Genomic DNA, 57,671 nt, shown 5'->3' with positions numbered 1-57,671 from the left:
CCACAGATGAACAGGATGTTGCGCGTATCAACCTGAAGGAATTCCTGCTGCGGGTGCTTGCGGCCGCCTTGTGGCGGTACGGAAGCAACCGTGCCTTCAATCAGCTTCAACAGAGCCTGCTGCACGCCCTCACCAGAAACGTCCCGGGTGATCGACGGGTTGTCAGACTTGCGCGAGATCTTGTCGATTTCGTCGATATAGACAATACCCATCTGGGCCTTCTCTACGTCGTAATCGCACTTCTGCAGCAGTTTCTGAATGATGTTCTCGACGTCCTCACCCACGTAGCCAGCCTCAGTGAGGGTGGTAGCGTCGGCGATGGTGAACGGAACATTCAGCAGACGAGCGAGGGTTTCTGCAAGCAGGGTTTTACCCGAGCCTGTAGGACCGATCAGCAAGATGTTGCTCTTGCCGAGTTCGACTTCGTCGCCTTTCTTGTCACGCTGGTTCAGACGCTTGTAGTGGTTGTACACCGCTACGGCCAGAACCTTCTTTGCACGCTCTTGACCAATCACATATTGATCAAGGATGCCGCTGATTTCTTTAGGCGAAGGCAGTTTATGCGCGCTGCTCTCGGCCTGTGCTTCCTGCACCTCCTCGCGGATGATGTCATTGCACAGGTCGACGCACTCGTCGCAGATAAACACCGAGGGGCCGGCAATCAACTTGCGTACTTCATGCTGGCTTTTGCCACAGAAGGAGCAATAGAGCAGCTTGCCGTTGTCCTCGCCGTTGCGGGTGTCAGTCATTCGTTCGATCCAAATCCGATAGGCTTGCAACACAAGATGAAGGCTTATGCGGGCTTTTTCAAGCCCGCCGATGATCGGACACGCCGACCAGCCCTATTTTGAGCGGCTTATATTAAGCGGGGCGCTTTTCGATCACTGCATCGATCAACCCGTATTCACGTGCGGCTTCGGCGCTCATGAAGTTGTCGCGGTTGGTGTCGCGCTCGATTTCTTCCAGCGTGTGCCCGCTGTGCTTGGCCATCAGCGTGTTAAGACGTTCGCGGATGAAGAGGATTTCCTTAGCGTGGATTTCGATGTCCGACGCCTGGCCCTGGAAACCGCCCAGTGGCTGGTGAATCATCACACGCGAGTTCGGCAGGCAGTAACGCTTGCCCTCGGCACCCGCCGTCAGCAGGAACGCGCCCATGCTGCAGGCCTGGCCAATGCAGGTCGTCGAGACGTTAGGCTTGATGAACTGCATGGTGTCGTAGATCGACATACCTGCCGTCACCGAACCGCCCGGCGAGTTAATGTAGAGATGGATGTCCTTGTCCGGGTTTTCCGCTTCAAGGAACAGCAGCTGCGCACAGATCAGGTTGGCCATGTAGTCCTCTACCGGGCCCACCAGAAAGATCACTCGCTCCTTGAGCAGGCGCGAGTAGATGTCGTAGGCGCGCTCGCCACGAGCAGACTGCTCGACAACCATCGGGACCAAGCCGCCTGCGGCCTGGATATCAGAGTTCTGCTGAATATAGGAATTACGGAACATGCTCTGCAGTTACTCCCAAATAGTCATGTCTTGAAAACGCATAAGCCAGCGCGAGGCTGGCTTATGGTTGAATTTCCAACGAGTTGGACAATCAGTCGGCTTGTGCTGCTTCCGCCGGCTTGACTGCTTCTTCGTAAGAGACCGCTTTATCGGTCACCTTAGCCTTCTGCAGAACAGTATCCACAACTTGTTCTTCCAGCACAACCGAACGCACTTCGTTCAGTTGCTGGTCGTTCTTGTAGTACCAAGCCACAACCTGCTCAGGCTCCTGGTAGGCCGAAGCCATTTCCTGGATCATTTCGCGAACGCGATCTTCATCAGGCTTGAGGTCGAACTGCTTGACCACTTCAGCCACGACCAAACCCAGCACAACGCGACGCTTGGCTTGCTCTTCGAACAGCTCGGCAGGCAGTTGGTCAGGCTTGATATTGCCACCAAACTGCTGAACCGCTTGAACGCGCAGGCGATCCACTTCATTGGACAGCAAAGCCTTAGGCACTTCGATCGGGTTGGCAGCCAGCAGACCGTCCATGACCTGATTCTTAACCTTGGACTTGATGGCCTGGCGCAGCTCGCGCTCCATGTTCTTGCGAACTTCGGTGCGGAAGCCTTCGATGCCGGTTTCCTTGATACCAAACTGATTGAAGAACTCTTCGTTCAGCTCTGGCAGCTTAGGCTCGGAAACGCTGTTGACGGTCACGGTGAACTCGGCAGCGTTGCCAGCCAAGTCCAGATTTTGGTAGTCAGCAGGGAAAGTCAGGTTCAGAACACGCTCTTCGCCGGCTTTGGCGCCAACCAGGCCGTCTTCGAAACCAGGAATCATGCGGTTGGAGCCCAGTACCAATTGGGTACCCTTGGCAGAGCCACCAGCGAACACTTCGCCGTCAACCTTGCCAACGAAATCGATGTTCAGCTGATCTTCGTTCTGGGCGGCACGATCGGCCACTTCGAAACGAGTGTTCTGCTTGCGCAGGATTTCCAGCATGTTGTCCAGGTCGGAATCAGCGACGTCAGCGCTCAGGCGCTCGATTTCGATACCGTCGAAACCAGCGACTTCGAACTCTGGGAACACTTCGAATACGGCAACATATTCCAGGTCCTTGCCAGCTTCCAGGGACTTAGGCTCGATCGAAGGCGAGCCAGCTGGGTTCAGCTTTTGCTCAACAACGGCTTCGTAGAAGGAAGCCTGGATCACGTCACCTACAGCTTCTTGACGCGCATCAGCACCAAAACGGCGCTTGATTTCGCTCATCGGCACTTTGCCTGGACGGAAACCAGCGATCTTGGCCTTTTGGGCAGTCTGCTGCAGACGCTTGTTGACCGCAGTCTCGATACGCTCTGCCGGCACGGTGATGCTCAGGCGGCGCTCAAGAGCAGTAGTATTTTCAACAGAAACTTGCATGAATATTCCTCGTTGCACAGACGTTAGCCGGCCGTTTCCGACCCCAGAATCAAGGGCATGCATTCTAGAGGGTCAAACTCAAGAAGTCACCCTACTGGAAACGGGTAAAAAAACAGCAGGCCATTTGTAGGTTCAAGTGCACGCGCGCACCTCAGCCCGTTAGCAAATACAGCTCATCACGCCAGGGCTCTGCGCCAACCCTTCTATATATAGAAGGACCAGGAACGCAGCACCCGGCAGCCAGCCTTGCGAGCAAGACCGGCGACAGGGAAGCAGCATCGAGAAACACAAATACGATGAAGCGCCCCGCCCTTGAAACTCGAAACGCTTAAACGAAAACGGCACAGCCCTTTTCAGGTACTGCGCCGTTATCGCTATTTAATAGCGGTACTGACCTCTCTATAGACGAGCATCAGTCCTACACGTTCAAAACCGGCAACGATTCTAACGCCAAGGCATTGAGAATGCTTGCTTTTTTGACAACCATAATCTCTAGGCGCCTCGCACTACTCGACCGCAACCGCCCACAGAAACAAGACCCGGCTTTTTCCAAATGCAAAAAAAAAGCGCCAGATCATTTATCTGGCGCTTTTTAAAAATATGGGGTGGACGAAGGGGATCGAACCCTCGACAACGGGAGTCACAATCCCGTGCTCTACCAACTGAGCTACGCCCACCATATTGCATTAACAAAGAACCCGAACATCTTCTTTGTTGACCCCACCCAGCCTGACGGCTTGGCGAAGCTTTAATTGGTGCGGATGAAGAGACTCGAACTCTTACGCCTCGCGGCGCTGGAACCTAAATCCAGTGTGTCTACCAATTCCACCACATCCGCGTTTGAAGCTCTTAAAGCAAAGGCGCCAGACGATTAATCTGGCGCCTTTTCAAAATATGGGGTGGACGAAGGGGATCGAACCCTCGACAACGGGAGTCACAATCCCGTGCTCTACCAACTGAGCTACGCCCACCATATAGCGCTACTTGTGCCAAAGCTGCCTAATGGCGCACCCGGCAGGACTCGAACCTGCGACCATCCGCTTAGAAGGCGGATGCTCTATCCAGCTGAGCTACGGGCGCCTTATTAATCTGTACTCTTGGAGGATTACAAACTAAGTGCTTCCAGCCTTGCAGTACAACAATTCTGCTCGACCTTCTTAACCAGTGCTAGGCTGTGCCCGACAAGTGCGACGAATAGTATAGAGGGCCCGGAAACCCGTCAAATCTTTTTTGAAAAAAATTCATTTTATTTAAGGGGTTAGGCCAATTTGCAGACCAAGCGCCTTTGCCCTCACGCCGTGGCGTGCGAGAATGCGCGCACTTTTCCTCCCCCTCTCGATGGTTAATCACGCGTAATGACTGCACAACTTATCGACGGCAAATCAATCGCCGCCAGCCTGCGCCAGCAGATCGCCAAACGAGTCACCGAGCGCAGCCAGCAAGGCCTGCGCACGCCTGGCCTCGCGGTGATCCTGGTCGGCAGCGATCCTGCCTCTCAGGTTTATGTCTCGCACAAGCGTAAAGACTGTGAAGAGGTCGGCTTTATATCCAAGGCCTATGACCTGCCTGCCGCCACCACCCAAGAGGCACTCACCGATCTGATCGACGGCCTCAACGACAACCCCGCGATCGACGGCATCCTCCTGCAACTGCCACTGCCCGAGCACTTGGACGCGTCCAAGCTGCTGGAGCGTATCCGCCCGGACAAAGACGTCGACGGCTTCCATCCTTACAATGTCGGCCGCCTGGCCCAGCGCATCCCCCTGCTGCGCCCGTGCACGCCAAAAGGCATCATGACCCTGCTGGAAAGCACCGGTGTCGATCTGTACGGCCTTGATGCAGTTGTGGTCGGCGCGTCCAACATTGTCGGTCGCCCGATGGCCATGGAGCTGCTGCTGGCCGGCTGCACCGTGACCGTTACCCACCGCTTCACCAAGGACCTGGCAGGCCACGTTGGTCGTGCCGACCTCGTTGTCGTAGCCGCCGGCAAGCCGGGCCTGGTCAAGGGTGAATGGATCAAGGAGGGCGCCATCGTTATCGACGTGGGCATCAACCGTCAGGAAGACGGCAAGCTGGTAGGCGATGTGGTGTACGACACTGCCCTGCCCCGCGCTGGCTGGATCACCCCGGTGCCAGGCGGCGTCGGCCCGATGACCCGCGCTTGCCTGCTGGAGAACACCCTGTACGCCGCAGAGACCCTGCACGGTTAATAACCAGTCGTACTGAAAAAGCCCTGCCTTATCGCAGGGCTTTTTATTGCCCGAAAAAAACCTGTTTTTTCTTAGTTTTTAAGCACTTTCGTCTGGTTTTAGAAGAACATTCGACACTCCATCGTCCATACTCCTAAAATGTAACGGCATTTATCAAAGAAACCGTTGCTCAACGGTATTTCCTACTTTTTTAGCGAGTTCATCCGCGTGAAAATTCGTCTTTCTATTGCCAGCCTATTTTTTGCGTTCACAGGCACCTTTGCGCACGCCGCCGAATCCACCCAGGCGCCGCGCGACCCATCCAAACTGCAGATCGCATCCGGCAGCGCCATGCTGGTGGACCTGCAGACCAACAAGGTCATCTACGCCAGCAACCCCGACGTGGTGGTGCCGATTGCGTCGGTGAGCAAGTTGATGACCGGCCTGATCGTGCTTGAAGCCAAGCAGAACATGGATGAGTACATCGACATCAACATCAAAGACACGCCGGAAATGAAAGGCGTGTTCTCCCGCGTAAAAATCGGCAGCGAAATGCCTCGCAAGGAAATGCTGCTGATCGCCCTGATGTCATCGGAAAACCGCGCCGCCGCCAGCCTGGCCCACCACTATCCGGGGGGCTACCCGGCATTTATCGCGGCGATGAACGCCAAGGCCAAGGCGCTGGGCATGACCAACACCCACTATGTTGAACCCACCGGCCTGTCGATCCACAACGTGTCCACCGCCCGCGACCTGAGCAAGCTGTTGGCTGCCGCACGGCACTACCCGCTGCTCAGCCAGTTGAGCACCACGAAGGAAAAGACCGTTGCGTTCCGCAAGCCCAACTACACCCTGGGTTTCTCCAACACTGACCACCTGATCAACCGCGCCAACTGGGATATCAAGTTGACCAAGACCGGCTTCACTAACCAGGCCGGCCATTGCCTGGTGCTGGTGACCAGCATGGGTAATCGCCCGGTGTCGCTGGTGATCCTGGATGCGTTCGGCAAGTTCACGCACTTTGCCGATGCCAGCCGTATTCGCAGCTGGGTCGAGACTGGCAAGGGCGGTTCGGTGCCGGACGTGGCATTGCGCTACAAGGCCGACAAAAATCTGAAGAACCGCTCGAATGCGGCGCAAGCCCACCGTTAAAGGGCGCCGCACCACATTTTTATCGGTGTTCTGACAATACTTTAAGCGCCTGGGCCGCCGCCTGCTCCTGCCCGGCTTGGGCCGTCGCATTTGCCGCCTCGCGCCAACGCTGGGCATCCACATTCGCTGGCAACTGGCTCGGACGCTGGGTGAGGATCGCCCAGTGCCCGGCGCTTGCCCACTTCGATTCAAAGTCGCTGAAGCTCATCAATAAACGCCGGTCCATGCCCGAGCGCAGCAGAACCGTGCTTTTCTGCTGATTGAAGCCAACCACGACAACATAGTGCGCATCCGACCACAGCCCGCCGCCCACCCGCGCCATCACCGGATACCCCGCCGCCACTTGCGCCAGCACGGCCGTCAGTTTGGCATCCAGGGGATACACCATCAGCCCGTACTCACGCGCCAACACTTGCATGTTGCGCTCCAGGTCCGCTTCGCCGCCCGGCAAACGCAGCGGCTTATCCAGCAAACCCGGTGTCATGACAATGCCTTGTTGCGACAGCATGCTGGCTAATGCCGTAGGACCGCTCTGATAAGCCTCGCTGCGAAAGGTCGGCACACCATTGAGTTCGACGCGCTCCGGCAAGCCCGGCAGTTTCGACGGATGCCCGGAACAGGCCGCGAGGCCCATGGCGCAGGCCAGCAACAGGGATGATTTAACGTTCGACCGTAACCGCAATTTTTTACTCTCTTGATCAACTGCCGGTAAGGGCCCTGATCATAGGGCGCTCGGCCACGCGGGTATAGCCCAAAGCCAGGGTTTACCGCCTGAGATAGAGCAAACAAGTTGGATGAACACGACCATTGGTCAATAGCAGGCAACCGTCAGGTAGCTAGACTGTCCATTGAGAAGACTGTGTGTGCCCCGTACTGGGCGAAAGGAGGCCTGAATGAGCCTTGCAACGACGATTGTGATGTTGATCTGCGGTTGGCTGGCGGTTGCCGGCGCCATGTTGTGGGGGGTGTTGCGCATTACCCGTCGGCACCATCACCCCCACGTAAAACCTGCCAAGCCCCTAAAGGCAGCGGCACACCACGCCTAGCCAGGCATGCAATTGAAGTCCCGCGTCGCCGCAACTTCCTTGCCGTGGCCATCCTTTAAGGATGCACGCACGGTGGTGCCCAGGCTGGATTCCACCAGCGTGTAGTGCTCACCCGCCTTAAAGGCTTCGTATTCGACCCGGCCTTGGCAATCCCGCTGATTGTCGTCGCCGGGCTCCTCTTCGTACAACGTAACATCCAGGCTGTGAGCCCCCGGTGTCACCTCGAAATAGCGCCCGTCATCCACACGCTTGCCGTCCACGCGCTCAGCCAGCAAGTCATTCGGCGCATCCTCCGTCAGACCAATCCAGGCCTCACTCGGATCCGCTTTAGGGATCGGGCCGGCGCACGCCGACAGCAGCAATACGACACCCAATGCAGGGATCAACAACAGAGGTTTAAGTGACATGGCAGTGCTCCAAAAAGACGATATGTCCGATGGGTGACAAGCGTGACCAGCAGCGCTGCCTGGAACAAATGAATCCATATGAAACGATCTTCAGCCCTTACCTAAATGTTCCTTCACCTGGCTGAAAGGCGCGTGTTAGGTGGGTCGGGCAAGACTGCCGGGGTTTGCAATCCTGCTCCCTCGGAGGTTCACGCATGCTCGGGCTGGTAAAGACCGCACTGCAAAAGCCCTACACGTTTATCGTGTTGGCCATATTCATCTGCATCATCGGGCCGATGGCGGCCCTGCGTACTCCCACCGACGTGTTCCCCGATATCGGCATCCCTGTGGTCGCCGTGGTCTGGCAGTACAACGGCCTGTCGCCGGACGCCATGGCGGGCCGCGTGATCTACACCTACGAACGCTCCCTGAGCACCACCGTCAACGACATCGAACATATCGAATCCCAATCCCTGCCTGGGATGGGCATCGTGAAAATCTTCTTCCAACCCGGCGTCGATATCCGCACCGCCAATGCCCAAGTGACCGCCGTGTCACAAACCGTGCTCAAGCAAATGCCGCCGGGCATCACGCCGCCGTTGATCCTCAACTACAGCGCGTCCACGGTGCCGATCCTGCAAATGGCGTTTTCCAGCCCAAGCCTCTCGGAAGCCAAGATCCGCGACCTGGTGCAGAACAACATCCGCCTGCCGTTGAGCGCCCTGCCCGGCCTGGCCATGCCCACACCGATGGGTGGCAAGCAGCGTCAGATCACCCTCGACCTCGACCCGCAAGCGCTGGCTGCCAAAGGCCTGTCGGCCCAGGATGTGGGCAATGCCCTGGCGCTGCAGAATCAGATCATTCCGGTGGGCACTGCCAAGCTCGGCCCCAACGAATACACCATCCTGCTCAACAACAGCCCCAAGGCCATCGATGAGCTTAACGACCTGCCGATCAAGACCGTCGACGGCGCGCTGATCACCATCGGCCAGGTTGCCCACGTGCGTGACGGCTCGCCGCCGCAGACCAACATCGTGCGCGTCGACGGTCATCGCGCAGTGCTGATGCCGGCGTTGAAAAACGGCAGCATTTCCACCCTGTCGATCATCGACGGTATCCGTGGAATGCTGCCGCGCATCAACGAGACCCTACCACCGTCACTGAAGACCTCGTTGCTGGGCGACGCCTCGGTGTTCGTCAAGCAATCGGTGGGCAGCGTGGCCCAGGAAGGCATCATCGCCGCGCTGCTGACCAGCGCGATGATCCTGCTGTTCCTCGGCAGCTGGCGCTCCACGATCATTATTGCGGCGTCGATTCCTCTGGCAGTGCTCTCAGCGATTGCGCTGCTGGCCGTCAGCGGGCAAACCCTCAACGTCATGACCCTCGGCGGGCTGGCGTTGGCGGTGGGGATCCTGGTGGACGACGCCACGGTGACCATCGAAAACATCAACTGGCACCTGGAACAAGGCAAGGCGGTGAAGACCGCGATCCTCGACGGCGCCGCGCAAATTGTCGGTCCGGCGTTCGTCTCGCTGCTGTGCATCTGCATCGTGTTCGTGCCGATGTTCCTGCTGCAAGGCATCGCCGGTTATCTATTCCGGCCCATGGCGCTGGCGGTGATCTTTGCCATGGCCAGCTCGTTCATTCTTTCGCGCACCCTGGTGCCGACGCTGGCGATGTTCCTGCTCAAGCCGCATACGCCGGAGCAAGGCGCGGGGCATCATCCGGAAGATGAATTCATCAACCACCATGAGGGTGAGCAGCACACGAAACCGCGCACTGCCGCGCTGCAAGCCGTGCTGAATTTCCAGCAAGGGTTCGAGCGCCACTTCTCGAATATCCGCGACACCTACCATGGCTTGCTGACATTGGCCCTGGGTCATCGCAAGCGCTTTATCGTGGGTTTTCTGGCCTGTGTGCTCGCCTCATTCCTGCTATTGCCCAGCCTTGGCCAGGACTTTTTCCCGGCCACGGATGCCGGTGCGCTGGCCCTGCATGTGCGCCTGCCGCTGGGCACGCGCATCGAAGAAAGCGCCGCCGCCTTCGACCGCATTGAAGCGCGGATCCGTGAGGTCATCCCTGCCGAAGAACTGGACACCATTGTCGATAACATTGGCATCCCGCTCAGCGGCATCGACATGGCCTACAGCAGCAGCGGCACCATCGGCCCGCAGGATGGCGACATTCAAGTCAGCCTGAAAAAACAACACGCACCCACCGCCGATTACGTGAAAAAACTGCGTGAAGCGCTGCCGCAAAGTTTTCCCGGCAGCCACTTCGCGTTCCTGCCGGCGGACATCAGCAGCCAGATCCTCAACTTCGGCGCGCCGGCGCCGCTGGACGTGAAAATCTCCGGGCGCAGCGATGAAGAAAACCGCGCCTATGCCGTCGAGCTGGAACGTCGCCTGCAACACGTGCCCGGCATCGCCGACCTGCGCATCCAGCAGTCAACCGGCTACCCGTCGCTGCAGGTGAATGTCGACCGCCTGCGCGCCAACGGCCTGGGCATTACCGAGCGCGACGTGACCAACAGCATGGTCGCCTCTCTCGCCGGCAGCTCGCAAACTGCGCCGACCTTCTGGCTCAACCCGGCCAACGGCGTGTCCTATTCCATCGTCGCCGCCACCCCGCAATACCGCCTCGACAGCCTTCCATCACTGGAAGCGCTGCCCGTCACCGGCGCCAACGGGCAGTCGCAGATCCTCGGCGGTGTGGCAACCATCTCCCGTGTGCAAAGCCTGGCGGTGGTGACCCACTACAACATCGAACCGACCCTGGACCTGTACGCCAACGTGCAAGGCCGCGACCTCGGCGGCGTAGCCCGCGACGTGCAAAAGGTGCTGGATGACACCGCGTCCATGCGCCCCAAAGGCGCGACGATCAGCCTGCACGGGCAGATCGACGCGCTGCATGAAGCCTTCAGCGGCTTGAGCTTCGGCCTGCTCGGCGCGGTGGTGCTGATCTACCTGCTGATCGTGGTCAACTTCCAATCCTGGGCCGACCCGTTCGTGATCATCACTGCGTTGCCAGCGGCGTTAGCGGGGATCGTGTGGATGCTGTTCCTCAGCGGCACCTCATTGTCGGTGCCGGCGCTCACCGGAGCCATCTTGTGCATGGGCGTAGCCACGGCTAACTCAATCCTGGTGGTTAGCTTCTGCCGCGAGCGCCTGGCCGAACATGGTGATGCGCTCAAGGCCGCGCTGGAGGCCGGTTACACGCGCTTCCGCCCGGTGTGCATGACCGCCCTGGCGATGATCATCGGCATGTTGCCCCTGGCGCTGTCCGAGGAGCAAAACGCGCCGCTGGGCCGTGCGGTGATCGGTGGTTTGATCTTCGCCACCATCGCCACCCTGTTGTTTGTTCCCGTGGTCTTCAGCCTGGTCCACGGGCGTCACCCTAGTCGCGCAGTTGCAGGAGAAACCCCACATGTCGTCTGATCACAAACCCTCGCGCAAGCGCCTGATGCTCATGGGTGTCGGCGGCCTGACCGTGGCTGCCCTGTTGGTCGCCAACGGCTTGCATGCCCGCACGCTGCACGAGCAATCGGTCACCGCCTGGACAGAGACAGCCGCCATCCCGCAAGTGATGGTGTTTCAACCCAAGCAGAATGTGGCCGGCGATACCTTGCGCCTGCCGGCGCACCTTGAGGCGTGGAGCAAGGCGCCGATCCACGCCCGGGTCAGCGGTTATTTGAAGGACTGGACAGTCGACATCGGCCGCCAGGTCAAGGCCGGGCAAGTCCTCGCCGAAATCGACAGCCCCGACCTCGACCAGCAACTGGCGCAAGCCCATGCACGCTTGGTGCAGGAACAGGCCAATGCGCGCCTCGCTGCAACCACCGCAACCCGATGGCAAAACCTGCTGGCGAGCCACTCCGTATCGCGCCAGGAAGCCGATGAAAAAACCTCCAACGCCGCGGCCGCCAAAGCCAATGCCCAGGCTGCTGCTGCCGACTATGCGCGGCTGTCCGCACTGGAAGGCTACAAGACGCTGCGCGCACCGTTCGCCGGCATCATCACCGCGCGCAACACCGACATCGGCCAATTGATCAAGGCCGACACCGACAGCGAGCCGGAGTTGTTCAGCATCGCGGATACGCACCAACTGCGGCTTTATGTACCCGTGCCACAGAACTACGCGGCAGTGATTCACCCCGGCCTGGAAGCCCGGCTCACCGTGCCCGAACACCCTGGCGAGCACTTCAAGGCACGGCTGATTGGCGACTCCACTGCCATCGACCGCCGTTCCGGCACCCTGCTCGCGCAGTTCGTGGTCGACAATCCCGACGACGCGCTACTGCCAGGTGATTACGCCGAAGCCACGCTGCCGATTCCGGCCGACACCCATGGTGTGAGCATCCCGGCCAGCGCGTTGATCTTTCGCGCCCAAGGCACCCAGGTCGCGGTACTGGATGGGCAGAACCATGTGCACCTGCAAGCCATCCATATCGGCCTCGACCTAGGCGAACGCCTGGTAATCGACCAGGGCCTGAAACCTGCCGACCGCGTGGTCGACAACCCGCCCGACGCGCTGCGCGAAGGCGACGCTGTGCAACTGGCCGATGCCGGAGGTGCGCATGCGCGTAAGGCTTAAGGTGCGCATGCGCACAGGGCTTAAACCACTCGCTGCGTTGACGCTGCTGGTATTGCAAGGTTGCTCGATGGCGCCGAGCTACAAGGTGCCGTCGATTGACCTGCCAGCCAACTACCGCGAACAGACCAGCGACGGCAACTGGCACAGCGCGCAGCCGTCCGACCAACTGGCTCCCGAATGGTGGAAGCTCTACAACGATTCGCGCCTAAATGACCTGCAACAGCAATTGCTCAAGGCCAACCCGGACTTGGCTGCAGCGCTGGCGCACTTCGATGCGTCCCAAGCCTATGCCAGTCAGTTACATGCCGGGCTGTTCCCGCAGATTACCGCCAGCGCAGAACCGTTGCGCCAGCGCCAATCTGACTCGCGGCCGCTACGGGGGGAGACGCAGCCGTCGGTGTACAACAGCAACACCGCCGGTTTTTCATTGAGTTACGACCTGGACCTGTGGGGCAAAATTCGCAATCAGGTCGCGGCCGGTGACGCCCAGGCGCAAGCGTCCGGGGATGACCTGGCGGTGGCGCGCCTGAGTTTGCAGCGTCAGTTGGCGAACTTGTACGTGCAGCTCAATGGGCTGGATGCGCAGAGCCGGATTCTTACTGGCTCGCTGGAGGATTTCAGCCAGGCACTGCAACTGACCCGCAGCCGTTATGAGGGCCAGATAGCCTCGGAGCTGGACCTGACCCGTGCGCAAAATCAACTGGCGCAGGCCAGGGCGCAATTGGATGAGGTACGCGGGCAACGCAACCTCACCGAGCACGCCATCGGTGAATTGGTGGGTGTGGCAGCCAGCGACTTTACGCTGCCGCCCGGCCAGCAACTGATCGCCCTGCCGGGGGTTCCCTCGCAGCTGCCAAGCCACCTGCTGCAACGTCGCCCGGACATTGCGGCGGCAGAGCGCCGGGTGTTTGCAGCCAACGCGAATATCGGCGTAGCCAAGGCGGCGTGGTATCCGGATTTCAGTTTGACCGGGCTGATCGGCGGGCAAACGCAAGGCGTGGGGAATCTGCTGTCGGCAGGTAATCGGTATTGGGCGCTGGGGCCGTTGGTGAACCTGCCGATCTTTGACGGTGGCCGCCTGAATGCCAATGAACGCCAAGCCAAGGCCGAGTTTGAAGAAGCGTCCGCGCAGTACCGCAGCCAGGTACTGAAGGCCGTGCGCGAGGTGGAAGATAACCTCGCGCAACTGCGGGATTTGCAGCAGGAAGCGCAGGATGAGCAAGCCGCGGCGGACGCGGCGCAACACACGCAATCATTGGCGATGAACAGTTATCAAGCGGGTGCGGTGAGTTACCTGGATGTGGTGACGGCGCAGACGGCGGCGTTGCAAGCGCAACGGACATTGCAGGCGGTGCAGACGCGGCAGTTGCAGGCCAGTGTAGGACTCCTGACGGCACTCGGCGGCGGCTGGCAACCTGGCGCCTGACATCATTCTCGGACCTGGCACGGCTCTAGATCTGGGTGGGACGGTGCGACTTGCTCCCTGTAACGGTGGGTCAGTTAATGATGCCTTGAATGAAATACCGCCATCGGGGGCAAGCCCCCTCCCACACTGATTCTGCGTCAGACACATAATATATAAGCACCGCAGAGCCCCCTCCCACACTTGTCCTGCGTCAGACACATAATGTATGAGGGCCGCTGAGCCAATGTGGGAGGGGGCTTGCCCCCGATGGCGGCTGTCCAGACACATCCTGCCAAAAGCCTGCCCATCAACCTCGTGCTCTCCAATCTAGCCTCTCTAAGCACATCTAGAGAGGGCCAGGGAATGGCAGATTTACCCGCTTCACACCGCCTGCGCATCGGCCGCTTCAGCGAACCCAACCGCATCTACCTCATCACCACCAACACCCACGAACGCATACCGATATTCAACAACTTCCATCTCGCTCGCTTAGTGGTCTGGCAATTTCGGCTGGCTCAGTACCAAGGGCTGGCCAATTCCCTGGCATGGGTGATCATGCCGGACCATTTCCACTGGCTGCTTGAACTGAAAAAAGGCTCGCTGGCGGACTTGATGTGCCAGGTGAAGTCAAAAAGCACCAGGACCGTCAATGGTGCAAGCGGACGCAAGGGGCGGCTTTGGCAAGAGAGCTTCCATGACCGGGCGCTACGCAAGGAAGATGACTTGGTGAAAATGGCCCGGTATGTGGTGGCTAATCCATTGCGAGCGGGCCTGGTGGAGCGGATTGGCGACTACCCACTGTGGGATGCCATCTGGGTCTAACGTCCGGCAACATTAGCTGAAACAACACCGTTCAAATGTGGGAGGGGGCTTGCTCCCGATTGCGGTAAGTCAGTCAGCTTATCTGTAACTGACACACCGCAATCGGGAGCAAGCCCCCTCCCACATTTTTTATCCGCATTTCAGGCCGCCAGTTTGCCGCTGGCGATGGCTGCCGACGCAGCCACCATGGCGCGCAACAACACCGTGAAAATGGCCCGATAGGTGGTGGCTAATCCATTGCGAGCGGGCCTGGTCAAGCGGATTGGCGACTACCCACTGTGGGATGCCATCTGGGTCTAACGTCCGGCAACATTAGCTGAAACAACACCGTTCAAATGTGGGAGGGGGCTTGCTCCCGATTGCGGTAAGTCAGTCAGTTCATCTGTAACTGATACACCGCTATCGGGAGCAAGCCCCCTCCCACATTTTTTATCGGCATTTCAGGCCGCCAGTTTGCCGCTGGCGATGGCTGCCGACGCAGCCACCATCGCGCGCAGCAATACCGTAAAAATGGCCCGATAGGTGGTGGCCAATCCATTGCGAGCGGGCCTGGTGGAGCGGATTGGCGACTACCCACTGTGGGATGCCATCTGGGTCTAACGTCTGGCAACACTAGCTAAAACAACACCGTTCAAATGTGGGAGGGGGCTTGCTCCCGATTGCGGTAGGTCAGTCAGCTTATCTGTAACTGATACACCGCTATCGGGAGCAAGCCCCCTCCCACATTTTTTACCGCATTTCAGGCCGCGAGTTTGCCGCTGGCGATGGCTGCCGATGCAGCCACCATGGCGCGCAGCAATACCGTGAAAATGGCCCGATAGGTGGTGGCTAATCCATTGCGAGCGGGCCTGGTGGAGCGGATTGGCGACCACCCGCTGTGGGATGCCATCTGGGTCTAACGTCTGGCAACATTTGCTGGAACAACACCGTTCAAATGTGGGAGGGGGCTTGCTCCCGATTGCGGTAAGTAAGTCAGTTCATCTGTAACTGATACACCGCTATCGGGAGCAAGCCCCCTCCCACATTGTTTACCGGCATTTCAGGCCGCGAGTTTGCCGCTGGCGATGGCTGCCGATGCAGTCACCATGGCGCGCAGCAATACCGCACACCCCGCCGCCAGATCATCCGGGGCGGCGTTCTCGATCTCGTTATGGCTGATCCCCCCCTCACACGGCACAAAGATCATCCCCGCCGGCCCCAACTCGGCGACGAAGATCGCGTCGTGACCTGCCCCGCTGACGATGTCCATGTTCGACAAGCCCAGCCCATTCGCCGCATCGCGCACGGCGTCAACGCAGCCTTTGTCGAAGTACAGCGGCGGGAAGTCGGCCGTGGGTTCCATTTCAAAACTCAAGCCATGCTTGGCGCAGGTGTCATCAATGACCTTGCGCACCTCGGCAATCATCGAATCCAAGCGCGCCGGTTCCAAGTGACGGAAGTCCAGGGTCATGCGCACTTCGCCAGGAATGACGTTGCGTGAGCCGGGATACGCCTGCAGGCAACCCACGGTCCCGCAAGCATGGGGCTGATGCCCCAACGCCGCCGCATTCACCGCCGCCACCACTGCCGCCGCGCCTACCAGGGCGTCCTTGCGCAGGTGCATCGGTGTCGGCCCCGCATGCGCTTCAACGCCGCGCAGCTTCAGGTCGAACCACTTTTGTCCGAGGGCGCCGAGTACCACGCCGATGGTCTTCTTCTCATCCTCAAGAATCGGCCCTTGTTCGATATGCGCTTCGAAATACGCACCGACCTTGTGCCCACTCTCAGGACGGGTTCCCGCGTAGCCAATCGCATTCAACGCATCACCCACGCTCACGCCATCCGCATCGACTTTGGCCAGCGTCTCCGCCAGGGTGAATTTTTCGGCAAACACTCCGGAGCCCATCATGCAGGGCGGAAAGCGCGAGCCTTCTTCGTTGGTCCACACCACCACTTCCAGCGGCGCTTCCGTTTCGATATTCAGATCGTTCAGGGTGCGCAGCACTTCCACCCCGGCTAATACACCAAAGCAGCCATCAAACTTGCCGCCCGTGGGCTGAGTGTCGATATGGCTGCCGGTCATCACGGGCGGCAGGTTGGGATTACGACCGGGACGGCGCGCGAAAATATTGCCAATGCCGTCGACGGTCACGGTGCAACCGGCGTCTTCGCACCACTGCACAAACAGGTCGCGGGCCTTGCGGTCGAGGTCGGTGAGGGCCAGGCGGCACACGCCGCCCTTGGGGGTGGCACCGAGTTTGGCCAGGTCCATCAGCGACTGCCACAAGCGGTCGCGGTTGATGTGCTGGTGGGTCGATTGCAGAACGTCAAGGGCAGCGTTCATGGGGATCTCCTCAGGCTTGTATTTCTTATGAATTGACAACGACCGGGCTGATTCCGCGCCTGGCATTCAGGCCGTAATACAACAACCCGCCCAACGCCGAACCGGTAAACCAGCCGTAGCTGTAGAACCAGCTGAACGCATCACTGCCCAACGACAGCAACGTCAACACCACCGGCACGCCAAAGGCGATAAAGCCGCTCCAGTTCCACGCCGGGTATACGTCGTCGCGGTACAAACCGGCCAGGTCCAGTTGCTGTTTGCGGGTGATGAAGTAGTCCACCACCATGATCCCGGCGATCGGGCCCAGCAAACTTGAGTAACCCAGCAACCAGTTGGAATACACGGTTTCCAGGCTCACATCCGAGACGATCAGCCCGAGTTTTTTCAGCAGTTCATGGCCCATCAATACCAGCCCGACCAGGCCGGTGAGGATCACCGCCGTGGTGCGGTTGATCAGCTTGGGCGCGATGTTCTGGAAGTCGTTGGTGGGCGAGACGATGTTCGCGGCAGTGTTGGTGGACAAGGTCGCGACGATGATCAGCGCCATGGCCACGGCCACCCACACCGGGCTCTGGATATGACCGATCAGGGTCACCGGATCGGACACGCTGACGCCTACCAGCTTCACTGACGCGGCGGTCATGATCACGCCGAGGGCGGCGAACAGAAACATGGTCAGCGGCAGGCCGAAAATCTGCCCGAGGATCTGATCCTTCTGGCTTTTGGCGTAGCGGCTGAAATCGGGAATATTCAGCGACAAGGTGGCCCAGAAGCCCACCATCGCGGTAAGGCCGGCCATGAAATAACCGGTGAGGCTCGCCCCTTCAGGGCGCTTGGGAGGAATAGCCATCAACTCGCTGATAGATACATTCGGCATCGCCCACACCAGCAGGCCAATGCCCACAGCTACCAGCAACGGCGCCGACAGGGTTTCCAGGCGCTTGATCGACTCGGCGCCACGCAATACGACCCACAAATTCAGGCACCAGAAAATCATGAAGCCGATCACTTCACCGGTGCCGCCTAGGGACTTCCACCCCTCAAAAATCGACCCCAGGAACAGGTGAATCGCCAGTCCGCCAAACATCGTCTGGATACCAAACCAGCCGCACGCCACCAGCGCGCGGATGAGGCACGGCACGTTGGAACCGAGGATCCCGAAAGACGAACGCAGCAACACCGGAAACGGAATGCCGTACTTGGTGCCGGGGAAGGCGTTGAGGGTCAGCGGAATCAGCACCACGATATTGGCGAGCAAAATCGCCATCAGCGCCTCGCCCACCGACAACCCGAAGTAAGCGGTCAGCACCCCACCCAGCGTGTAGGTGGGCACGCAGATCGACATGCCGACCCACAGCGCGGTGATGTGCCATTTGTTCCAGGTTCGTTCATGCACCTTGGTCGGTGCCATGTCGTGGTTATAGCGAGGGCTGTCGAGGACGTCGGGGCCGGCGTCGAGTTCGTACAGGCCGTTGCGTTCTATGACTTGCGATCTGTTCTGTTGCATGGCCGCTCCACGGTTTTTTCGAATTATTTTTGCTCACCTGCGTGGTGAGTGCAGGTGGCCGGAGTACCTCGTAAACAACATGACATCACGGGCCCGGCCAGCCGTTTCTGCACTCAATAACCGTGCCGAAAACCGCCACTACACCCTTACCGCTCATATAACTGACTGATGTTAATCAGCTTTCCGATTGAACCTGCGGTACTTGCCACGTGACTCAGGCCGAATAACGTAGAAGTTGCCCGAACTGTCAGGACTCAATCTGGTGCAACACAATTATTTTTATTTCCCAGCCCCGTCAAGAGGCATATCTCAACCGTCTGATTTGCAATAAGAAATGTTGCTCATATTGAGATCCTGTCAAGTGCGTCAAAATGGTGAGAGACCGCTACATTTTGGTGATTTTAATTTTTAATCCTTATAAATCAGATACTTAATATGGATATAAGCTTATTAAAAATCTTCTTGCTCAATCGAAAAACTCGGGCTAGTTTCTATTCCTGTCACCGATGACAGGAATTAACCGACCGTCGGAAGCAGTATTACAACACTTAGAACTGGCACAAGCCGGTCAAGCCTGTGAGGAACTCGACATGTCGCTGTTGATCCGTGGCGCTACCGTTATTACCCATGATGAAAGTTACCGCGCCGATGTGTTATGCGCAGGCGGTCTAATTCGCGCCATTGGCACGGATCTGGATATTCCCGCCGGCACTGAAATACTCGATGGCAGCGGCCAATACTTGATACCCGGCGGCATCGACCCCCATACCCACATGCAACTGCCTTTCATGGGCACCGTGGCCAGTGAAGACTTTTTCAGTGGCACAGCAGCGGGCTTGGCCGGAGGCACCACCTCCATCATCGATTTTGTGATCCCCAACCCGCAGCAGTCCTTGATGGAAGCGTTTCACCAATGGCGCGGCTGGGCCGAAAAATCGGCATCCGACTACGGCTTCCACGTTGCAATCACCTGGTGGAGCGAACAGGTGCGCGAGGAAATGGCCGAGCTGGTCAGCCATCACGGCATCAACAGCTTCAAGCACTTCATGGCCTACAAGAACGCAATCATGGCGGCCGACGACACCCTGGTCGCCAGCTTCGAGCGCTGCCTGGAACTCGGCGCCGTGCCCACCGTGCATGCCGAAAATGGCGAGTTGGTGTATCACCTGCAACGCAAGTTGATGGCCCAGGGCATCACCGGGCCGGAGGCGCACCCGCTGTCGCGCCCGTCCCAGGTAGAAGGTGAAGCGGCCAGCCGTGCGATCCGTATCGCCGAGACGATCGGCACGCCGCTGTACCTGGTGCACGTGTCCACCAAAGAAGCGCTGGATGAAATCACCTATGCCCGTGGCAAGGGCCAGGCGGTGTACGGCGAAGTGCTCGCCGGCCACTTGCTGCTGGACGACAGCGTCTACCAACACCCCGACTGGCAAACCGCCGCCGGCTATGTGATGAGCCCGCCGTTCCGCCCGCGCGGGCACCAGGAAGCGCTGTGGCATGGCCTGCAATCGGGCAACCTGCACACCACCGCCACCGACCACTGCTGCTTCTGCGCCGAGCAAAAAGCCGCCGGGCGTGACGATTTCAGCAAGATCCCCAACGGCACCGCCGGTATCGAAGACCGCATGGCGCTGCTGTGGCACGAAGGCGTCAATACCGGGCGCCTGTCGATGCAGGAGTTTGTCGCGTTGACCTCCACCAACACCGCGAAGATCTTCAACCTGTACCCACGCAAAGGCGCGATCCGCGTGGGTGCGGATGCCGACCTGGTGCTGTGGGACCCCGAAGGCACGCGGACCATTTCCGCCAAGACGCACCATCAGAAGGTCGACTTCAACATCTTCGAAGGCAAGACCGTGCACGGCGTGCCGAGCCACACCATCAGCCAGGGCAAACTGGTCTGGGCCGATGGCGACCTGCGCGCCGAACGCGGGGCCGGACGGTATGTGGAACGGCCGGCGTATCCGTCGGTGTTTGAGCAGTTGAGCAAGCGGGCCGAGCATTCCAGGCCGGTTGCTGTGAAGCGCTGAGACCGCCATCGGGGGCAAGCCCCCTCCCACGCTTGACCGCATTCATTCAGATACAACTCGGTCGAATGTGGGAGGGGGCTTGCCCCCGATGAGGCCAGTACAGGCAACAAAAATGCCCACTTAGAGGCAATCCAAAAAAACCGTGAGGCCAACACCGTGATCCAGACCCTGACCCACCTCCCCCATCCTCATGAAGACGGGGCCACCCTCGCCAGCCATTTCACCGACCTGGCGCCGCCCCTCAACGCCCGCCAGGCCCAACTGGAAGCCTCGCGCTGCCTGTATTGCTACGACGCCCCGTGCGTGAACGCGTGCCCCAGCGAAATCGACATCCCGTCGTTCATTCGCAATATCCACACCGACAACGTCCAGGGCGCAGCGCAGAAAATCCTCTCGGCCAATATCCTCGGCGGCAGCTGCGCCCGGGTCTGCCCCACCGAAATTCTCTGCCAACAAGCCTGCGTGCGTAACAACAGCGAAGAATGCGCGCCCGTGCTGATCGGCCTGTTGCAACGCTACGCCATCGACAATGCGCACTTCAGCGAACACCCCTTCCAGCGCGCCGCTTCCACCGGCAAGCGCATCGCCGTGGTGGGCGCCGGGCCAGCCGGTCTGGCCTGTGCCCATCGCGCAGCCCTGCATGGCCACGACGTGGTGATTTTCGAAGCCAAGGAAAAAGCCGGCGGCCTGAATGAATACGGGATCGCCAAATACAAACTGGTGGACGACTTTGCCCAGAAGGAACTGGATTTCCTCCTGCAAATCGGCGGCATCGAAATCCGCCACGGCCAGCGCCTGGGTGACAACCTGACCTTGAGCGAACTGCATCAGCAATTCGATTCGGTATTCCTCGGCCTGGGTCTCGCCGCCAGCAAACAACTGGGGCTGCCCCACGAAGACGCCCCCGGCCTGCTCGCCGCCACCGATTACATCCGCGAGCTGCGCCAGGCCGATGACCTGACTCAACTGCCCCTGGCCGACCGCTGCATCGTGCTCGGCGCCGGCAACACCGCCATCGACATGGCCGTGCAAATGGCCCGCCTCGGCGCACGCGATGTGAACCTCGTCTACCGCCGTGGCCTTGCCGATATGGGCGCCACTCACCATGAACAAGACATCGCCAAGGCTAATCAGGTGCGCCTGTTAACCTGGGCACAGCCCGAAGAAGTGCTGCTGGATGACAAGGGCCACGTACGTGGCATGCGCTTCGCCCGCACCCGCGTGGAAAACGGCCGCCTGCGCCCCACCGGGGAAACCTTCGAACTGGCTGCCGATGCGATCTTCAAGGCCATTGGTCAAGGCTTCGACAACGACGCATTGCACGATCCCCTGGCGCAACAGCTGCACCGCGTGGGCGAGCGCATCTTCGTCGACGAACAGCTACGCACCAGCATCCCTGGGGTCTACGCCGGCGGCGACTGCGTCAGCCTCGGCCAGGACCTCACCGTACAGGCAGTGCAACACGGCAAGCTGGCCGCCGAAGCCATGCACGCCCAACTCATGCTCAATGTGGAGGCTGCGTAATGGCCGATCTCTCGATTGTCTTCGCCGGTATCAAAGCCCCCAACCCGTTCTGGCTGGCCTCCGCGCCGCCCACCGATAAGGCCTACAACGTGGTGCGTGCGTTTGAAGCAGGCTGGGGCGGCGTGGTGTGGAAGACCCTGGGTGAGGACCCCGCAGCGGTCAACGTGTCGTCACGTTACTCGGCGCACTTCGGCGCCAACCGTGAAGTGTTGGGCATCAACAACATCGAGCTGATCACCGACCGCTCGCTGGAAATCAACCTGCGGGAAATCACCCAAGTGAAAAAGGATTGGCCCGACCGCGCGCTGATCGTGTCGCTGATGGTGCCGTGTGTTGAAGAGTCCTGGAAAAACATTCTGCCCCTGGTGGAAGCCACCGGCTGCGACGGTATCGAGCTGAACTTCGGCTGCCCCCACGGCATGCCCGAGCGCGGTATGGGCGCGGCGGTAGGCCAGGTGCCGGAGTATGTGGAACAGGTGACGCGCTGGTGCAAGACCTATTGCTCGCTGCCGGTGATCGTCAAGCTCACGCCGAACATCACCGACATCCGTGTGGCGGCGCGGGCGGCCTATCGCGGCGGTGCGGACGCGGTGTCGCTGATCAACACCATCAATTCCATCACCAGCGTGGACCTGGATCGCATGGTCGCCCTCCCCATCGTCGGTACGCAAAGCACCCACGGCGGTTATTGCGGGTCGGCGGTCAAGCCGATTGCCTTGAACATGGTCGCGGAAATCGCCCGCGACCAGCAGACAAAAGGCCTGCCGATCTGCGGCATTGGCGGCATCGGCAACTGGCGCGACGCCGCTGAATTTGTCGCCCTCGGTTGCGGCGCGGTGCAAGTGTGCACGGCGGCGATGCTGCATGGGTTTCGCATCGTGGAGGAGATGAAGGACGGGCTGTCGCGGTGGATGGACAGCCAGGGTTACGCGAGCTTGCAAGAGTTTTCCGGGCGCGCGGTGGGCAATACAACGGACTGGAAGTACCTGGACATCAACTACCAGGTGATCGCCAAGATCGACCAAGAGGCGTGCATTGGCTGTGGGCGTTGCCATATTGCCTGTGAGGATACCTCTCACCAGGCCATCGCCAGCTTGAAGCAGGTGGACGGCACGCATAAGTACGAGGTGATCGATGATGAATGCGTGGGCTGCAACCTGTGCCAGATCACCTGCCCAGTGGCGGATTGTATCGAGATGGTGCCTATCGACACGGGCAAGCCGTTTTTGAATTGGACGCAGGATCCGAGGAATCCCTACCGGGAGGCGGTGTAGGCCTGCAGACCGCTATCGGGGGCAAGCCCCCTCCCACAATGGTCTGCATTCTTTCAGCCAAAATGCAGTAAAGCCCCCTCCCACAGTTGTCTGCATTCTTTCAGACAAAATGCAGTAAAGGTGGGAGGGGCGGTGCGACGATTCGACTTGCTCCCGATGAGGCCCTCAGCCCCCCCATCCCACTCAAGGCTCCAACCCAATCCCGCGCAAAATCACACCTGTCACCGTCTGGATCGCCTTCTCGAACTGCATATCCGACAACGGCTGGTGATCATTCAAAATCTTCACTTGGTGGTCAAAGTCGGCATAGTGCTGGGTCGATGCCCAGATCATATACAGCAGGCTCGACGGCTCCACCGGCAGGATGCGTTTGTCTTCCACCCACTGGCGAATTTTCGCTTCCTTCATCTTGGCCCAGTCGTACAGGCTCTCGTCCAGCGCCTCACCGAGTGTTGGTGCGCCGTGGATGATTTCGTTGGCCCAGACCTTCGAACCATAGGGCCGCGTGCGTGAGCGCTGCATCTTGGCGCGGATGTAACTGCTGAGGACCACCCGTGGGTCATCGAAGGTTTCGAAGCTCAGGGCGTCCTGTTTCCACACCTCCAGCAGGTCGAACAGCACGGCGCTGTACAGTTCGCTTTTGGTGGTGAAGTAGTAATGCAGGTTGGAGCGCGGCAATTGCGCTTCTTCAGCAATGTCGGCCATGGCGGTGCTGCCGTAGCCTTTCTCGGCGAAGATTTTCTCCGCCGCCAGCAGGATTTTTTCGACGTTGATCCGACGAATTCCGATCTTGTGATTGCCCATAAGGGCTCCCTGACAAAGACATACGCCAAAGACTACCACCCGCTCTAGATCGGGGCGACAGGCGCAGTCGAAACTTCGTACACTGCCCGCTCCTAACCATTGATGGGTATTGCACAATGTTGATCAAGAAAACCCTGACCACTGTCGCCCTGCTCGCCTCCCTGCTGGGTGCCTCCGCAGCATTTGCCCATGCTCATCTCAAAAGCGCCACGCCTGCGGCAGACAGCACTGTCACGGCCCCCCAGGATCTGCGCCTGACCTTCAGCGAAGGCATCGAAGCCACCTTCACCAAGGTATCCCTGAGCAAGGACGGCACCGAAATCGCCATCAAGGGACTGGATACCGAAGGCGCCGACAAGAAAACCCTCGTCGTCACCCCGGCCGCGCCATTGGCGGCCGGTAACTACAAGGTGGTGTGGAATGCCGTCTCGGTCGACACCCACAAGAGCAACGGCGAATACAGCTTCAAGGTCGGCCAATAATCCATGGCGACGCTGCTGGTGCTGTGCCGCTTTGTGCATTTCATCGTCGTGTTGCTGATGTTCGGGGCCTGTGTGTTCAGGCCCTGGCTCCTGGGCGCCAAACCGCAGCCCGTGCTGGACCGACAATTGTTGCGCATGACCCGTGGCCTGGCATGGACGGCCCTCGCGTCGGGTGTGATCTGGTTAATGTTGATCACCGTCAGCATGGCGGGCTCATGGGCGGCGGCGCTGGAACCGTCAACTGTGCAGTTGGTGCTGGGCAAGACCTTTTTTGGCCAGGTATGGACCTGGCATCTGATGATAAATGGGTTGCTGGCCATCGCCCTGATGACCGCGTGGAAGGCCCCGCGCCTGCCGCTGATCACACTCTTGCTGATGACCCTCGCGCCGGTCGGCCATGGCGCCATGCTCGACGGGCTGAGCGGGCAGCTGTTGATCCTCAACCAGGTGGTGCACCTGATGTGCGTCGGTGCATGGTTGGGTGGGTTATTGCTGCTGGTTATGATCCTCAGGCAATCGAACCGTTATGAGCTGGCACCTGTCCTGCGTCGTTTCAGTGGCGTGGGCTACGGCCTGGTCGCGGGCCTGCTGGTGACTGGCTTGATCAATGTGCGCGTACTGACCGGGCAACTGTGGCCCACGCCGTTGTTCAGTGGTTTTGCCCTGATTCTGTTGATCAAGGTGATGCTGGTGTTGGGCATGTTGGCCCTGGCACTGCTGAACCGGCTGCGCCTTGATCGTTGCGAACAGCAGCTGGGCAGTTTGAAGGTCAGCGTGATGGTGGAGTGGCTGCTGGGTGTTTGCGCAGTAGCCGCTGTTTCGCTCCTCGGCACTTTGCCGCCGATGGTCCTGGCTGACTGAATATAGAAGGGGCGGTGCGACGATTCGCCTGGCTTCCGATGGCGGTGTATCAGCGACATCATCTGTGGCTGACCCACTGCTATCGGGGGCAAGTCGAATCGTCGCACCGCCCCTCCCACATTGACTGTTACCGCCTTCACTTAGTCATCGTATAACTTCTGCTTGACACTCCACGAAAACCCCGCAAATATCCGCACTGATGTTGTACGACGACGTATAACAAATAATAAAAACAACAAATCAAAGGGAGCGTCACTGTGAGTCAATTCGCCCGTAATTCCTCGTCGTGTATCGGCCTTATCGGTCTCGGCGGCCTGGCCTTCACCCTGCCCCTCATCACCCACGCCGAAGGTTTTGTCGACGACGCCAAAGCCACGCTCAACCTGCGCAACGCCTATTTCAACCGCAATTTCACCAACCCGGCGAACGCCCAAGGCAAGGCCGAAGAGTGGACGCAGAGTTTCATTCTCGATGCCAAGTCGGGCTTCACCCAGGGCACGGTGGGTTTCGGCCTTGATGTGTTGGGCCTGTATTCCCAGAAACTGGATGGCGGCAAAGGCACTGGCGGTACCCAATTGCTGCCAATCCACGATGACGGCCGCCCCGCCGACAACTTCGGACGCCTGGGTGTGGCGCTGAAAACCCGACTGTCGAAGACCGAACTGAAGGTCGGCGAATGGATGCCGGTGCTGCCGATCCTGCGTTCCGACGATGGTCGCTCCCTGCCCCAGACCTTTCGCGGCGGCCAGGTGACGTCCAACGAGATCGCCGGCCTGACCCTTTACGGCGGCCAGTTCCGTGGCAACAGCCCGCGCAACGACGCGAGCATGGAAGACATGTTCATGAACGGCAAAGCGGCATTCACCTCCGACCGGTTCAACTTCGGCGGCGGCGAATACAGCTTCAATGACAAGCGCACCCAGGTCGGCCTGTGGTACGCCGAACTGAGCGACATTTACCAGCAGCGCTACGTCAACCTCACCCACAGCCAGCCGGTAGGCGACTGGACGTTGGGCGCCAACCTCGGTTTCTTCAGCGGCAAGGAAGACGGCAGCGCCCTGGCCGGCGACCTGGACAACAAGACCACCTTCGCCCTGCTCTCTGCCAAATACGGCGGCAACACCTTCTATGTGGGCCTGCAAAAACTCACCGGCGACAGCGTGTGGATGCGCGTCAACGGCACCAGCGGCGGCACCCTGGCCAACGACAGTTACAACGCCAGCTATGACAACGCCAAGGAAAAATCCTGGCAGGTGCGACATGACTTCAACTTCGTGGTGCTCGGCGTACCGGGGCTGACCCTGATGAACCGCTACATCAGCGGCAGCAACGTGCACACCGGGGCGATCACTGATGGCAAGGAGTGGGGGCGTGAGTCGGAGCTGGCCTACACCGTGCAGAGCGGTGCGCTGAAGAACCTGAACGTTAAGTGGCGGAACTCGACCATGCGTCGGGATTTCAGCACCAACGAATTCGACGAAAACCGGATCTTTATCAGCTATCCAATCTCCCTGCTGTAGAGCTCAGTCTCCCAGCCCAAGAAAATCCCCTGTGGGAGGGGGCTTGCTCCCGATGGCGGTGGGTCAGTAACAGATGCATTCACTGGCACGCCCTCATTGAGGGCAAGCCCTCTCCCACATTTTGCTCCGCACTCTGTCCGCAAGAACGTTGACAACCTGGGGGCTCCCTAACAATACTTCGGCATAGTCATACGACAACCTACAACAAAAATTTGGAATCCCCATGACCACGACCACCCCCGCTCCCTTCAACCGCCTGCTGCTCACCGGTGCCGCCGGTGGCCTCGGTAAAGTCCTGCGCGAGCGCCTGCGCCCTTATGCCCAAGTACTGCGTCTGTCCGACATCGCCGCCATGGCCCCGGCTGCCGATGCCTCGGAGGAAGTCCAACCGTGCGACCTCGCCGACAAACAAGCCGTGCACCACTTGGTGGAAGGCGTCGACGCCATCCTGCACTTTGGCGGTGTCTCGGTGGAGCGTCCGTTTGAAGAAATCCTCGGTGCCAATATCAGCGGCACATTCCATATCTACGAAGCCGCCCGCCGCCATGGCGTGAAGCGCGTGATCTTCGCCAGCTCCAACCATGTGATCGGCTTCTACAAGCAGACCGAAACCATCGACGCCCATTCCCCACGCCGCCCCGACAGCTACTACGGCCTGTCCAAGTCCTATGGCGAAGACATGGCCAGCTTCTACTTCGACCGCTACGGCATCGAGACCGTGAGCATCCGTATCGGCTCCTCGTTCCCGGAACCGCAGAACCGCCGGATGATGCATACCTGGCTGAGTTTCGACGACCTCACTCAACTGCTCGAACGCGCGTTGTACACGCCGAACGTCGGCCACACCGTGGTCTACGGCATGTCGGATAACCTCGACACCTGGTGGGACAACCGCCACGCCGCACACCTGGGTTTTGTGCCCAAGGATACTTCCGAAGTGTTCCGCGCCCAGGTCGAAGCCCAGCCGCCAGTGGCTGCCGATGACCCGGCAAAAATCTATCAGGGTGGCGCATTCTGCGCAGCCGGGCCGTTCGGTGATTGAGTTCACATCAACCCAAGGGAATGAGTTGCCATGACTGCTGAATTGATCGTCGACGCCCGCAATGCCGTGGGCGAATGCCCGGTATGGGTGCCTGAGGAAAACGCGCTGTACTGGGTGGATATTCCCAACGGCGGCCTGCAGCGCTGGAGCGCCGGCAACGGCCATGTCGCCGCCTGGAAAGCCCCGCAGATGCTTGCCTGCATCGCCCGCACCAATGCGGGCAATTGGGTCGCAGGCATGGAAACCGGCTTTTTCCAACTCACCGCACACAACGACGGCAGCCTCGACACCACCCCTCTGGCCAGTGTCAAACACCCACGCCCGGACATGCGCATGAACGATGGCCGCTGTGATCGCCAGGGCCGTTTCTGGGCCGGCAGCATGGTGCTCAACATGAGCGCCAATGCGGCGCAAGGCATCCTCTACCGTTATGCGTCCGGTTCAGCGCCCCACGCCCAACTTGACGGGTTCATCACCCTGAATGGCCTGGCCTTCAGCCCCGATGGCCGCACGATGTACGCCTCCGATTCCCACCCGCTGGTGCAGCAGATCTGGGCCTTCGACTACGACATCGAGACCGGCACGCCGTCCAATCGCCGCGTGTTTGTCGACATGAACCATTTCCTGGGTCGACCCGACGGCGCCGCGGTTGACGCCGAAGGCTGCTACTGGATCTGCGCCAACGACGCCGGTTTGGTCCACCGCTTCACCCCCGACGGTCGCCTGGATCGCTCCCTGAGCGTGCCGGTGAAAAAACCCACCATGTGCGCCTTCGGCGGCAGTCGGCTGGACACCCTCTTCGTCACCTCGATCCGTGATGACCAGAGCGACCAGTCCATCGCCGGCGGCGTGTTTGCGCTCAACCCCGGCGTCACCGGATTGCCGGAGCCCACCTTCACCCTCTAGCTGCATCGCTGTGCCTTGAATACAACAATAAAATAACAAGACAGGAGTGACCCCCAATGGACTTCAAACGCACCTTGCTCGCCGCCGCAGTGTTCACCCTCAGCAGCGCCGCTCACGCGCTGGAAATCAAATTCGCCGACATCCACCCCGCTGGCTACCCCACCGTGGTCGCCGAAGAAAACATGGGCAAGGCGCTGACCAAGGAAAGCAACGGCGAACTCACGTTCAAGTACTTCCCGGGCGGCGTGCTGGGTTCCGAGAAAGAAGTGGTCGAACAGGCCCAAGTGGGCGCCGTGCAGATGACCCGCGTCAGCCTCGGCATCGTCGGGCCGGTTGTGCCGGATGTTAACGTCTTCAACCTGCCGTTCGTGTTCCGCGACCAGGCGCATATGCGCAAGGTCATCGACGGCGAGATCGGCGATGAAATCCTCGCCAAGATCACCGACTCCGAGTTCGGCCTCGTGGCCCTGGCCTGGATGGACGGCGGCACGCGCAACCTTTACACCAAGAAACCGGTGCGCAAGATCGAAGACCTCAAGGGCATGAAGATCCGCGTGCAGGGCAACCCGCTGTTCATCGACGCCTTCAACGCCATGGGCGCCAACGGCATCGCCATGGACACCGGCGAGATCTTCAGTGCCTTGCAGACCGGTGTCATCGACGGCGCGGAGAACAACCCGCCCACCCTGCTGGAACACAACCACTTCCAGAACGCCAAGTACTACACCCTCACCGAACACCTGATCCTGCCTGAGCCCATCGTGATGTCGAAAATCACCTGGAACAAACTCACTCCCGCCCAGCAGGACATGGTGAAAAAAGCCGCCAAAGTCGCCCAGGCCGATGAGCGCGTGCTGTGGGACGCCAAGTCCGCCAGCAGTGAGGAAAAACTCAAGAAGGCCGGGGTCGAGTTCATCACCGTCGACAAAAAACCCTTCTACGACGCCACCGCCGCGGTGCGAGCCAAGTACGGCGCGCCTTACGCCGACATCATCAAGCGTATCGACGCCGTTCAGTAACGCCCCATTCCCTGACAAGGCCTGGCGCGGTCGGCATCGACGCGCCCGGTGACGGTGAACGCCATGAAGAATCTACTGCTGCGCATCAACGACCGTATCTACATGACCTGCATCTGGGTCGCCGGTCTCTCGGTCCTCGGGGTCGCACTGATCATTCCCTGGGGCATCTTTGCCCGCTACATCCTCGGCACCGGTTCCAGCTGGCCGGAGCCCACCGCTATCCTGCTGATGCTGGTGTTCACCTTTATCGGCGCAGCCGCCAGTTATCGTGCCGGGGCGCACATGTCGGTGGCCATGGTCACGGACCGCCTGCCACCTGCCCAACGCCGAATCGTCGGCATTTTCTCGCAACTGCTGATGGCGACAATCTGCCTGTTCATGGCGATCTGGGGCACCAAGTTGTGCCTGTCCACCTGGAACCAGTTCATGAGCGCCATCCCCACCCTGCGCGTGGGTATCACCTATATGCCGATCCCCATCGGGGGCGTGCTGACGCTGATTTTCGTGCTGGAAAAACTGCTGCTGGGCGACCAGAGCAACCGGCGCGTGGTGCGCTTCGACCTGGTAGAAGAAAACGAAGGGGCTGCCTGATATGGACGCATTGATTCTGCTGGGCAGCTTTATCGCCCTGATCCTGATCGGCATGCCAGTGGCCTATGCCCTGGGGCTGTCGGCGCTGATCGGCGCGTGGTGGATCGATATCCCGTTCCAGGCCCTGATGATTCAGGTGGCCGGCGGGGTGAACAAGTTTTCGCTGATGGCGATTCCGTTCTTTGTGCTGGCTGGGGCGATCATGGCCGAGGGCGGCATGTCGCGGCGGCTGGTGGCGTTTGCCGGGGTGCTGGTGGGCTTTGTGCGCGGCGGGCTGTCCCTGGTGAACATCATGGCCTCGACGTTTTTCGGCGCGATCTCCGGCTCGTCGGTGGCGGACACCGCTTCGGTGGGCTCGGTGCTGATTCCAGAAATGGAGCGCCGTGGCTATCCACGGGAATTTGCCACGGCGGTGACCGTCAGCGGCTCGGTGCAGGCCTTACTCACGCCACCCAGCCACAACTCGGTGCTCTACTCCCTGGCGGCTGGCGGCACAGTGTCCATCGCTTCGCTGTTCATGGCCGGCGTGGTGCCGGGCCTGCTGATGAGCGCGTGCCTGATGGTGCTGTGCCTGATCTTCGCGAAGAAACGCAACTACCCCAAAGGCGAAGTCATCCCCCTGAAGCAGGCGCTGAAGATTGCCGCCGATGCGCTCTGGGGCCTGATGGCCATGGTGATCATCCTCGGCGGCATCCTCTCGGGCATCTTCACTGCCACCGAGTCCGCCGCGATTGCGGTGCTGTGGGCGTTCTTCGTGACCATGTTCATCTACCGCGACTACAAGTGGCGCGAGCTGCCCAAGCTGATGCACCGCACGGTGCGCACGATTTCCATCGTGATGATCCTGATCGCCTTCGCCGCCAGCTTCGGCTACATCATGACCCTGATGCAGATCCCGGCGAAGATCACCACGCTGTTCCTGACGCTGTCGGACAACCGCTACGTGATCCTGATGTGCATCAACGCCATGCTGCTGTTGCTCGGCACGGTGATGGACATGGCGCCGCTGATCCTGATCCTCACGCCGATCCTGTTGCCGGTGGTGTTGGGTATCGGCGTCGACCCGGTGCACTTCGGCATGATCATGCTGGTGAACCTCGGCATCGGTCTGATCACCCCGCCGGTGGGCGCGGTGCTGTTTGTCGGAGCAGCGGTGGGCAAAACCACCATCGAGAAAACCGTAAAGGCGCTGGTGCCGTTTTATGCCGTGCTGTTCCTGGTACTGATAGCAGTGACGTACATTCCAGCATTGTCGCTGTGGCTGCCGAGCGTGGTGCTGTAATGCTGATTGAACTTGAAGACAACCTGACCCACCTCACCTTGAATCCGGCCGTGGGCGGCAGCATCGTCAACTGGACGGTGCGCGCCACCGGGCAGCCGTTGCTGCGCCATAACGATGAGCAGGCAATCCATACCGGTTTGCCGGGCAAGCTGGGGTGCTATCCGTTGGTGCCCTGGTCCAACCGCATTGCCCACGGCGGTTTCGATAACCCCGACGGTTGGCTGGTGCTCACGCCTAACAGCCTGACCGATCCGCTGCCGATTCACGGTTCGGCCTGGCAACAAGCGTGGCAGGTGGTCAGCCAGTCGGCAGATGAAGTGGTGCTGGAGGTGGTCTGCGAGACGCCTTTTGCCTATCGCGCCGAGCAGCGGATTCACTTGAGCGATGGGGCCTTGCATATCGAACTGCGCGTGACCCATCTGGCCGAAACAGCGGCGTGGCATGGCGTGGGCTTGCATCCGTACTTTCCGCGTCGGCCGGGTACCCGGTTGCAGGCCAAGGCCGCGCAGGTGTGGATGAGTGACGCGTCCAAGCTGCCGACCGGCTTGGCACCGGTGCCGAACGAGTGGGATTTCCAGGAAATGAATGCCCTGCCCCAAGGCTTGGTGGACAACGGCTTTTGCCAGTGGGACGGGTATTGCCGGATCGAACAGCCGGACCTGGGCTATACGCTGGAATGCCAGGCCAGCGGGGCCGATTACTTCCTGCTGTACTGCCCGCCGGGGCTGGGGTTCTTTTGCATCGAGCCGGTGAGTCATCCGGTGAATGCTCATCACCTGGCGGGACGGCCGGGCCTGAAACTGCTGGAACACAATCAGTCGGTCCAACTCAACTTCACCCTGAAATACATTCAAAATGTGGGAAGGGGCTTGCCCCCGATGGCGGCCTGACAGCCGAACAGGATGCTGGAACAGACCGAGTACATATCCATTATTCAGCCAACGGCCGCTATGGGTTCCGCCCTTACGGCGGCTCGCTTCGCATCGTGATTACCGTTGACTGCTATAAAGTGGCGTAAATACCTATAGCTATCAGGGGCAAGCCCCTCCCACAGTTTTGATTTAGGTTTTGTCAGTGATGTCAGGGTGGAGAGTTTTTCAGACGCCCAGCCGTATCGATACTCACGACAACCGACAACCCCGGCCGCAACCGTTCGCTCTCAGCCTGATCCGGGTCCACCGTAATCCTTACCGGCACGCGCTGGGCAATCTTCACAAAGTTGCCCGTCGCGTTGTCCGCCTGCAACAGGCTGAACTCCGAGCCGGTGGCCGGCGAAATATGCTGCACCGTGCCATGAAACTTGCGGTGGTTCAGCGCATCCACGGTAAAGGTCACCGGCTGGCCGACCTGCACATTGTCCATTTGGGTTTCTTTCATATTGGCAATCACCCACAGCTGCTTCGGCACCAGTGCCATCAGCTGCGCGCCAGAGTTGACGTAGGCACCGAGGCGCACGCCAATCTGCCCCAACTGACCGTCGCGGGGCGCGGTGATGCGGGTGTTGGACAGATCGATCCGCGCCAATTCCACCGCCGCATCGGCACTCGCCACCGCCGCTTCCAGGGAGCCGCGATTGACGATCACCGTCTGCAAATCCTGCCGCGCGATTTCCAGGCTGGCCTGGGCTTGGGCGACGGCGGCGACCGTCTGCGCATTGGCAGCACGGGTCACGTCCAGCTCGCGCTTGGACACCGAACCGTCGCTGATCAGCTCCTCGTTACGACGCAAATCCGCAGTGCTTTTACGCGCCTGTGCCTGGCTGTCTACCAGCGCAGCCTGGCGTAACTTGATGGTCGCTTCGGCGCTGTTGCGCTGCTGCACCACATTGGCCAGCGAGGCCTTCTGCACCGCCAGTTGCGCCAAGGCTTGGTCCAGGCGCTGCTTGTAGATGCGGTCATCAAGGCGCACCAACAAGTCACCGGCCTTGACGTACTGGAAGTCCTGCACTGGCACCTCGAACACATAGCCGCTGAGCTGCGGGCCAATAATCGTCACTTGGCCACGTACCAGGGCGTTTTCAGTGGTTTCCACCGCGCTGCTGAAAGGCGGCAGTTGCCAGGCATACAGCACGATCAGTACCCCGACGATGGCAATCGCGGCGAAGCCCATGGACGAAAGGATGCGCACGCGCAATGAGCGCGGCTCGGTGACCGTAGCGCCGGGCGGCATGGTGCCTTCCGGGGTGGATGCAATGGCGGTGGTGGTGGTTGTCGAGGGTTCGGTCATGAAGGTGCGCCGCTGGGTTGAACGGGAGGGGCTGCTGCTTGGGTGGTACTCATCAGCCACAGACTGCGAATAAATATCCAGAGCATGGTCAGGATCGCGATGATCGCAATCAGCATGAACACATCGTTGTAAGCCATGACATTCGCTTCACGGGTGGCCGCCGTGGCCAAGCTGCGGATACCCATCAGGTTGCGCAGCTCGGGGTCGGCAATGACACCGCCATAGGCCGAGCCACCGCTGCTCACCCGCGCGGCCACACGCGGGTCGAGCAAGGTCAAGTGTTCGACGATCATGCTGGAATGAAACTTCTCCCGCACGACCTGGAACGTTCCCAGCAACGCGGCTCCAATCAGGCCGCCGAGGTTCTGGCAAATGCCGAACATCACCGAAAAACTCACCAGATTGCGCGGGTTCGTCAGCACGTTCTTGGTGCCCAACACCATGGTCGGTCCCAGGAAAAAAGTGCCGCCAAAGCCCAACAGGAACTGGCTGATATACAGGTTTTCGGGCCGGGTCAGGTTGCTGGAGAAACTGTCCATCACCGAGCCCGTGGCCATCAGCGCCAGGGAGATCACCAGCGGCATCAGCAGATGAGCCGGGTTGATCGTCAGCGCACTGACCGCCAGCCCGCTGATCGCGCCAGCCAGCATCACCACGTACAGCGTATGCATCTGCTGGTAGCTCATGTTCAGCATCTGCATGAACCCGACCGCACCGGTGGACTGCTCCGACAGCACCATGCGAATCAGGATCACCGCCAGTGCCAGGCGAATCATGGTGCCGCTGCCCAGCCAACGGGTCATCAACATCGGGTTGGCGCGGTTATGCTCAATGGCCAAGCCTGCCATGATCAACACCAGGGAACAGGCTGACGCGATACCGATCCACGGGGCTTCCAGCCACCAGTCGATGCGCCCCAGGGACAGCACCGCACAGAGCAACGCCACGCCGGTGGCGAGGATGCCGAAGGTCAGGAAGTCGAGTTTCTCAAAGGTCTTGAAGCGGTCACCCGGCGGCAACTTGAGCAAGAACACACACCCCAGGCAGATCAGCGCCATCCCCAATTCAAACAGATACAAACCGCGCCACTCGGCGATTTGCAGCAAATCTTCGGAGAACAACCGCGCCAGCGGCAACGCCAACTGCGCCGTGCCCAACCCCAGCACCAGGGCTTTGAGTCGCCACTTAGCGGGGAACGCCTGGATCATGTAGTACAAGCCCAACGAACTCAGGGCCGCGCCCACCATCCCGTGGGCCGCCCGTACCGCGATGGCCGAACTGAGATCGTTAACGAACAAGTGGCCGAAGGTCACCAGCGCGTACAGCACCAGGAACACCTCGGTGAACACGCGCAGGCCGAACTGCTGGCGGAACTTCACCAGCAGCAGGTTCATGCACACGTTGGTCATCACATAGGCGGCGGGCAGCCAGGCCATTTCCGCAGTGGTCGCGCCGAGGGCGCCTTGCAGGTATTGCAGGTTGGCGATGACCAGGGCATTTCCCAGGCCGCCAGTGATCGCGACCAGCACACCGACCAGCGCATACAGCCAGCGCTTGTGCGTAGGGTGCCACGGCGTCGACGGCGAACCGGGCAGGCTCGGGCGCTCGTGGGGTTCCCAGGTGTGGGGGGTGTATTTATCCATTCGATGACCTAGATGACCCGACGGGTGAGGTCGGTAAAACCATTACTCAGAGTAGTAAACCTGAGCGGGGTTCATCTTGCCATCTTGGGCATGGAATTGATGCCTGGAGCGGGTACGGTCAAAAGTCGGAGGGGGCTTGCTCTCTTTGGATTGCATGCCCATCCAGAACCGCCTTCCCGATCAGATCCACCCCAACCAACTCCAGTAAGTCGCCGCAAACACCAACATCAGCCCATACCCGATCAACGTCACCAGGATCCCCACCTTGGCGAACTGCCGCGCCGTAAACGTCCCAGTCCCCAGGCACACCATATTCTGCGGCGCATTAATCGGCAGGATAAACCCGTAGCTCATCACAAACCCCAGCAGCATGGTCATCCCCAACCGGTTGAACTCCCCGGGCAAGGTCTGCAGCACTGCAATCAGGATCGGCAACAGCGCCGAGGTCAGCGCCGTGGCGCTGGCAAAGCCCAGGTGGATCACAATTAAAAACGCTCCCAAAATCGCAAACACCCCCAACGGCCCGACCTGATCCAACCCGGTATGCGCCACCACCTGGGAGCCCAGCCACTGCCCGGCCTGGGTGGTCAGCAACGCGGTGCCGAGGCTGATGCCCACGCCGAATACAATCACCGTGCCCCACGGAATACGCGACTGCACATCCTTCCAGGTCATCACACCGATCCCCGGCAACAGCAGGAAGACCAACCCGGCATAGGTGGTCGAGGTGGTGTCGAAAGGGTGCAGGCGCCCTTCCGTCGCCCACGCCAACAGCAACAGCACCGACACGGTGAGCAAGCGCTTCTGCGGGCCGGTCATCGGGCCGATGTCCACCAGGGACTGGGCCACGGCCTCCTTGCCACCGGGGATGCTGTCGGTTTCCGGCGGCAGCAGCTTGATCACCAGGAACAGCAACACCGCGGACATGATCACCGCCCACGGCGCGCCGGCGATCAGCCAGTCGATCCACGACACGCGCTGGCCGAGCATCTTGTCCATAAAGCCCACAGTCAGCAGGTTTTGCGCGGCGGCGGTCTGGATGCCGACGTTCCAGATGCTGGTGCCCTGGGCCACCACGATCATCAGGCCGGCGGCAATATTGGAGCGCTTGTCCACGCCAAACGCGGCGACCACGCCCATCATGATCGGCACCACACAGGCGCTGCGCGCGGTGGCACTGGGCACCACGAGGCTGAGCAGGATGGTCACCGCAATCGCCCCCAGCAGAATGCCGCGGGTGCTGGTGCCGACGCGGGTCAGGGTCACGAGGGCGATGCGCCGGTCGAGGCCGGTGTGGGTCATGGCCGCCGCAATGAACAACGCGCCCGCCACCAAGGCCAGTGCCGGGTTGGAAAAGCCGGTGAGCGCCATGCTGATGGCCGGGCTGGAGCCGATCAGGTGGGCGGGGTCTTGCAACGACGGCGCCGTGCCCAGCAAAAATGCCATGAGCGAGGTAATCATGATCGCGCTGGCCTCATAAGACACCGCCTCGCTGATCCACACCACCACGGCAAACGCGAGGATCGCCAGCATGCGCTGCCCGGCCACCGGCAGATCGGCGGGCAGCGGCAACAGCAGCACGCCGACCATCGCCAGTACGCCGATCACCAGGCCCAGGGGCAACTTGAAGGATGGTGCGGTTGTTGCGGGGGCGTTCATGGCGGGCTCCGTCGTGCTCTAAATCAGGCAGGCAGCATGGGGCAAAGCGCCGCAACGGGTGTTGACGGGTATCAAGACCCTAGGTCAATAACTGGCTCAATACCGCCCGCAACTTGCCGGGCTTGAGCGGTTTGTTCAACAACGGCGCGTCAAGGCGGCGCAGCACACGACGGCATTGGTCGGTGCGGTCGGCGGTGATGATTACGGCCGGGATCTTTTGCGCGAAATGCTCGCGCAGATGCTTGACCACCGCAGCGCCCACCACGCCGTGGTCGAGGTGGTAGTCGGCGAGGATCAACTCCGGCGCCCTGCCCTGCAACGCCAGTAACGCGCCGGCCTGGTCGGTGGCGGTGACCACCTCACAGCCCCACTGCACCAGCAGCGCGCGCATGCTTTCGAGGATGCTCACCTCGTTATCGATCACCAGCAAACGCCGCCCCGGCAGCGGGTTGCCCGTGGTCGGCAGCACCGGCAGTTGGCTGATCGCCAGGGGCATCTCTTCGCTGATGGGCACCTCGATGCTGAACATCGAGCCACGCCCCGGCCACGAACGGACCGCCACCGGGTAGCCGAGGATCTCGGCGATACGCTCGACAATCGCCAGGCCCAGCCCCACGCCTTTGCGGTCCGAGGCGCGGCCGACGTCGAGCTGGTTGAATTCGAGGAAGATCGCGTCGAGCCGGTCGGCCGCGATGCCGCGCCCGGTGTCCCACACCTCCAGGCGCAGGCGGTCGCCACGGCGGCGCGCGCCGAGCAGGATGCAGCCCTCGTCGGTGTAGCGGCAGGCGTTGCTGAGGAAGTTGCGCAGAATCCGCGTCACCAGGCGCAAGTCGGTGCGAATCGCATAATGACCGGTACGCGCGCGCAGGTTCAGCCCGGCCGCCAGCGCCACCGACTGGAACTCCGAGACCAGCGGCGCAAACAGCTCATCCAGACGATACAGCGCCACGTCGGGTTTGACCGCCGCCTGGTCGAGCCGCGAAATATCCAGCAAATCGGTGAGTAAATCTTCCGCGCCTTCCAGCGCCTGGTGAGTACGTTCCACCAGTACCTGCTCGACGCTGGGCAAGTTGCGTTCACGCAGGGTGGAGATCAGCAGCCGCGCCGCGTTCAGCGGTTGCAGCAGGTCATGGCTCGCGGCGGCGAGGTATTTGTCCTTGCTGCGGTTGGCAGCCTCCGCGGCGTCGCGCGCATCGCGCAATTCCTGCTCGACCTGCTCACGCTGGGCGATCTGCTGTTGCAGGTTGCGGTTGGCTTCTAACAGTTCGTCGGTGCGCGCGGCCACGCGCTGCTCCAGCTCATCGTTGAGACGGATATAGCGGTTGCGCTCCGCCTCCAGCTCGTCGAGGCGCGCGGTGAGTTCCGGGTAGTGACTCTTGCGTGCCGAGTGATTGCCCAGGCCCAGCAGCCCGGCCAGTGCTTGTTGCTGGTCGTCAGAGCGCTTCGCCATAAACAACCTCGACGTCACGCTGGCTGGACTCACGAGGGTTGGTGAGGATGCAGGGGTCGTCCATCGCATGCTCGGACAGGAACGGAATATCCGCCACGCGCACCCCATGCAGACCCAGGGTTTCGTGGAAGCCAATGGCATGCTTGAGCGCGATCAGGTGGTCGACCAATCGTCCGCAAATCTGTCGATGGTTGAGGCCACGGCAGTCAATGCCAAAGGTCTCGGCAATCACCTTGAAGCGCTCCGGCGCCGAGTTGTAGTTGAACGCCACCACATGCTCCACCAGCACCGCGTTGCACAAACCGTGGGGCAAATCGAGAAAGCCGCCGAGGCTGTGGGACATGGCATGCACGGCGCCGAGGATCGCGTTGGAAAACGCCAGGCCCGCCTGCATGCTGCCGAGCATGATTTTCTCGCGCAGGGCAATGTCCGTGGGGTTGGCGATCATCTGCACCAGGTTGCCGTTGATCAGGCGCATGGCTTCCAGCGCATGGGGGTCGGTCAGTGGGCCGTGGCCGGTGGACACGAACGCCTCGATGGCATGCACCAGCGCGTCGATGCCGGTACAGGCGGACAGGAACGGGTCCATGCTCGCCGTGGTTTCCGGGTCGATCAGCGACACATCCGGCACCACCGCCTTGCTGACGATGGAGAACTTCATGCGCTCCTGCTGGTTGGAAATGATCACGAACTGCGAGACATCCGCCGACGTACCGGCGGTGGTGGGGATCAGGATCAACGGCGGGCTGGGCACACGAATGGTGTCCACGCCCTCGAACTCAAGAATGCTACGCCCATGGGCGACCACAATGCCGATGGCCTTGCCGCAATCCATCGGACTGCCGCCGCCGATGGCCACGATCACGTCGCAATGGTTTTCCCGATACACCTCGGCGCCGAGCATTACTTCTTCGACGCGCGGATTGGGCGACACAGCGCTGTACAGGCAGTAGTCGATACCGATGGCTTGCAGGCTGGCTTCCACATCCGCCACCCAACCGGCAGCGATCACACCGGGGTCGCTGACGACCAGCACCTTGCGCGCAGCAAAGGTCTTGGCATAGTTACCGACGTTGTGCCGGCAGCCGGCACCGAAGATGATTTCAGGCGAGACGAATTTACGCAGGAGGCTCAGATTGGGGCTCATTGGAAAGCCTGTTCTTATTATTTTTGGGAGATGCGCTTCACACTAACCCATTCGCAGGCGAATGCAATCAGACCAAAGGGTCATTCCCAATACGGCACCGGCCAGCGCGAGGCTGGCCGGAGATGGATCAACGGCTGGCGAAGTACATGGTCACTTCGAAGCCGATACGCAGGTCGGTGAAGGCGGGTTTGGTCCACATGGGGAGAGTCCTCTTGTTGTGCCGGAAGATTCCGGTAGAGGCATTAATGCATGGGGGGATGGGGGTGCGAATGCTACTTTCGAAGGAGCTCGCACCCGCATTGGTAGCGGGTATACGCCGATCAAAATGTGGGAGGGGGCTTGCTCCCGATGGCAATGTGTCAGCCACATCACTGTTGACTGACCCACCGCCATCGGGAGCAAGCCCCCTCCCACACTTGATTGCATTTCAAGTTGGAATCAGAAGAAACCCAATGGATTGATGTCGTAGCTCACCAGCAAATTCTTGGTCTGCTGGTAGTGATCGAGCATCATCTTGTGGTTCTCACGCCCCACGCCCGACTTCTTGTAGCCGCCAAACGCCGCATGCGCCGGGTACAGGTGATAACAGTTGGTCCACACGCGGCCAGCCTTGATCGCCCGGCCCATGCGGTAGGCGCGGTTGATGTCGCGGGTCCACAGCCCGGCGCCGAGGCCGAATTCGCTGTCGTTGGCAATGGCCAGGGCTTCGGCTTCGTCCTTGAAGGTGGTGATACCCACCACCGGGCCGAAGATTTCTTCCTGGAACACGCGCATCTTGTTGTGGCCCTTGAGCAGGGTCGGCTGGATGTAATAACCGCTGGACAGGTCGCCTTCCAGGCGCTCGGCCGCGCCGCCGGTGAGCAGCTCGGCGCCCTCTTCCTGGGCGATCTTGAGGTAGGAGAGGATCTTGTCGTATTGCTGCTCGGACGCCTGGGCGCCGACCATGGTCTCGGTATCCAACGGGTTGCCGCGCTTGATCTTGACGATCTTCTTCATCACCACTTTCATGAAGTCGTCGTAGATCGACTCCTGCACCAGCGCCCGCGACGGGCAGGTGCACACTTCGCCCTGGTTGAAGAACGCCAACACCAGGCCTTCGGCGGCTTTTTCGATGAATTGCGGCTCGGCCTGCATGATGTCTTCGAAGAAGATGTTCGGCGACTTGCCGCCCAGTTCCACGGTAGACGGAATGAGGTTCTCGGCGGCCGCGTGCATGATGTGCGCACCGATTGGGGTCGAGCCGGTAAAGGCGATCTTGGCGATGCGCTTGCTGGTGGCCAGTGCCTCCCCGGCTTCGCGGCCAAAGCCCTGCACGATATTCAGCACGCCCGGTGGCAGCAGGTCATTGATCAGCTCGGCAAACACCATGATCGACAGCGGTGTCTGCTCGGCCGGCTTGAGCACGATGCAGTTACCGGCAGCGAGGGCCGGGGCGAGTTTCCACGCGGCCATCAGCAGCGGGAAGTTCCACGGAATGATCTGCCCGACCACGCCCAATGGCTCATGGAAGTGATAGGCCGCGGTGTGTTCGTTGATCTCGGCGGCGCCGCCTTCCTGGGCGCGGATGCAGCCGGCGAAGTAGCGAAAGTGGTCAGCGGCCAGGGGCACGTCGGCGTTGAGGGTTTCGCGCACGGCCTTGCCGTTGTCCCAGCTTTCGGTCACGGCCAGTACTTCGAGATTCTGCTCGATACGGTCGGCGATTTTCAGCAGTACCAGGGAGCGATCCTGGGGCGACGTCTTGCCCCAGGCGTCGGCGGCGGCATGGGCGGCGTCGAGGGCTTTGTCGATATCGGCAGCGTTGGAGCGCGGGAATTCGGCGATCGCTTCACCGGTCACTGGCGAGGTGTTGGTGAAATACTCACCGCTCAGCGGGGCGACGAACTCTCCGCCGATGTAATTTCCGTAGCGCTGCTTGAAGCTGACGATAGCGCCAGGGGTGCCAGGTTGTGCGTAGATCATGTTAAAGCCTCTGTCTGGGTCCGGGCCTGTCGGTCAACAGGCGATGACCCGATAGTAAAGAGCCCCCGTTGCCGGGCGAATGCGCCGTTGGCAGGGGGGCACTTGTCATTTGGTCGTAGATTCAGTGTTTGGCGACCAGCTCTTTGGGCAGCTTGAAGGTCCAGAGCATGCCGCCCTGGTTGAAGTCCTTGATGCGCTTGGCCACCTCACCGCCCCACAACGGCACCGCGCCGCCCCAGCCGGAGAGCACCGAGACGTACTGTTCGCCGTCCATTTCCCAGGTCACAGGCGAACCGAGCACGCCGGAGCCGGTCTGGAATTCCCAGACCTTCTCGCCAGTCTTGGCGTTGAATGCTTGCAGGAAACCTTCCGGCGTACCGGTGAACACCAGGTTGCCCTTGGTGGTCAGCACCCCGCCCCACAGCGGCGCGAAGTTCTTGTGGCGCCAGACTTCCTTACCCGTCTTAGGATCGATGGCGCGCAGTACGCCGATGTAGTCTTCGTTCAACGGCTTGATAGTGAAGCCCGCGCCGAGGAACGCCGCGCCTTTCTTGTAGGCGATACCTTCGTTCCAGATGTCCATGCCCCACTCGTTGGACGGCACGTAGAACAGCCCGGTGTCACGGTTGTAGGCCATCGGCATCCAGTTCTTCGCACCGAGGAACGCCGGTGCGACAAACACCGAAGTGCCCTTGGTTTCGCTGCCCGGCGCACCTGGGCGGCTGGCTTCGTTGTAGATCGGACGACCGTCCTTATCCAGGCCCGTGGCCCAGGTGATCTTGTCGACAAACGGGAAGCCTCGGATGAACTTGCCGTTGGTGCGATCGAGCACGTAGAAGAAGCCGTTACGGTCGGCGGTGGCCGCCGCTTTGATTTCCTTGCCACCTTCGGTGTAGTTGAAGGAGACCAGCTCGTTGACGCCGTCATAGTCCCAACCGTCGTGGGGCGTGCTCTGGAAGTGCCACTTGATGGTGCCGTCGTCCGGGTTCAGCGCCAGGCGCGAGGACGAGTAAAGGTTGTCGCCAGGGCGCAGGTGCGAGTTCCACGGCGCCGGGTTGCCGGTGCCGAACAGCAGCAGGTTGGTTTCCGGGTCGTAATAGCCGCCCAGCCACGGTGCCGCGCCGCCGGTTTTCCACAAATCCCCCGGCCAGGTCTTGCCCGCCTCGCCGCCGGAGATGCCGTTTTCCACAGCCTTGCCGTCTTTGTAGACATAACCCATATGGCCTTCGACGGTCGGGCGACTCCACAGCAGCTCGCCGTTTTTCGGGTCATAGGCCTGGATCTTGCCGACCACGCCGAATTCGCCACCGGCCACGCCGGTGATCAGCTTGCCGTTGACCACCAGGGGCGCGGCGCTGATCGAGTAGCCTTCCTTGTGGTCGGCGACTTGCTTGCTCCACACCACTTTGCCGGTGTCTTTGTTCAGCGCCACCAGCTTGGCGTCGAGGGTGCCGAAGAACACCAGGTCGCCGTACAGCGCCACACCACGGTTGATCACGTCACAGCACGGGCGGATGTCATCGGGCAGACGCGCATCGTACTGCCAGAGTTTCTTGCCGGTGCGCGCATCCACCGCGAACACCCGCGAGTAGGAACCGGTGAGGTACATCACCCCGTCCTTGATCATCGGCTGCGCCTGTTGCCCACGCTGCTTTTCGCCGCCAAAGGAAAACGCCCAGACCGGGCGCAGTTCCTTGACGTTGTCGACGTTCAGGGTGTCGAGGGGGCTGTAGCGCTGGCCCTGCACGCCCAGGCCGTTGGTGACGATCTGCCCGGGGTTTTTCGGGTCCTGGAGGATGTCCTCATCGGTGACCGAGGCCATGGCCTGGCCGGATAACAGGATGGCACCGAGCAACACACTCAAGGCGAAGGGTTGGCGACGTGCGGGTTGGGTCATGACGGCTACCTCTGCGGTTTTTTGTTATACCCGGGAAATTTTCCCGGTCTGGTGCAGATTCTTGGGCGCAGGGGCCATTGTCACAATTGACCGCAGTATCGAGTTTGCTAGTTCCTTAGTAGCGGTTGCATCTGCTCGCGCTCGTAACGCGGGTACAGGTGGCTGACGCTGCGGATCAGTTCATAGCGGCTCAGGCTGATCGCGGCGAAGCGTTCGGGGATGGGGCTGCGGATCATCTCGGCCATGTCGTTGCCCTTGGCAGCGCCGTCACGCAGCAGTTGATCGAGCCAGGTCAGGTAGTCGCGCATTTGCGTGAAGGGTTGCGCGTCGCTGGCCACCGGGCCATGGCCCGGCACGATCAGGGTCCAGGGCAAGGCTTGCAGGGTGCCGAGGTCGGCCAGCCACACCGTCAGCCCCGGGCTGTTGGGGGTGGTGAGCGCGCGTTGGTAAAACACCAGGTCGCCGGCGAACAGCACGCCGGTGCTCTGGTCGAAAATCGCCAGGTCGGCGCCGGTATGGCCGGTGAGCGCGAGCAGGCGCAAGTCGTGCCCGCCGACGCTCAGCACACCGGGTTCCAGCACCTGAGTGGGCAACACCACCTCAGTGCCGCGCATCCAGTCGCCGACCATGCGGTAGAGGTTTTCCGCCATGCCGTCGCCCTGCTCATGCAGCAGCCGCGTGGTCTCGGCCAGGGCGCCGATGGGCACGTCCTTGAAGGCCTGGTTGCCCAGCGCATGGTCGGGGTGATGATGGGTAATCAGCACCTGGATCACCGGCTTGGGGGTGACGCGGGCGATGGCCTCGCGCATCGCCTCGCCGTAGCGCCGCGACGGCCCGGTGTCGATCACCACCACGCCGGCCTCGGTGACGATGAAGGCGGTGTTGACGATATTGCCGCCATTGGTCTTGGCAAAATTGTCGGTGCTGCCTTCGAGTAGCCAGGTGTCGTCGGCGATCAGCCGGGGCTTGAGGGCGTAATCGAGATCTGCCAGGGCGGGCAAGCTCAGGCCCAGGCACAACAATAGAATCCAGCGCATGCCGCGCTCCTTCTGGTCAGGGGATGGCCGCGTCGAACTCGTTGCCGCTGTTGTCACGCAGCACCAGTCGGGTGGGCCCCGGCGCGTCGATGTCGAAGGCCAGGTTGGGGTTCTCGCTAACCGCCGGGAACAGCTCAAGATCAGCCAGCACTTGGCCGTCCTGGCCGCGCAGTTGCGCATGGTTGATAAAAAACTCGGGGATGCCGCTGACCATGCCGTTGTCCATCGGGTGCGCCACCTGCACACGCACGCGGCTGAACTCGCCGCGCGGGTAACGGCCGCCGAGCACTTCGCCGATGTGCTCTTCCCAACCCGGCTGGGTGCGTACCACGCTGGGCGCGGTGCAGCCGCCGCCGGCCGCGTCGATCAGGGTCGAGCCCACATGCCACAGCCCGTCATCGGTGAGCACCGCCGCCCGCAACGGCGTGGCCTGCTCGATACGAATCCGCAGCGACAGCCACGGCAGCACGCCGGCCTTGGGCTGGAAGTCGACGATTTTCGGCAATGGGTTGAGCTCGGCCCAGGCGAGGATTTTCACCACATGGCCGTTGAAGGCGCGGGCGTCGATTTCCAGCGGCACCTGGCGCGCATCTTCGGCGAACGGCGGCGCCAGCAGCTTGACCCGGTCGTCGAACACGAACGGCGCCTCGGCCAGGAACTGCTTGTGATAGAACGCCCACATCACCGACGGCACCGGGTCGACCTCCACGGCGTGAGCCGCCAGCGGCAGCCAACACGCCAAGATGCAGCTCAGTCGCCAGTTCATCGCCTGCTCCTATTGATACATCTCGGGGACTTCGTACTGCAGGCCGTAACGGGCATAGATAGCTTGCACTGCGCCGTCGCGGATCAGGCCTTCCAGCGCCTCTTCCACCGCGTAGGCCAGCTGGCGATTGCTCTCGTGCACCGCCATGCCGATCTCCCAGCGTTGCTTGCCCATGTTCGGGTAGGCGTTTTCGGCGAGGGCCAGTTGCGGGTCGTGGGCTTCATGCACCTGCCAATCGACTTCGCCGCGCATCGCCATCACCGCATCGACCTCACCGGCTTTCATCGCCGCAAAGGCCTGGGGGACGTCGGGGTAGTGATGGGTCTTGGCGGCGAGCATGCCGTTGAACACCGAGGTGAGGTAGAACGACGGCACGCTGTCGACTTCGACGCCAATCGGGTGCTGCTCGAACACCGCCACGCTGGCGACCGTGTCCAGGCGCCGACGGTCATAGGCCACCTGCCATTGTTCGTTCTGGTACGGCCCGAACATCACCACATGGCCGTTTTCCAGTTCGCCCTGGTCGTTGCGCTTTTGTGCGTAATCGCGATCGTAGGGCGCGCGCATCATCAGGTCGGCCAGTTGCTGGTTGTGCAACTGGCTGCCGCGCCAGATGTAGTCGCGCAGGTCGTCATCGAGCTTCTCGCCGGCCGGCGCCCAGATCAACTTGAGCTTTACCCCCAGCGCCGTGGCCAGGGCCTGGGCCAGTTCCACATCGACCCCCCGCGCGTTGGCGCCGTCTTCGAAACTGTAGGGGGCGAAGTCCTTGTACACCGCCACCTTGATTTCGCCGTCAGCGATCATCTGGTCATAGCTGCGCACCTGCGCCTGTGCCGGCTGGCAACACAGCAGGGCCAGGCCAAGCACATAAGCGAACAGGCGCATGGCTTACTCCTCGACGTGCACGCTGTCCAAGTAGGTGCGCACCGCCCACAAGGCTTCCTGGCTCAGGTAGTCGGCCATTTTGGGCATGTACACGCGGCCGTCACGCACCGCGCCATGGCGCACACGCTCGACGAACCACTCATCACCGGCTTCGCCCACATCGAGCATGCGCAGGTCGGGGGCGATACCGCCGGACTTGGCTTCCAGGCCGTGGCAGGCGGCGCAGTTCTGGTTGTAGGCGGACGAGCCGATTTCCACGGCCCGATCGTGTTCCGGTGAGGTGCGGTACGGATTGACCGCCGCCCAGCCGTCTTCGTTGACCGGCACGCCGGCGTCCTTGATCGAAGTCAGGCCCTTGGTTTCCACCGCTTGCGGGACCACGTTGCCATGGGCCCAAACAGAGCCGGCGCCGAATACACCCACCAACAGGCCAGCCACGAGCCAGGCATTGTGTTTTGTTGTCATTATTTTTGCCCTCAGGATTGCACGCAAAACCTCATTGCAGAGGCTATGGCAACCATCTTAGAAACCCCGGGGCATGGGCCGTATGCTGCTTTGGTGGCCGCCCTCTCCTCCCTTGGTAGTAGGGCTTGTGGGGCACACCTAAAACAGCGGCGGTCCGGGAAGTCTTCCCGGCCACAGCGGGACTTTTTCCGTATCCGCCCGGCGCCCCGGCGTTCCACCCTGTGCAGGCCAAAACCTCCACTGGGAACTGCAACCATGACAATAAGATCGCTACCCGCCCGCTCACCTTTAAGCCTTGCCGTGCAAGCCTTTATGCTGGTGGGCAGCCTGTCCCTCAGTGCTGCAACCTTCGCAGCCGCCGAGCCTGCCAAATCGACACGCAACGTCACCTGGGAAGACATTGCCAACGACCACCTGACCACCAAGGACGTGCTGCAATACGGCATGGGCACCAACGCACAGCGCTGGAGCCCGCTGGCCCAGGTCAACGACAAGAACGTGTTCAAACTCACCCCGGCTTGGTCCTATTCCTTTGGCGACGAGAAACAGCGCGGCCAGGAATCCCAGGCCATCGTCAGCGATGGCGTGGTGTACGTCACCGGCTCCTACTCCCGCGTGTTCGCCCTGGATGCAAAGACCGGCAAGCGCCTGTGGACCTACAACCACCGCCTGCCCGACAACATTCGCCCGTGCTGTGACGTGGTCAACCGTGGTGCGGCGATCTTCGGCGACAAGATCTACTTCGGCACCCTCGACGCGCGCCTGATCGCCCTCGACAAAAACACCGGCAAAGTGGTGTGGAACAAGAAATTCGGCGACCACGCCGCCGGCTACACCATGACCGGCGCCCCGGTGCTGATCAAAGACAAGGTCAGCGGCAAGGTGCTGCTGATCCACGGCAGCTCAGGCGATGAATTCGGCGTGGTCGGCCAGCTGTTTGCCCGCGACCCCGACACCGGTGAAGAAGTGTGGATGCGCCCGTTCGTGGAAGGCCATATGGGCCGCCTCAACGGCAAGGACAGCACCACCACCGGCGACGTCAAGGCCCCTTCGTGGCCGGATGACCCGACCACCGAAACCGGCAAGGTCGAGGCCTGGAGCCACGGTGGCGGCGCGCCTTGGCAGAGCGCGAGCTTCGATGCCGAGACCAACACCATCATCGTCGGCGCCGGCAATCCTGGCCCGTGGAACACCTGGGCACGCACCGCCAAGGACGGCAACCCCCACGACTTCGACAGCCTCTACACCTCGGGCCAGGTTGGCGTCGACCCGAGCACCGGCGAAGTGAAATGGTTCTACCAGCACACCCCGAACGATGCCTGGGACTTCTCCGGCAACAACGAACTGGTGCTGTTCGACTACAAGGACAAGGACGGCAAAGTGGTCAAGGCCACCGGCCACGCCGACCGCAACGGCTTCTTCTACGTGGTGGACCGCAACAACGGCAAGCTGCAGAACGCCTTCCCGTTTGTCGACAACATCACCTGGGCCAGTCATATCGACCTGAAGACCGGGCGTCCGGTAGAAAACGAAGGCCAGCGTCCGGCCAAGCCATTGCCGGGTGAAACCAAAGGCAAGCCGGTGGAAGTCTCGCCGCCGTTCCTGGGTGGCAAGAACTGGAACCCCATGGCCTACAGCCAGGACACCGGCCTGTTCTACATTCCGGGCAACCAGTGGAAAGAGGAATACTGGACCGAAGAGGTCAACTACAAAAAGGGCTCGGCGTACCTGGGCATGGGTTTCCGCATCAAGCGCATGTATGACGACCACGTCGGCACCCTGCGCGCGATGAACCCGACTACCGGCAAGGTGGTGTGGGAGCACAAGGAAGCCTTGCCACTGTGGGCCGGCGTGTTGGCCACCAAGGGCAACCTGGTGTTTACCGGCACCGGCGACGGTTTCTTCAAGGCCTTCGACGCCAAAACCGGCAAGGAGCTGTGGAAGTTCCAGACCGGCAGCGGCATCGTCTCGCCGCCGATCACCTGGGAACAGGATGGCGAACAGTACATCGGCGTGACCGTCGGCTATGGCGGCGCGGTGCCGTTGTGGGGCGGCGACATGGCCGAGCTGACCAAACCGGTGGCGCAAGGCGGGTCTTTCTGGGTGTTCAAGATTCCGAGCTGGGATAACAAGACCGCGCAAAAATAGCCCCCGCGAGAATGCCGCGCCGCCTTTTGTAGCAAGCGGGTTCCCTTGTGGTGAGCGGGCTTGCCCCGCGCTCGGCTGCGCAGCAGTCGTAGAACCTGAGCGCACGCAGGTGCTGGAGGAATGCCAGGGCCGCTTCGCAGCCCAGCGCGGGACAAGCCCGCTCACCACAACAATCCCGCTCACCACAGGATCTCCAGAGGTCTCGCAATGAACTACCTGCCCTTGTTACTCCTGTTATCCCTTACCCCTGGCCCACGCCGACGATGGCGACGATGGCGACGACGCCCAGAAGTAACCCGTCAGAAAATGCCGGGCCGCGTTTTTTTGTGGTGAGCGGGCTTGCCCCGCGCCGAGCGCGGGGCAAGCCCGCTCACCACAACAATTCCGCTCACCACAGGATCTCCAGAGGTCTCGCAATGAACTACCTGCCCTTGCTACTCCTGTTATCCCTACCCCTGGCCCACGCCGACGATGGCGACGACGCCCCGTTGATCATCAACGGCTGCACCATCGCCGAACACAGCCGATGCCCCGGCGCCAACCTCAAGGGCGCCAACCTTCGAAATCAGAACCTGAGCAAAATGAACCTGGCAGGCGCTGACCTGCGCGATGCAGATCTGCGCCATGCCAACCTCGACCTGGCCAACCTGGAAAAGGCCCAGCTGCAAGGCGCCAACCTGACCCGCGCCAGCCTGCAACAAAGCAACCTGCGCCTGGCGGACTTTAGCGGCGCCACGCTGATGGCGATCCAGGGTTGGGGCCTTTTCGCCCAAGGCGCCCAGTTCGAAAACGCCAACCTCAGTGCGGCCTACCTGCAATTTGCACGGCTGTCAGGGGCCAAAATGCACAAGGCCAACCTGCGTGCGGCCGACCTGGAGATGACCTGGCTGAGCAAGGCCGACTTGCAAGGTGCTGACCTCAGCGACGCCAATCTGCAGGAAGCGAAGTTCGGCGAGAGCAACCTTGAAAACGCCACGCTGACCGGCAGTCGCCAGCACTATGCAAATTTCCAGGATGCCAATATGGAAGGCTGCCAGGATTGCCCAACGACCTGGGATCGCTGAAACGACGCCATTGAAATGTGGGAGGGGGCTTGCTCCCGATAGCGGTGGGTCAGTGACAGATGAGCTGACTGATACACCGCTATCGGGAGCAAGTCGAATCGTCGCACCGCCCCTCCCACAGTGGGTTTGTGCACACCCAATTATCCAACCACCCGCACCACCCCCATGTCGATTCCCAGGTGCACCAGCTCGGCATGGGAGCTCACCTGCAGTTTGCTCTTGAGCAAGGTCAGGTGATTGGACACGGTCTTGCTGCTGATATTCAGCTGGTCGGCAATCGCTCGGGTGGGCGTGCCTTTGGCCAGCATCAGGAAGATTTCCAGTTCGCGCGGGGTCATGCCCTGCAAGCGTTGATCACTGGGGGTGTAGGCCAGTTCGGTGGCCAGGGCCTGTTCGATATAGGCGTGGCCGTCGAGGATGCGCCGCACGGCTTCAATCAACACCTCGGGCGCTGAGCTTTTGGTCAGGTAACCGGAGGCTCCGGCGTCCAACGCCTGGCGCACCAGCGGCAGCTCGTCGTGCATGCTGAAAAACAGCACGCGCAATTGTGGCAAGCGCTGGCGCAGGCGGCGCGTGGTTTCCAGGCCGCTGATGCCTGGCAGGCCGAAGTCCATGATCACCAGATGCGGCACCGCCTCCTGCACCCGGCTCAGGGCCTCTTCGCCACTGGCCGCTTCGCGTACTTCGACCGCTGGCAGCAGCGCGCGCAGCAGGCTGGCATAGCCTTGGCGCACCACGGCGTGGTCATCCACCAACAGAATATTCATGAGGCCTCCAACGGCATGTTCAACGCCAGCGCCCAACCGCCGCCGGGGTGGCTGATGATCTTTAATTCGCCGCCCAGGCAGCGGGCGCGTTCGGCCATCGAATACAGGCCCACGCCGGGCCGCTGGGGCGTGACTGCACCGCGACCGTTATCACGCACCCACAGGCGCAGACGTGACCCCCGGTGTTGCAGGCGCACGCGCACCTGGCTGGCATCGGCATGCCGCAGGATGTTGGTCAGCGCTTCCTGGAGCAGGCGGTACAGGTGAGTTTTGTTGGCGCCGGACAACGCCGGCAGGTCGGCACTGACCTGCAATTGGCAGGGAATCCCATGGCTGGCCTGCCACTGCGTTACCAGCATCGAGAACGCCTCGCCCATCGGCAAGTGTTGCAACGCCACCGGGTAGAGGTCGTGGACCAGGGCGCGGAAACCTTGCTGCAAGTGCTCGCAATGATCTTCCAGCAGCCCCACCGTACGGGTCAGCACGTGCGGCTGATCGGCGACCAGCCGCAACAGGCAGGCCTGGGCGCGAATGCCGGCCAGGTATTGGCCGAGGTCATCGTGCAGGGTCTGGGCCAAGTGGGTGCGCTCCTGCTCCTGCACCGCCAGCAGGGTCTGGGTGAGCCGGGTGTTATCGGTGCGCGCCTGCTCCAGGGCGTCGGTCATGCGGTTGAAGTGCAGCGCCAGTTGCCGTGCTTCCGGCGCGCCTTCACCGCGCAGGCGCACGTTGAGCTGGCCGGCGCACACCTGTTGCAGGGCGCGCAGCAATTCATCGAGTACGCCCATGCCCCGCCGCACGGCCCAGCGGATAGTCAACAGACTCAGGGCCAACGCCAGGGCGCACAGGCCCAACAGTTGTTGCAAGGAATCCCAGACTTCGTCGATTTCATCCCGTGGGTCGACGGCGATGGACACGCGCCGACCGTCCGGCAAGTCCAGCACCTGGGCACTGCGTCGCGCCTCGACGAACAGCAGGCGCCCAAGCCAGGCGTCCAGCCCGTCCGAGGCCGGCGCTTGGGCGGTGTCGCCGCTCGCCAGCCAGTGCACGCGTACATGACGCAAACTCGCGGTGAGGTGGGGTTGCAGGCTGGCCGGGTCGCGCTCGGCGGTTTCACTCAGGTAGTGCACCACCGCTTCGGCCGATTGCAACTCGCGCTCCACATCGGCCAGGGCCTGGTGCAGCAACAGCGCGGTGCAGGCGCAGGTCACCAGGGCGAAGAAGCCGCAGACCCATAGATTGATGCGCCACAACGCCGACATAGCCAACTCCCGAACAACACACTGAAGCGTCATGCTAAGACCGCTTCACGCGCTGCGAGCTACTACCTTGGTACTGCCCCAGCGCTACTTTCTGCATATTTGCAGCGACCTTAAGGCTTTCTATGCTGGCGCTTCCTGTCATGGAGTGCCTTATGCGCCAGCTCGCCCCTTACGCCGTGATCTATCTGCTGGCGATTGCTTGCGCAGCCGGGGTGGCCACCGCCAGCCAGGCCGCCGAGCCCTTGCAGGTGCAGATCGGCTACTTGGGTTATCGGCCCGATCCAGGCCCGCTGCTGTCGAATGTAATTCCCGAGCCCATCGATGCCGGGCAGCGCGGCGCCGAACTGGCGATCATCGACAGCAACAGCACCGGCGCCTTTCTCAACCAGCGCTACAGCCTGACGACCGCCACGGTTGATACGCCGGACGCCCTGCTCGCCGCCGCCCGAGCCCAGCATGCCCAGGGCCTGCGTTTGTTCGTGGTCAACGCCCCCGCCGCAAGCCTTCGCCAACTCAGCGCCGCGTTGCCTGACAGCCTGCTGTTCAATGCCGGCAGCCCGGATGACAGCCTGCGCAGCACCGACTGTCTGGGCAACGTGCTGCATACGCTGCCCAGCCGGGCGATGCTCGCCGATGCGCTGGCGCAGTTCCTGGTCGTCCGTAAATGGCAGAAAGCGTTGTTGATCGTCGGCCCCACCGAGGATGACCAAGCCTACGCCGCCGCCCTGCGCCGCGCCGCCAAACGCTTCGGCGTGCGTCTGGTGGCGGAGAAAGCCTGGCGCTTCGATAACGACCAACGCCGCAGCGCCCAGGCGGATATGCCGCTGTTCACCCAAACCGCCGAATACGACGTGGTGCTGGTGGCCGACGAGCGCGGCGACTTCGGCGAGTACGTGCCCTACCAGACCTGGTACCCGCGCCCCGTCGCCGGCACCCAGGGCCTGACGCCCACCGGTTGGCACAAGACCGTCGAGACCTACGGCGCCGCTCAACTGCAGAAACGCTTCGAGGCCCTGGCCGGACGTTGGATGAACGATCGCGACTTCGCCGCCTGGATGGCCGTGCGCAGCGTCGCCAGCGCGGTGAGCAAGTTGCGTCAGGTCGAGCCCATGGCGATCCGTGATCTGGAAATCAGCGAGCAACTGCCCCTGGATGGCTTCAAGGGCCGCAAGCTCAGTTACCGCGCCTGGAACGGCCAATTGCGCCAACCGATTCCCATCGTGCAACCCCGCGCGTTGGTCAGCACATCGCCCCAGGAAGGCTTCCTGCACCCCACTAACGAAATGGACAGCCTGGGCTATGACAAACCCGAGGTGACCTGCCGCTTCCCTTGATCACCTAACCACAATAATAAGGAATCCGCCATGCGCCGCACCCTGCTCTCATGCGCCCTGCTGCTTGCCGCCGGGCACGCCGTGGCCAGTACCGCCTGGGTCTCCAACGAGAAAGACAACAGCCTGAGCCTGATCGACATGCAGACCCTGCAAGTCACCGACACCCTCAAAGTCGGCCAGCGCCCGCGAGGCTTGCTGCTGTCCCATGACAATAAGCTGCTGTACATCTGCGCCAGCGACTCGGACCGCGTGCAGGTGATGGACGTGGCCACGCGCAAGATCATCAAGGAACTGCCCTCCGGCAAAGACCCCGAGCAGTTCGCCCTGCACCCCAATAACCGCTGGCTGTACGTGTCCAACGAAGACGATGCGCTGGTCACCGTGATCGACACCGAGACCTCCAAAGTGCTCGGCCAGATCAACGTCGGCGTCGAACCCGAAGGTATGGCCGTCAGCCCGGACGGCAAGTGGGCGGTGAACACCAGCGAAACCACCAACATGCTGCACTGGATCGACACCAGCACCCAGACCCTGGCCGACAGCACCCTGGTGGACCAGCGCCCGCGCTTCGTCGAGTTCAACCACGATGGCTCGCAGCTGTGGGCCTCGGCAGAAATCGGCGGCACCGTGACCATCCTCGACGTGGCCAGCCGCGCGATCCTCAAGACCCTGACCTTCAAGATCAAGGGCGTGCACCCGGACAAAGTCCAGCCGGTCGGCATCAAGCTCAGCGCCGACGGCAAATACGGTTTTGTCGCCCTCGGCCCGGCGAACCATGTGGCCGTGATCGACGCCAAGACCTTCGAGGTCCTCGACTACCTGTTGGTGGGCCGCCGCGTGTGGCAGATGGCATTTACCCCGGACGAGAAACAGTTGCTCGCCACCAACGGCGTGAGCGGTGATGTGTCGGTGATCGACGTGGACAGCCTCAAGGTGGTCAAGTCGGTGAAAGTCGGGCGTTACCCGTGGGGTGTGGTGGTGACGCCATGAACGCCCTGGAGGTGCGCGACGTGAGCTTCGCCTATGGCGCACGGCAGGCCTTGTGCGAGGTGAGTTTCAGCCTGGCGCAAGGGCGTTTTGCGGCATTGCTGGGGCCCAATGGCGCCGGCAAATCCACCTTGATCGCCCTGCTCACGCGGCTGTATGACCTGCAAAGCGGCGACATTCGCGTGGGCGGTCATTCCCTGCGCGATGCGCCGCGCGCCGCCCTTAAGCAACTGGGCGTGGTATTCCAACAAAGCACCCTGGACCTGGACTTGAGCGTTGAGCAGAACCTGCGCTACCACGCCGCGCTGCACGGTTTGTCGCGGCGCCAGACAGACCTGCGCGTAGCCGCCGAACTGGCACGCCAGGCCCTCACCGAACGGCGCCGCGAAAAAGTCCGCGAGCTCAACGGCGGGCACCGGCGCCGCGTAGAAATCGCCCGCGCCCTGCTGCACGAACCGCGCGTGCTGTTGCTCGACGAAGCCAGCGTCGGCCTCGACCCGGCCAGCCGCCTGGCGCTGAACCAGCATGTGCGCAGCCTGTGCGCCGAGCACGGCATCAGCGTGCTGTGGACCACTCACTTGCTCGACGAAGTGCAGGCCAACGATGCACTGATGATTCTGCACCAAGGCCGCCTGGTGGCCAGCGGGCAAGTTGATGAGTTGATCCAGCAACAAGGCGGCGACCTGGGCAGTGTGTTCGCCCGATTGACCCGACCCACTGTGACGGGAGCCGCCGCATGAACGCTTACTGGCAATGCCTGCGCGGCATCGTGCTGCGTGAGTGGCTGCGTTTTGTGTTGCAGCGCACGCGCTTTCTCAGCGCCCTCGTGCGCCCGTTGCTGTGGCTGGTGGTGTTCGCCGCCGGGTTCCGTGCCGCGTTGGGCATCTCGGTGATCGAGCCCTACGACACCTACATCCCCTACGAGGTCTACATCATTCCGGGACTGGCCTGCATGATCCTGCTGTTCAACGGCATGCAGGGCTCGTTGTCGATGGTCTACGACCGCGAGATGGGCAGCATGCGCGTGTTACTGACCAGCCCGTTGCCGCGCACGTTTTTGCTGTGCAGCAAACTGTTGGCCACGGCATTGATCTCGCTGTTGCAGGTATACGGATTCCTGGCGATTGCCTGGGTCTACGGCGTGCAACCGCCAGCCATGGGCCTGTTGACTGCCCTGCCGGCGTTGCTGCTGGTGGCGTTGATGCTCAGTGCATTGGGCCTTCTGCTGTCGAACGCGATTCGCCAATTGGAGAACTTTGCCGGGGTGATGAATTTCGTGATTTTCCCGCTGTTTTTCCTGTCGTCGGCGTTGTACCCGCTGTGGAAAATGCGCGACTCCAGCGAATGGCTGTACTGGCTGTGCGCGGTCAACCCGTTTACCCACGCCGTGGAACTGGTGCGCTTTGCCCTGTATGAACGCTTCGCCGGCCTGGCCCTGGCGGTGTGCCTGGGGTTGACCCTGTTGTTCACGCTGCTGGCGGTGCTGACCTTCAATCCCCAGCATGCCGCACTGCGCAAAAAAGGCTGAAGCCGATAAAACTACTACTTTGGTACTGGTTTTCCTGTCTATCGTCGCATTCCCAAGGGCTCGGGACTCACGTGTAATGCGCGCATAACGATAAGGATTGCCCTGCCATGCTGCACGCCCGACTGCCTCTGTTGGCACTGCTGTGCCTGTTCGTCGCCCACGTCCAGGCCGACACCCCACTGTTTTCCGCCGACGGCTACCGCATCAGCCTGTACCGCAGCCCCACGCCCGACCACCTGCCTGGCGCCACGATTGTCGACACCGCGGCCCTGCAAACCCTGCTCGGCCAAAGCCCGGCGCCGGTGCTGATCGATGTGTACCGCCGCCAATGGCTGCAAGGCCGCTTCATCGAAGACCAGCCCCACGCCAACCTGCCCGGCAGCCACTGGCTGGCCAATACCGGCGACGGCGACCTCACGCCGGAGTGGCAAAGCTATTTCGTGCGCCACCTGTATGCCTACAGCGGCGGCGACCTCACGCGACCGTTGGTCTTCTATTGCCGCTCCGATTGCTGGCTGAGTTGGAACGCGGTAAAACGTGCCGCCAACCTCGGCTATACCTCTGTGTACTGGTATCGCGACGGTCTGGATGCCTGGGAGGCGGCGAAGCTGCCGGTGACGGTCGCCCAACCCGAGCCATTTCAAACATCACAATAAGAAAGGTGAACGGCCATGTACAAAATCCTGATTGCCGACGATCACCCACTGTTTCGCGAAGCGATCCATAACGTCATCAGCGACGGCTTTCCCGGCAGCGAAGTGATGGAAACCGCCGACCTCGACAGCGCCCTGGCGCTGACCCAGGAACACGACGACCTCGACCTGATCCTGCTGGACCTGAACATGCCCGGCATGCACGGCCTCAATGGCCTGATCAACCTGCGCAACGAGGCGCCGACCATTCCGGTGGTGATCGTCTCGGCCGAGCAGGACAAGCAGATCGTGCTGCAAGCCATCACCTATGGCGCCGTGGGTTTTATCACCAAGTCCTCGCCACGCCTGCAAATGACCGAGGCGATCCAGCAGATTCTCAACGGCAACGTGTACCTGCCGCCGGACATCATCCGCACCCAGAAGCCTGGCACCCACCGGCGCCTCAACGAAAACCCCGGCTTCGCCCCCGAACTGCTGCAAGCCCTGACACGCAAGCAATTGCTGGTGCTGGAGCGGATGACCAAGGGCGAGTCGAACAAGCAGATCGCCTACACCCTGGAGATTGCCGAGACCACCGTGAAGGCCCACGTGTCGGCGATCCTGCGCAAGTTGAACGTGCACAACCGGGTGCAGGCAATCCTCAGTGCCGGGGATATCGATTTCGGCTCATACCTGCGCCGCTGACCCGCCTGACACAACAGAGGTCAAATGTGGGAGGGGGCTTGCTCCCGATAGCGGTGGGTCAGTCGGCATCTACTTGACTGAAACACCGCCATCGGGGGCAAGCCCCCTCCCACACTTGATCTCCGTTTGTCAGGGACGACCGAGGGGTGGCTCGTGGCAGTCTTGGGCTTCATTGGCCGTACCAGAGCCGCCAATCTTCCAGACACAACACAAATAAAATGTGGGTGGGGGCTTGCTCCCGATAGCGGTGGGTCAGTCGACATCTACTTGACTGAAACACCGCCATCGGGGGCAAGCCCCCTCCCACACTTGATCTCCGTTTGTCAGGGCCGACCGAGCAGGTGGCTCGTGGCAGTCTTGAGCTTCATTGGCCGTACCTGCGCCGCCAATCCTCCAGACACAACACCGGTCAAATGTGGGAGGGGGCTTGCTCCCGATAGCGGTGGGTCAGTCGGC

Annotated in this window: 49 protein-coding genes, 4 tRNA genes and 3 pseudogenes (1 of these 56 running past the window's edge); 30 read left to right on the top strand and 26 right to left on the bottom strand. The window is 61.2% G+C overall.

Features of this window, described 5'->3' with window-relative positions:
• The 7 genes from clpX to AOA61_RS01450 all read right to left on the bottom strand — a co-directional run.
• On the bottom strand, nt 1–749 hold the 5' portion of the coding sequence (gene clpX, locus AOA61_RS01480; protein WP_003238279.1) for an ATP-dependent Clp protease ATP-binding subunit ClpX. 535 nt of this gene lie to the left of the window's left edge; only the first 749 of its 1,284 coding nucleotides appear in the window; it begins with the start codon at nt 747–749; the stop codon falls past the left edge of the window.
• A 112-nt stretch (nt 750–861) separates the two neighbouring features.
• On the bottom strand, nt 862–1,497 hold the full coding sequence (gene clpP / locus AOA61_RS01475) for an ATP-dependent Clp endopeptidase proteolytic subunit ClpP (protein WP_003174822.1): 636 nt from the start codon (nt 1,495–1,497) through the stop codon (nt 862–864).
• Nucleotides 1,498–1,588: 91 nt separating this feature from the next.
• The gene (tig, locus tag AOA61_RS01470) at nt 1,589–2,899 is read right to left on the bottom strand and encodes a trigger factor (RefSeq protein WP_099600965.1); all 1,311 of its coding nucleotides are present in this window, start codon (nt 2,897–2,899) and stop codon (nt 1,589–1,591) included.
• A gap of 601 nt (nt 2,900–3,500) precedes the next feature.
• Nucleotides 3,501–3,576, bottom strand: a tRNA-His gene (locus AOA61_RS01465).
• Nucleotides 3,577–3,652: 76 nt separating this feature from the next.
• A tRNA-Leu gene (locus AOA61_RS01460) sits at nt 3,653–3,737 on the bottom strand.
• Nucleotides 3,738–3,794: 57 nt separating this feature from the next.
• A tRNA-His gene (locus tag AOA61_RS01455) sits at nt 3,795–3,870 on the bottom strand.
• Between the two features lie 32 nt (nt 3,871–3,902).
• Nucleotides 3,903–3,979, bottom strand: a tRNA-Arg gene (locus tag AOA61_RS01450).
• 275 nt (nt 3,980–4,254) lie between these two features.
• Here AOA61_RS01450 and folD point away from each other — a divergent pair.
• Together folD and pbpG are read left to right on the top strand one after the other, a co-directional pair.
• Complete coding sequence (gene folD, locus AOA61_RS01445) at nt 4,255–5,109, top strand: bifunctional methylenetetrahydrofolate dehydrogenase/methenyltetrahydrofolate cyclohydrolase FolD (RefSeq protein WP_032889913.1); 855 nt, start codon at nt 4,255–4,257, stop codon at nt 5,107–5,109.
• 207 nt (nt 5,110–5,316) lie between these two features.
• Nucleotides 5,317–6,240 carry a D-alanyl-D-alanine endopeptidase gene (gene pbpG / locus AOA61_RS01440; protein WP_032890050.1) on the top strand — a complete coding sequence of 308 codons (924 nt, stop codon included), beginning with the start codon at nt 5,317–5,319 and terminating at the stop codon, nt 6,238–6,240.
• A 19-nt stretch (nt 6,241–6,259) separates the two neighbouring features.
• Here the strand turns inward: pbpG and AOA61_RS01435 are convergent, their stop codons facing one another.
• Nucleotides 6,260–6,922 (bottom strand): C39 family peptidase, encoded by a 663-nt coding sequence (locus AOA61_RS01435; protein WP_081797819.1) that lies wholly within the window; start codon nt 6,920–6,922, stop codon nt 6,260–6,262.
• Nucleotides 6,923–7,133: 211 nt separating this feature from the next.
• On the opposite strand from AOA61_RS01435, the gene AOA61_RS31465 reads away from it, so the two are divergent.
• On the top strand, nt 7,134–7,286 hold the full coding sequence (locus AOA61_RS31465; protein ID WP_163034900.1) for a hypothetical protein: 153 nt from the start codon (nt 7,134–7,136) through the stop codon (nt 7,284–7,286).
• Here AOA61_RS31465 and AOA61_RS01430 read toward each other — a convergent pair.
• Nucleotides 7,283–7,693 (bottom strand): hypothetical protein, encoded by a 411-nt coding sequence (locus tag AOA61_RS01430; RefSeq protein WP_099600964.1) that lies wholly within the window; start codon nt 7,691–7,693, stop codon nt 7,283–7,285. The genes AOA61_RS31465 and AOA61_RS01430 overlap by 4 nt on opposite strands.
• Before the next feature lie 194 nt (nt 7,694–7,887).
• On the opposite strand from AOA61_RS01430, the gene AOA61_RS01425 reads away from it, so the two are divergent.
• From AOA61_RS01425 to AOA61_RS32105, 7 genes and pseudogenes are all read left to right on the top strand, one after another.
• On the top strand, nt 7,888–11,109 hold the full coding sequence (locus tag AOA61_RS01425; RefSeq protein WP_099600963.1) for an efflux RND transporter permease subunit: 3,222 nt from the start codon (nt 7,888–7,890) through the stop codon (nt 11,107–11,109).
• A complete protein-coding gene (locus AOA61_RS01420; RefSeq protein ID WP_099600962.1) occupies nt 11,099–12,265 on the top strand; it encodes an efflux RND transporter periplasmic adaptor subunit in 1,167 nt (388 codons plus the stop codon). The genes AOA61_RS01425 and AOA61_RS01420 overlap by 11 nt, the downstream gene beginning before the upstream one ends.
• Nucleotides 12,266–12,272: 7 nt before the next feature.
• The gene (locus AOA61_RS01415) at nt 12,273–13,691 is read left to right on the top strand and encodes an efflux transporter outer membrane subunit (protein ID WP_099600961.1); all 1,419 of its coding nucleotides are present in this window, start codon (nt 12,273–12,275) and stop codon (nt 13,689–13,691) included.
• 342 nt (nt 13,692–14,033) lie between these two features.
• The gene (locus AOA61_RS01410; protein ID WP_095184376.1) at nt 14,034–14,492 is read left to right on the top strand and encodes a transposase; all 459 of its coding nucleotides are present in this window, start codon (nt 14,034–14,036) and stop codon (nt 14,490–14,492) included.
• A gap of 198 nt (nt 14,493–14,690) precedes the next feature.
• Nucleotides 14,691–14,792 (top strand): annotated as a pseudogene (locus AOA61_RS01405) (transposase); the annotation flags it as partial.
• A gap of 198 nt (nt 14,793–14,990) precedes the next feature.
• Nucleotides 14,991–15,092 (top strand): annotated as a pseudogene (locus tag AOA61_RS32110) (transposase); the annotation flags it as partial.
• Between the two features lie 197 nt (nt 15,093–15,289).
• A pseudogene (locus AOA61_RS32105) lies at nt 15,290–15,391 on the top strand (transposase); the annotation flags it as partial.
• Between the two features lie 140 nt (nt 15,392–15,531).
• On the opposite strand, the gene AOA61_RS01390 reads toward AOA61_RS32105, so the two are convergent.
• Nucleotides 15,532–16,815 carry a Zn-dependent hydrolase gene (locus tag AOA61_RS01390; RefSeq protein ID WP_099600960.1) on the bottom strand — a complete coding sequence of 428 codons (1,284 nt, stop codon included), beginning with the start codon at nt 16,813–16,815 and terminating at the stop codon, nt 15,532–15,534.
• 25 nt (nt 16,816–16,840) lie between these two features.
• Nucleotides 16,841–18,322, bottom strand: a complete 1,482-nt coding sequence (locus tag AOA61_RS01385) for an NCS1 family nucleobase:cation symporter-1 (RefSeq protein WP_032889926.1) — start codon at nt 18,320–18,322, stop codon at nt 16,841–16,843.
• Between the two features lie 590 nt (nt 18,323–18,912).
• On the opposite strand from AOA61_RS01385, the gene hydA reads away from it, so the two are divergent.
• From hydA to preA, 3 genes are all read left to right on the top strand, one after another.
• On the top strand, nt 18,913–20,352 hold the full coding sequence (gene hydA / locus AOA61_RS01380) for a dihydropyrimidinase (protein ID WP_099600959.1): 1,440 nt from the start codon (nt 18,913–18,915) through the stop codon (nt 20,350–20,352).
• 156 nt (nt 20,353–20,508) lie between these two features.
• The gene (locus AOA61_RS01375) at nt 20,509–21,876 is read left to right on the top strand and encodes an NAD(P)-dependent oxidoreductase (RefSeq protein ID WP_099600958.1); all 1,368 of its coding nucleotides are present in this window, start codon (nt 20,509–20,511) and stop codon (nt 21,874–21,876) included.
• Nucleotides 21,876–23,150, top strand: a complete 1,275-nt coding sequence (gene preA, locus AOA61_RS01370) for an NAD-dependent dihydropyrimidine dehydrogenase subunit PreA (protein ID WP_099600957.1) — start codon at nt 21,876–21,878, stop codon at nt 23,148–23,150. The genes AOA61_RS01375 and preA overlap by 1 nt, the downstream gene beginning before the upstream one ends.
• Before the next feature lie 183 nt (nt 23,151–23,333).
• Here preA and AOA61_RS01365 read toward each other — a convergent pair whose 3' ends face one another.
• Nucleotides 23,334–23,954: a TetR/AcrR family transcriptional regulator gene (locus AOA61_RS01365; protein WP_032889933.1), complete on the bottom strand. Its 621-nt coding sequence runs from the start codon at nt 23,952–23,954 to the stop codon at nt 23,334–23,336.
• 116 nt (nt 23,955–24,070) lie between these two features.
• Between AOA61_RS01365 and copC the strand changes: the two genes are divergently transcribed.
• The 9 genes from copC to AOA61_RS01320 all read left to right on the top strand — a co-directional run bounded on the left by copC (nt 24,071) and on the right by AOA61_RS01320 (nt 32,547).
• Nucleotides 24,071–24,436, top strand: coding sequence for a copper homeostasis periplasmic binding protein CopC (gene copC / locus AOA61_RS01360; RefSeq protein ID WP_032889934.1), 366 nt, complete (start codon nt 24,071–24,073; stop codon nt 24,434–24,436).
• 3 nt (nt 24,437–24,439) lie between these two features.
• Entirely contained in the window at nt 24,440–25,297 is an 858-nt protein-coding gene (copD, locus tag AOA61_RS01355) for a copper homeostasis membrane protein CopD (protein ID WP_099600956.1), read from the top strand.
• 257 nt (nt 25,298–25,554) lie between these two features.
• Nucleotides 25,555–26,817, top strand: coding sequence for an OprD family porin (locus AOA61_RS01350; RefSeq protein ID WP_032889938.1), 1,263 nt, complete (start codon nt 25,555–25,557; stop codon nt 26,815–26,817).
• A 223-nt stretch (nt 26,818–27,040) separates the two neighbouring features.
• Nucleotides 27,041–27,859, top strand: coding sequence for an NAD(P)-dependent oxidoreductase (locus AOA61_RS01345; RefSeq protein ID WP_095184371.1), 819 nt, complete (start codon nt 27,041–27,043; stop codon nt 27,857–27,859).
• Nucleotides 27,860–27,889: 30 nt separating this feature from the next.
• A complete protein-coding gene (locus tag AOA61_RS01340; protein ID WP_099600955.1) occupies nt 27,890–28,765 on the top strand; it encodes an SMP-30/gluconolactonase/LRE family protein in 876 nt (291 codons plus the stop codon).
• 56 nt (nt 28,766–28,821) lie between these two features.
• Nucleotides 28,822–29,784, top strand: coding sequence for a TRAP transporter substrate-binding protein (locus AOA61_RS01335; protein WP_032889942.1), 963 nt, complete (start codon nt 28,822–28,824; stop codon nt 29,782–29,784).
• A 63-nt stretch (nt 29,785–29,847) separates the two neighbouring features.
• Nucleotides 29,848–30,375 (top strand): TRAP transporter small permease, encoded by a 528-nt coding sequence (locus tag AOA61_RS01330; RefSeq protein WP_032889944.1) that lies wholly within the window; start codon nt 29,848–29,850, stop codon nt 30,373–30,375.
• 1 nt (nt 30,376) lies between these two features.
• The gene (locus tag AOA61_RS01325) at nt 30,377–31,657 is read left to right on the top strand and encodes a TRAP transporter large permease (protein ID WP_032889946.1); all 1,281 of its coding nucleotides are present in this window, start codon (nt 30,377–30,379) and stop codon (nt 31,655–31,657) included.
• Entirely contained in the window at nt 31,657–32,547 is an 891-nt protein-coding gene (locus AOA61_RS01320; RefSeq protein WP_032889948.1) for an aldose 1-epimerase, read from the top strand. Before AOA61_RS01325 ends, AOA61_RS01320 begins: the two co-directional genes overlap by 1 nt.
• A gap of 190 nt (nt 32,548–32,737) precedes the next feature.
• On the opposite strand, the gene AOA61_RS01315 is transcribed toward AOA61_RS01320, so the two are convergent.
• The 12 genes from AOA61_RS01315 to pedF form a co-directional block, all read right to left on the bottom strand.
• A complete protein-coding gene (locus tag AOA61_RS01315; protein WP_032889950.1) occupies nt 32,738–33,883 on the bottom strand; it encodes an HlyD family secretion protein in 1,146 nt (381 codons plus the stop codon).
• Nucleotides 33,880–35,526 (bottom strand): MFS transporter, encoded by a 1,647-nt coding sequence (locus AOA61_RS01310; protein ID WP_032889953.1) that lies wholly within the window; start codon nt 35,524–35,526, stop codon nt 33,880–33,882. Before AOA61_RS01310 ends, AOA61_RS01315 begins: the two co-directional genes overlap by 4 nt.
• A gap of 180 nt (nt 35,527–35,706) precedes the next feature.
• Nucleotides 35,707–37,185, bottom strand: coding sequence for a DASS family sodium-coupled anion symporter (locus AOA61_RS01305; RefSeq protein ID WP_099600954.1), 1,479 nt, complete (start codon nt 37,183–37,185; stop codon nt 35,707–35,709).
• Between the two features lie 79 nt (nt 37,186–37,264).
• Nucleotides 37,265–38,635: a hybrid sensor histidine kinase/response regulator gene (locus AOA61_RS01300; RefSeq protein WP_032889957.1), complete on the bottom strand. Its 1,371-nt coding sequence runs from the start codon at nt 38,633–38,635 to the stop codon at nt 37,265–37,267.
• Nucleotides 38,619–39,782, bottom strand: a complete 1,164-nt coding sequence (ercA, locus tag AOA61_RS01295) for an alcohol dehydrogenase-like regulatory protein ErcA (protein ID WP_099600953.1) — start codon at nt 39,780–39,782, stop codon at nt 38,619–38,621. Before ercA ends, AOA61_RS01300 begins: the two co-directional genes overlap by 17 nt.
• A 127-nt stretch (nt 39,783–39,909) precedes the next feature.
• Nucleotides 39,910–39,981, bottom strand: a complete 72-nt coding sequence (gene pqqA / locus AOA61_RS01290) for a pyrroloquinoline quinone precursor peptide PqqA (protein WP_010209364.1) — start codon at nt 39,979–39,981, stop codon at nt 39,910–39,912.
• Between the two features lie 239 nt (nt 39,982–40,220).
• Complete coding sequence (locus tag AOA61_RS01285) at nt 40,221–41,741, bottom strand: aldehyde dehydrogenase family protein (protein WP_032889961.1); 1,521 nt, start codon at nt 41,739–41,741, stop codon at nt 40,221–40,223.
• A gap of 121 nt (nt 41,742–41,862) precedes the next feature.
• On the bottom strand, nt 41,863–43,638 hold the full coding sequence (locus AOA61_RS01280; protein ID WP_032889964.1) for a PQQ-dependent methanol/ethanol family dehydrogenase: 1,776 nt from the start codon (nt 43,636–43,638) through the stop codon (nt 41,863–41,865).
• A gap of 107 nt (nt 43,639–43,745) precedes the next feature.
• Complete coding sequence (locus tag AOA61_RS01275; RefSeq protein ID WP_099600952.1) at nt 43,746–44,675, bottom strand: quinoprotein relay system zinc metallohydrolase 1; 930 nt, start codon at nt 44,673–44,675, stop codon at nt 43,746–43,748.
• Between the two features lie 16 nt (nt 44,676–44,691).
• Nucleotides 44,692–45,441, bottom strand: coding sequence for a quinoprotein dehydrogenase-associated SoxYZ-like carrier (locus tag AOA61_RS01270; RefSeq protein WP_092490238.1), 750 nt, complete (start codon nt 45,439–45,441; stop codon nt 44,692–44,694).
• A gap of 9 nt (nt 45,442–45,450) precedes the next feature.
• Nucleotides 45,451–46,326 carry an ABC transporter substrate-binding protein gene (locus AOA61_RS01265; protein ID WP_032889969.1) on the bottom strand — a complete coding sequence of 292 codons (876 nt, stop codon included), beginning with the start codon at nt 46,324–46,326 and terminating at the stop codon, nt 45,451–45,453.
• Between the two features lie 3 nt (nt 46,327–46,329).
• Nucleotides 46,330–46,791 (bottom strand): cytochrome c-550 PedF, encoded by a 462-nt coding sequence (gene pedF / locus AOA61_RS01260; RefSeq protein ID WP_032889971.1) that lies wholly within the window; start codon nt 46,789–46,791, stop codon nt 46,330–46,332.
• Between the two features lie 255 nt (nt 46,792–47,046).
• On the opposite strand from pedF, the gene exaA reads away from it, so the two are divergent.
• Nucleotides 47,047–48,939, top strand: a complete 1,893-nt coding sequence (gene exaA / locus AOA61_RS01255; protein WP_032889973.1) for a quinoprotein ethanol dehydrogenase — start codon at nt 47,047–47,049, stop codon at nt 48,937–48,939.
• A gap of 416 nt (nt 48,940–49,355) precedes the next feature.
• The gene (locus AOA61_RS01250; RefSeq protein WP_099600951.1) at nt 49,356–50,003 is read left to right on the top strand and encodes a pentapeptide repeat-containing protein; all 648 of its coding nucleotides are present in this window, start codon (nt 49,356–49,358) and stop codon (nt 50,001–50,003) included.
• 140 nt (nt 50,004–50,143) lie between these two features.
• On the opposite strand, the gene AOA61_RS01245 is transcribed toward AOA61_RS01250, so the two are convergent.
• Both AOA61_RS01245 and AOA61_RS01240 read right to left on the bottom strand, forming a co-directional pair.
• A complete protein-coding gene (locus AOA61_RS01245; protein WP_032889977.1) occupies nt 50,144–50,770 on the bottom strand; it encodes a response regulator transcription factor in 627 nt (208 codons plus the stop codon).
• On the bottom strand, nt 50,767–52,029 hold the full coding sequence (locus tag AOA61_RS01240; protein ID WP_095184366.1) for a histidine kinase: 1,263 nt from the start codon (nt 52,027–52,029) through the stop codon (nt 50,767–50,769). Before AOA61_RS01240 ends, AOA61_RS01245 begins: the two co-directional genes overlap by 4 nt.
• Before the next feature lie 152 nt (nt 52,030–52,181).
• Between AOA61_RS01240 and AOA61_RS01235 the strand changes: the two genes are divergently transcribed.
• The 6 genes from AOA61_RS01235 (at nt 52,182) to AOA61_RS01210 (ending at nt 57,215) form a co-directional block, all read left to right on the top strand.
• Entirely contained in the window at nt 52,182–53,363 is a 1,182-nt protein-coding gene (locus tag AOA61_RS01235; RefSeq protein WP_099600950.1) for an ABC transporter substrate-binding protein, read from the top strand.
• Nucleotides 53,364–53,393: 30 nt separating this feature from the next.
• On the top strand, nt 53,394–54,353 hold the full coding sequence (locus AOA61_RS01230) for a YVTN family beta-propeller repeat protein (RefSeq protein WP_099600949.1): 960 nt from the start codon (nt 53,394–53,396) through the stop codon (nt 54,351–54,353).
• Nucleotides 54,350–55,090 carry an ABC transporter ATP-binding protein gene (locus AOA61_RS01225; protein WP_099600948.1) on the top strand — a complete coding sequence of 247 codons (741 nt, stop codon included), beginning with the start codon at nt 54,350–54,352 and terminating at the stop codon, nt 55,088–55,090. The genes AOA61_RS01230 and AOA61_RS01225 overlap by 4 nt, the downstream gene beginning before the upstream one ends.
• Nucleotides 55,087–55,878 carry an ABC transporter permease gene (locus AOA61_RS01220; RefSeq protein WP_099600947.1) on the top strand — a complete coding sequence of 264 codons (792 nt, stop codon included), beginning with the start codon at nt 55,087–55,089 and terminating at the stop codon, nt 55,876–55,878. The genes AOA61_RS01225 and AOA61_RS01220 overlap by 4 nt, the downstream gene beginning before the upstream one ends.
• Nucleotides 55,879–55,985: 107 nt before the next feature.
• Nucleotides 55,986–56,534 (top strand): PQQ-dependent catabolism-associated CXXCW motif protein, encoded by a 549-nt coding sequence (locus tag AOA61_RS01215; protein ID WP_032889991.1) that lies wholly within the window; start codon nt 55,986–55,988, stop codon nt 56,532–56,534.
• A 15-nt stretch (nt 56,535–56,549) separates the two neighbouring features.
• Nucleotides 56,550–57,215, top strand: a complete 666-nt coding sequence (locus AOA61_RS01210; protein WP_032889994.1) for a response regulator transcription factor — start codon at nt 56,550–56,552, stop codon at nt 57,213–57,215.
• Nucleotides 57,216–57,671 lie beyond the last annotated feature (456 nt).

The sequence above is a fragment of the Pseudomonas sp. 2995-1 genome, from assembly GCF_002742505.1.
In the GTDB taxonomy this organism is placed as follows: Bacteria; Pseudomonadota; Gammaproteobacteria; order Pseudomonadales; family Pseudomonadaceae; genus Aquipseudomonas; species Aquipseudomonas sivasensis.
The sequence above is the reverse complement of the archived record's forward strand: the minus strand, read 5'-3'. Positions and strand labels throughout refer to the sequence as shown.

Excerpts from the sequence above, each read along its gene's own strand:
- AOA61_RS01220 (WP_099600947.1), top strand. The coding sequence starts at position 55,087 with ATGAACGCTTACTGGCAATGCCTGCGCGGCATCGTGCTGCGTGAGTGG.
- AOA61_RS01265 (WP_032889969.1), bottom strand. The coding sequence starts at position 46,326 with ATGCGCCTGTTCGCTTATGTGCTTGGCCTGGCCCTGCTGTGTTGCCAG.
- AOA61_RS01235 (WP_099600950.1), top strand. The coding sequence starts at position 52,182 with ATGCGCCAGCTCGCCCCTTACGCCGTGATCTATCTGCTGGCGATTGCT.
- tig (WP_099600965.1), bottom strand. The coding sequence starts at position 2,899 with ATGCAAGTTTCTGTTGAAAATACTACTGCTCTTGAGCGCCGCCTGAGC.
- AOA61_RS01240 (WP_095184366.1), bottom strand. The coding sequence starts at position 52,029 with ATGTCGGCGTTGTGGCGCATCAATCTATGGGTCTGCGGCTTCTTCGCC.
- AOA61_RS01315 (WP_032889950.1), bottom strand. The coding sequence starts at position 33,883 with ATGACCGAACCCTCGACAACCACCACCACCGCCATTGCATCCACCCCG.
- AOA61_RS01300 (WP_032889957.1), bottom strand. The coding sequence starts at position 38,635 with ATGGCGAAGCGCTCTGACGACCAGCAACAAGCACTGGCCGGGCTGCTG.
- hydA (WP_099600959.1), top strand. The coding sequence starts at position 18,913 with ATGTCGCTGTTGATCCGTGGCGCTACCGTTATTACCCATGATGAAAGT.
- AOA61_RS01425 (WP_099600963.1), top strand. The coding sequence starts at position 7,888 with ATGCTCGGGCTGGTAAAGACCGCACTGCAAAAGCCCTACACGTTTATC.
- copD (WP_099600956.1), top strand. The coding sequence starts at position 24,440 with ATGGCGACGCTGCTGGTGCTGTGCCGCTTTGTGCATTTCATCGTCGTG.
- AOA61_RS01250 (WP_099600951.1), top strand. The coding sequence starts at position 49,356 with ATGAACTACCTGCCCTTGCTACTCCTGTTATCCCTACCCCTGGCCCAC.
- AOA61_RS01340 (WP_099600955.1), top strand. The coding sequence starts at position 27,890 with ATGACTGCTGAATTGATCGTCGACGCCCGCAATGCCGTGGGCGAATGC.
- AOA61_RS01415 (WP_099600961.1), top strand. The coding sequence starts at position 12,273 with ATGCGCACAGGGCTTAAACCACTCGCTGCGTTGACGCTGCTGGTATTG.
- copC (WP_032889934.1), top strand. The coding sequence starts at position 24,071 with ATGTTGATCAAGAAAACCCTGACCACTGTCGCCCTGCTCGCCTCCCTG.
- AOA61_RS01310 (WP_032889953.1), bottom strand. The coding sequence starts at position 35,526 with ATGGATAAATACACCCCCCACACCTGGGAACCCCACGAGCGCCCGAGC.
- AOA61_RS01305 (WP_099600954.1), bottom strand. The coding sequence starts at position 37,185 with ATGAACGCCCCCGCAACAACCGCACCATCCTTCAAGTTGCCCCTGGGC.
- AOA61_RS01215 (WP_032889991.1), top strand. The coding sequence starts at position 55,986 with ATGCTGCACGCCCGACTGCCTCTGTTGGCACTGCTGTGCCTGTTCGTC.
- AOA61_RS01275 (WP_099600952.1), bottom strand. The coding sequence starts at position 44,675 with ATGCGCTGGATTCTATTGTTGTGCCTGGGCCTGAGCTTGCCCGCCCTG.
- AOA61_RS01245 (WP_032889977.1), bottom strand. The coding sequence starts at position 50,770 with ATGAATATTCTGTTGGTGGATGACCACGCCGTGGTGCGCCAAGGCTAT.
- pedF (WP_032889971.1), bottom strand. The coding sequence starts at position 46,791 with ATGACAACAAAACACAATGCCTGGCTCGTGGCTGGCCTGTTGGTGGGT.
- AOA61_RS01330 (WP_032889944.1), top strand. The coding sequence starts at position 29,848 with ATGAAGAATCTACTGCTGCGCATCAACGACCGTATCTACATGACCTGC.
- folD (WP_032889913.1), top strand. The coding sequence starts at position 4,255 with ATGACTGCACAACTTATCGACGGCAAATCAATCGCCGCCAGCCTGCGC.
- AOA61_RS01325 (WP_032889946.1), top strand. The coding sequence starts at position 30,377 with ATGGACGCATTGATTCTGCTGGGCAGCTTTATCGCCCTGATCCTGATC.
- exaA (WP_032889973.1), top strand. The coding sequence starts at position 47,047 with ATGACAATAAGATCGCTACCCGCCCGCTCACCTTTAAGCCTTGCCGTG.
- ercA (WP_099600953.1), bottom strand. The coding sequence starts at position 39,782 with ATGAGCCCCAATCTGAGCCTCCTGCGTAAATTCGTCTCGCCTGAAATC.
- AOA61_RS01225 (WP_099600948.1), top strand. The coding sequence starts at position 54,350 with ATGAACGCCCTGGAGGTGCGCGACGTGAGCTTCGCCTATGGCGCACGG.
- AOA61_RS01230 (WP_099600949.1), top strand. The coding sequence starts at position 53,394 with ATGCGCCGCACCCTGCTCTCATGCGCCCTGCTGCTTGCCGCCGGGCAC.
- AOA61_RS01270 (WP_092490238.1), bottom strand. The coding sequence starts at position 45,441 with ATGAACTGGCGACTGAGCTGCATCTTGGCGTGTTGGCTGCCGCTGGCG.
- AOA61_RS01430 (WP_099600964.1), bottom strand. The coding sequence starts at position 7,693 with ATGTCACTTAAACCTCTGTTGTTGATCCCTGCATTGGGTGTCGTATTG.
- AOA61_RS01410 (WP_095184376.1), top strand. The coding sequence starts at position 14,034 with ATGGCAGATTTACCCGCTTCACACCGCCTGCGCATCGGCCGCTTCAGC.
- AOA61_RS01420 (WP_099600962.1), top strand. The coding sequence starts at position 11,099 with ATGTCGTCTGATCACAAACCCTCGCGCAAGCGCCTGATGCTCATGGGT.
- AOA61_RS31465 (WP_163034900.1), top strand. The coding sequence starts at position 7,134 with ATGAGCCTTGCAACGACGATTGTGATGTTGATCTGCGGTTGGCTGGCG.
- preA (WP_099600957.1), top strand. The coding sequence starts at position 21,876 with ATGGCCGATCTCTCGATTGTCTTCGCCGGTATCAAAGCCCCCAACCCG.
- AOA61_RS01280 (WP_032889964.1), bottom strand. The coding sequence starts at position 43,638 with ATGACCCAACCCGCACGTCGCCAACCCTTCGCCTTGAGTGTGTTGCTC.
- AOA61_RS01210 (WP_032889994.1), top strand. The coding sequence starts at position 56,550 with ATGTACAAAATCCTGATTGCCGACGATCACCCACTGTTTCGCGAAGCG.
- AOA61_RS01365 (WP_032889933.1), bottom strand. The coding sequence starts at position 23,954 with ATGGGCAATCACAAGATCGGAATTCGTCGGATCAACGTCGAAAAAATC.
- AOA61_RS01385 (WP_032889926.1), bottom strand. The coding sequence starts at position 18,322 with ATGCAACAGAACAGATCGCAAGTCATAGAACGCAACGGCCTGTACGAA.
- AOA61_RS01390 (WP_099600960.1), bottom strand. The coding sequence starts at position 16,815 with ATGAACGCTGCCCTTGACGTTCTGCAATCGACCCACCAGCACATCAAC.
- AOA61_RS01335 (WP_032889942.1), top strand. The coding sequence starts at position 28,822 with ATGGACTTCAAACGCACCTTGCTCGCCGCCGCAGTGTTCACCCTCAGC.
- AOA61_RS01345 (WP_095184371.1), top strand. The coding sequence starts at position 27,041 with ATGACCACGACCACCCCCGCTCCCTTCAACCGCCTGCTGCTCACCGGT.
- AOA61_RS01320 (WP_032889948.1), top strand. The coding sequence starts at position 31,657 with ATGCTGATTGAACTTGAAGACAACCTGACCCACCTCACCTTGAATCCG.
- clpP (WP_003174822.1), bottom strand. The coding sequence starts at position 1,497 with ATGTTCCGTAATTCCTATATTCAGCAGAACTCTGATATCCAGGCCGCA.
- AOA61_RS01285 (WP_032889961.1), bottom strand. The coding sequence starts at position 41,741 with ATGATCTACGCACAACCTGGCACCCCTGGCGCTATCGTCAGCTTCAAG.